General features: G+C 45.1%; 49 protein-coding genes and 1 tRNA gene (1 of these 50 running past the window's edge). 25 read left to right on the top strand and 25 right to left on the bottom strand.

Annotated features, from left to right (window positions below; translation table 11 throughout):
- Nucleotides 1-9: 9 nt before the first annotated feature.
- Together BUR42_RS20955 and BUR42_RS20960 are read left to right on the top strand one after the other, a co-directional pair.
- A complete protein-coding gene (locus BUR42_RS20955) occupies nucleotides 10-429 on the top strand; it encodes a hypothetical protein (RefSeq protein ID WP_074241563.1) in 420 nt (139 codons plus the stop codon).
- Between the two features lie 6 nt (nucleotides 430-435).
- Nucleotides 436-636 carry a helix-turn-helix transcriptional regulator gene (locus BUR42_RS20960; RefSeq protein ID WP_074241564.1) on the top strand — a complete coding sequence of 67 codons (201 nt, stop codon included), beginning with the start codon at nucleotides 436-438 and terminating at the stop codon, nucleotides 634-636.
- A 71-nt stretch (nucleotides 637-707) separates the two neighbouring features.
- Here the strand turns inward: BUR42_RS20960 and BUR42_RS20965 are convergent, their stop codons facing one another.
- Nucleotides 708-1,430, bottom strand: coding sequence for a hypothetical protein (locus tag BUR42_RS20965; protein ID WP_074241565.1), 723 nt, complete (start codon nucleotides 1,428-1,430; stop codon nucleotides 708-710).
- Between the two features lie 275 nt (nucleotides 1,431-1,705).
- Between BUR42_RS20965 and corA the strand changes: the two genes are divergently transcribed.
- On the top strand, nucleotides 1,706-2,734 hold the full coding sequence (gene corA / locus BUR42_RS20970) for a magnesium/cobalt transporter CorA (RefSeq protein WP_074243124.1): 1,029 nt from the start codon (nucleotides 1,706-1,708) through the stop codon (nucleotides 2,732-2,734).
- Here the strand turns inward: corA and BUR42_RS20975 are convergent, their stop codons facing one another.
- Nucleotides 2,735-3,238 (bottom strand): DUF2480 family protein, encoded by a 504-nt coding sequence (locus BUR42_RS20975; protein WP_074241566.1) that lies wholly within the window; start codon nucleotides 3,236-3,238, stop codon nucleotides 2,735-2,737. It lies immediately after the preceding gene.
- A 115-nt stretch (nucleotides 3,239-3,353) separates the two neighbouring features.
- Nucleotides 3,354-5,471 (bottom strand): peptidylprolyl isomerase, encoded by a 2,118-nt coding sequence (locus tag BUR42_RS20980; RefSeq protein WP_074241567.1) that lies wholly within the window; start codon nucleotides 5,469-5,471, stop codon nucleotides 3,354-3,356.
- A gap of 754 nt (nucleotides 5,472-6,225) precedes the next feature.
- On the opposite strand from BUR42_RS20980, the gene nadA reads away from it, so the two are divergent.
- Nucleotides 6,226-7,233 carry a quinolinate synthase NadA gene (gene nadA, locus BUR42_RS20990; RefSeq protein WP_074241569.1) on the top strand — a complete coding sequence of 336 codons (1,008 nt, stop codon included), beginning with the start codon at nucleotides 6,226-6,228 and terminating at the stop codon, nucleotides 7,231-7,233.
- 252 nt (nucleotides 7,234-7,485) lie between these two features.
- On the opposite strand, the gene BUR42_RS20995 is transcribed toward nadA, so the two are convergent.
- Together BUR42_RS20995 and BUR42_RS21000 are read right to left on the bottom strand one after the other, a co-directional pair.
- Complete coding sequence (locus BUR42_RS20995; RefSeq protein ID WP_074241570.1) at nucleotides 7,486-7,716, bottom strand: FeoA family protein; 231 nt, start codon at nucleotides 7,714-7,716, stop codon at nucleotides 7,486-7,488.
- Nucleotides 7,717-7,850: 134 nt separating this feature from the next.
- Nucleotides 7,851-8,444: a sugar O-acetyltransferase gene (locus BUR42_RS21000; RefSeq protein ID WP_074241571.1), complete on the bottom strand. Its 594-nt coding sequence runs from the start codon at nucleotides 8,442-8,444 to the stop codon at nucleotides 7,851-7,853.
- Nucleotides 8,445-8,559: 115 nt separating this feature from the next.
- Between BUR42_RS21000 and ybeY the strand changes: the two genes are divergently transcribed.
- The 4 genes from ybeY (at nucleotide 8,560) to BUR42_RS21025 (ending at nucleotide 14,913) form a co-directional block, all read left to right on the top strand.
- On the top strand, nucleotides 8,560-8,985 hold the full coding sequence (ybeY, locus tag BUR42_RS21005) for an rRNA maturation RNase YbeY (protein ID WP_074241572.1): 426 nt from the start codon (nucleotides 8,560-8,562) through the stop codon (nucleotides 8,983-8,985).
- A 1,870-nt stretch (nucleotides 8,986-10,855) separates the two neighbouring features.
- Complete coding sequence (gene mnmG, locus BUR42_RS21015; RefSeq protein WP_074241574.1) at nucleotides 10,856-12,724, top strand: tRNA uridine-5-carboxymethylaminomethyl(34) synthesis enzyme MnmG; 1,869 nt, start codon at nucleotides 10,856-10,858, stop codon at nucleotides 12,722-12,724.
- Between the two features lie 390 nt (nucleotides 12,725-13,114).
- Nucleotides 13,115-13,690, top strand: a complete 576-nt coding sequence (locus BUR42_RS21020; protein WP_074241575.1) for an RNA polymerase sigma factor — start codon at nucleotides 13,115-13,117, stop codon at nucleotides 13,688-13,690.
- Nucleotides 13,687-14,913 carry an outer membrane beta-barrel protein gene (locus tag BUR42_RS21025; protein WP_074241576.1) on the top strand — a complete coding sequence of 409 codons (1,227 nt, stop codon included), beginning with the start codon at nucleotides 13,687-13,689 and terminating at the stop codon, nucleotides 14,911-14,913. The genes BUR42_RS21020 and BUR42_RS21025 overlap by 4 nt, the downstream gene beginning before the upstream one ends.
- On the opposite strand, the gene BUR42_RS21030 is transcribed toward BUR42_RS21025, so the two are convergent.
- From BUR42_RS21030 to BUR42_RS21040, 3 genes are read right to left on the bottom strand one after another with little or no spacing between them, the layout of a single operon-like run.
- Complete coding sequence (locus BUR42_RS21030; protein WP_074241577.1) at nucleotides 14,910-15,443, bottom strand: CopD family protein; 534 nt, start codon at nucleotides 15,441-15,443, stop codon at nucleotides 14,910-14,912. The two genes, BUR42_RS21025 and BUR42_RS21030, sit on opposite strands and share 4 nt — an antisense overlap.
- 11 nt (nucleotides 15,444-15,454) lie before the next feature.
- Complete coding sequence (locus BUR42_RS21035) at nucleotides 15,455-16,405, bottom strand: carotenoid biosynthesis protein (RefSeq protein WP_084185741.1); 951 nt, start codon at nucleotides 16,403-16,405, stop codon at nucleotides 15,455-15,457.
- An 11-nt stretch (nucleotides 16,406-16,416) separates the two neighbouring features.
- Nucleotides 16,417-17,718 (bottom strand): MFS transporter, encoded by a 1,302-nt coding sequence (locus tag BUR42_RS21040; RefSeq protein WP_074241579.1) that lies wholly within the window; start codon nucleotides 17,716-17,718, stop codon nucleotides 16,417-16,419.
- 54 nt (nucleotides 17,719-17,772) lie between these two features.
- Between BUR42_RS21040 and BUR42_RS21045 the strand changes: the two genes are divergently transcribed.
- Nucleotides 17,773-17,961, top strand: coding sequence for a hypothetical protein (locus BUR42_RS21045; RefSeq protein ID WP_074241580.1), 189 nt, complete (start codon nucleotides 17,773-17,775; stop codon nucleotides 17,959-17,961).
- On the opposite strand, the gene BUR42_RS21050 is transcribed toward BUR42_RS21045, so the two are convergent.
- The 5 genes from BUR42_RS21050 to BUR42_RS21070 all read right to left on the bottom strand — a co-directional run bounded on the left by BUR42_RS21050 (nucleotide 17,930) and on the right by BUR42_RS21070 (nucleotide 23,435).
- A complete protein-coding gene (locus tag BUR42_RS21050) occupies nucleotides 17,930-19,000 on the bottom strand; it encodes a winged helix DNA-binding domain-containing protein (protein WP_074241581.1) in 1,071 nt (356 codons plus the stop codon). The genes BUR42_RS21045 and BUR42_RS21050 overlap by 32 nt on opposite strands.
- Before the next feature lie 76 nt (nucleotides 19,001-19,076).
- Nucleotides 19,077-20,489 (bottom strand): Gfo/Idh/MocA family protein, encoded by a 1,413-nt coding sequence (locus tag BUR42_RS21055; protein ID WP_074241582.1) that lies wholly within the window; start codon nucleotides 20,487-20,489, stop codon nucleotides 19,077-19,079.
- 21 nt (nucleotides 20,490-20,510) lie between these two features.
- On the bottom strand, nucleotides 20,511-21,275 hold the full coding sequence (locus BUR42_RS21060) for an SDR family NAD(P)-dependent oxidoreductase (protein WP_074241583.1): 765 nt from the start codon (nucleotides 21,273-21,275) through the stop codon (nucleotides 20,511-20,513).
- A gap of 6 nt (nucleotides 21,276-21,281) precedes the next feature.
- Nucleotides 21,282-22,646, bottom strand: a complete 1,365-nt coding sequence (locus BUR42_RS21065; RefSeq protein ID WP_074241584.1) for a putative oxidoreductase C-terminal domain-containing protein — start codon at nucleotides 22,644-22,646, stop codon at nucleotides 21,282-21,284.
- A 15-nt stretch (nucleotides 22,647-22,661) separates the two neighbouring features.
- Complete coding sequence (locus tag BUR42_RS21070; RefSeq protein ID WP_234979774.1) at nucleotides 22,662-23,435, bottom strand: ThuA domain-containing protein; 774 nt, start codon at nucleotides 23,433-23,435, stop codon at nucleotides 22,662-22,664.
- Between the two features lie 302 nt (nucleotides 23,436-23,737).
- On the opposite strand from BUR42_RS21070, the gene BUR42_RS21075 reads away from it, so the two are divergent.
- From BUR42_RS21075 to BUR42_RS21085, 3 genes are all read left to right on the top strand, one after another.
- Nucleotides 23,738-24,757 (top strand): LacI family DNA-binding transcriptional regulator, encoded by a 1,020-nt coding sequence (locus BUR42_RS21075; protein WP_074241586.1) that lies wholly within the window; start codon nucleotides 23,738-23,740, stop codon nucleotides 24,755-24,757.
- A 189-nt stretch (nucleotides 24,758-24,946) separates the two neighbouring features.
- Entirely contained in the window at nucleotides 24,947-27,982 is a 3,036-nt protein-coding gene (locus BUR42_RS21080) for a SusC/RagA family TonB-linked outer membrane protein (protein ID WP_074241587.1), read from the top strand.
- Nucleotides 27,983-27,993: 11 nt separating this feature from the next.
- Complete coding sequence (locus BUR42_RS21085; RefSeq protein ID WP_074241588.1) at nucleotides 27,994-29,481, top strand: RagB/SusD family nutrient uptake outer membrane protein; 1,488 nt, start codon at nucleotides 27,994-27,996, stop codon at nucleotides 29,479-29,481.
- 36 nt (nucleotides 29,482-29,517) lie between these two features.
- Here the strand turns inward: BUR42_RS21085 and BUR42_RS21090 are convergent, their stop codons facing one another.
- Genes BUR42_RS21090 through BUR42_RS30220 form a run of 3 tightly spaced genes read right to left on the bottom strand, consistent with a single transcriptional unit; the run spans nucleotide 29,518 to nucleotide 31,235 of the window.
- Nucleotides 29,518-30,048 carry a hypothetical protein gene (locus BUR42_RS21090; RefSeq protein WP_143197540.1) on the bottom strand — a complete coding sequence of 177 codons (531 nt, stop codon included), beginning with the start codon at nucleotides 30,046-30,048 and terminating at the stop codon, nucleotides 29,518-29,520.
- A gap of 10 nt (nucleotides 30,049-30,058) precedes the next feature.
- Nucleotides 30,059-30,460, bottom strand: coding sequence for a DUF6941 family protein (locus BUR42_RS21095; protein ID WP_143197541.1), 402 nt, complete (start codon nucleotides 30,458-30,460; stop codon nucleotides 30,059-30,061).
- 10 nt (nucleotides 30,461-30,470) lie between these two features.
- Complete coding sequence (locus BUR42_RS30220; RefSeq protein WP_074241591.1) at nucleotides 30,471-31,235, bottom strand: hypothetical protein; 765 nt, start codon at nucleotides 31,233-31,235, stop codon at nucleotides 30,471-30,473.
- 251 nt (nucleotides 31,236-31,486) lie between these two features.
- Between BUR42_RS30220 and BUR42_RS21105 the strand changes: the two genes are divergently transcribed.
- The 4 genes from BUR42_RS21105 to BUR42_RS21120 all read left to right on the top strand — a co-directional run bounded on the left by BUR42_RS21105 (nucleotide 31,487) and on the right by BUR42_RS21120 (nucleotide 39,038).
- Nucleotides 31,487-33,676, top strand: coding sequence for an ATP-binding response regulator (locus BUR42_RS21105; protein WP_074241592.1), 2,190 nt, complete (start codon nucleotides 31,487-31,489; stop codon nucleotides 33,674-33,676).
- Between the two features lie 123 nt (nucleotides 33,677-33,799).
- Nucleotides 33,800-34,534 carry a sensor histidine kinase gene (locus BUR42_RS21110; RefSeq protein ID WP_074241593.1) on the top strand — a complete coding sequence of 245 codons (735 nt, stop codon included), beginning with the start codon at nucleotides 33,800-33,802 and terminating at the stop codon, nucleotides 34,532-34,534.
- Nucleotides 34,535-34,922: 388 nt separating this feature from the next.
- Complete coding sequence (locus BUR42_RS21115) at nucleotides 34,923-35,366, top strand: hypothetical protein (RefSeq protein WP_143197543.1); 444 nt, start codon at nucleotides 34,923-34,925, stop codon at nucleotides 35,364-35,366.
- Between the two features lie 15 nt (nucleotides 35,367-35,381).
- Nucleotides 35,382-39,038 carry a tetratricopeptide repeat protein gene (locus BUR42_RS21120; RefSeq protein ID WP_074241595.1) on the top strand — a complete coding sequence of 1,219 codons (3,657 nt, stop codon included), beginning with the start codon at nucleotides 35,382-35,384 and terminating at the stop codon, nucleotides 39,036-39,038.
- Between the two features lie 71 nt (nucleotides 39,039-39,109).
- Here BUR42_RS21120 and BUR42_RS21125 read toward each other — a convergent pair.
- The 3 genes from BUR42_RS21125 to recQ form a co-directional block, all read right to left on the bottom strand.
- Nucleotides 39,110-39,182, bottom strand: a tRNA-Phe gene (locus BUR42_RS21125).
- Between the two features lie 61 nt (nucleotides 39,183-39,243).
- Nucleotides 39,244-40,008, bottom strand: a complete 765-nt coding sequence (locus BUR42_RS21130) for a DUF3050 domain-containing protein (protein WP_074241596.1) — start codon at nucleotides 40,006-40,008, stop codon at nucleotides 39,244-39,246.
- Nucleotides 39,998-42,205 (bottom strand): DNA helicase RecQ, encoded by a 2,208-nt coding sequence (gene recQ / locus BUR42_RS21135; protein WP_074241597.1) that lies wholly within the window; start codon nucleotides 42,203-42,205, stop codon nucleotides 39,998-40,000. The genes BUR42_RS21130 and recQ overlap by 11 nt, the downstream gene beginning before the upstream one ends.
- Before the next feature lie 172 nt (nucleotides 42,206-42,377).
- Between recQ and BUR42_RS21140 the strand changes: the two genes are divergently transcribed.
- A complete protein-coding gene (locus BUR42_RS21140) occupies nucleotides 42,378-43,352 on the top strand; it encodes a KpsF/GutQ family sugar-phosphate isomerase (RefSeq protein ID WP_074241598.1) in 975 nt (324 codons plus the stop codon).
- A gap of 3 nt (nucleotides 43,353-43,355) precedes the next feature.
- Nucleotides 43,356-44,447, top strand: a complete 1,092-nt coding sequence (locus BUR42_RS21145; protein WP_074241599.1) for a mannose-1-phosphate guanylyltransferase — start codon at nucleotides 43,356-43,358, stop codon at nucleotides 44,445-44,447.
- 48 nt (nucleotides 44,448-44,495) lie between these two features.
- Here BUR42_RS21145 and BUR42_RS21150 read toward each other — a convergent pair whose 3' ends face one another.
- The 3 genes from BUR42_RS21150 to BUR42_RS21160 form a co-directional block, all read right to left on the bottom strand.
- Nucleotides 44,496-45,170 carry a carbonic anhydrase family protein gene (locus BUR42_RS21150; RefSeq protein WP_074243125.1) on the bottom strand — a complete coding sequence of 225 codons (675 nt, stop codon included), beginning with the start codon at nucleotides 45,168-45,170 and terminating at the stop codon, nucleotides 44,496-44,498.
- Between the two features lie 25 nt (nucleotides 45,171-45,195).
- Nucleotides 45,196-46,842, bottom strand: a complete 1,647-nt coding sequence (locus BUR42_RS21155) for a SulP family inorganic anion transporter (RefSeq protein ID WP_074241600.1) — start codon at nucleotides 46,840-46,842, stop codon at nucleotides 45,196-45,198.
- A 236-nt stretch (nucleotides 46,843-47,078) separates the two neighbouring features.
- Nucleotides 47,079-47,342 (bottom strand): hypothetical protein, encoded by a 264-nt coding sequence (locus tag BUR42_RS21160; protein WP_074241601.1) that lies wholly within the window; start codon nucleotides 47,340-47,342, stop codon nucleotides 47,079-47,081.
- Nucleotides 47,343-47,726: 384 nt separating this feature from the next.
- Between BUR42_RS21160 and BUR42_RS21165 the strand changes: the two genes are divergently transcribed.
- The 4 genes from BUR42_RS21165 (at nucleotide 47,727) to BUR42_RS21180 (ending at nucleotide 53,108) form a co-directional block, all read left to right on the top strand.
- Nucleotides 47,727-48,065 (top strand): PadR family transcriptional regulator, encoded by a 339-nt coding sequence (locus BUR42_RS21165; RefSeq protein WP_074241602.1) that lies wholly within the window; start codon nucleotides 47,727-47,729, stop codon nucleotides 48,063-48,065.
- A gap of 40 nt (nucleotides 48,066-48,105) precedes the next feature.
- Entirely contained in the window at nucleotides 48,106-49,875 is a 1,770-nt protein-coding gene (locus tag BUR42_RS21170; RefSeq protein ID WP_074241603.1) for a PspC domain-containing protein, read from the top strand.
- A gap of 180 nt (nucleotides 49,876-50,055) precedes the next feature.
- The gene (gene feoB / locus BUR42_RS21175; RefSeq protein WP_074241604.1) at nucleotides 50,056-52,182 is read left to right on the top strand and encodes a ferrous iron transport protein B; all 2,127 of its coding nucleotides are present in this window, start codon (nucleotides 50,056-50,058) and stop codon (nucleotides 52,180-52,182) included.
- A gap of 35 nt (nucleotides 52,183-52,217) precedes the next feature.
- Nucleotides 52,218-53,108: a M28 family peptidase gene (locus BUR42_RS21180; protein ID WP_074241605.1), complete on the top strand. Its 891-nt coding sequence runs from the start codon at nucleotides 52,218-52,220 to the stop codon at nucleotides 53,106-53,108.
- Nucleotides 53,109-53,225: 117 nt separating this feature from the next.
- Here the strand turns inward: BUR42_RS21180 and BUR42_RS21185 are convergent, their stop codons facing one another.
- Genes BUR42_RS21185 through BUR42_RS21195 form a run of 3 tightly spaced genes read right to left on the bottom strand, consistent with a single transcriptional unit; the run spans nucleotide 53,226 to nucleotide 55,779 of the window.
- Nucleotides 53,226-54,665 carry a S41 family peptidase gene (locus BUR42_RS21185; protein ID WP_084185742.1) on the bottom strand — a complete coding sequence of 480 codons (1,440 nt, stop codon included), beginning with the start codon at nucleotides 54,663-54,665 and terminating at the stop codon, nucleotides 53,226-53,228.
- A gap of 26 nt (nucleotides 54,666-54,691) precedes the next feature.
- Nucleotides 54,692-55,120: a carboxypeptidase-like regulatory domain-containing protein gene (locus tag BUR42_RS21190; RefSeq protein WP_074241607.1), complete on the bottom strand. Its 429-nt coding sequence runs from the start codon at nucleotides 55,118-55,120 to the stop codon at nucleotides 54,692-54,694.
- Between the two features lie 29 nt (nucleotides 55,121-55,149).
- On the bottom strand, nucleotides 55,150-55,779 hold the full coding sequence (locus BUR42_RS21195) for a hypothetical protein (protein WP_074241608.1): 630 nt from the start codon (nucleotides 55,777-55,779) through the stop codon (nucleotides 55,150-55,152).
- A 127-nt stretch (nucleotides 55,780-55,906) separates the two neighbouring features.
- Here BUR42_RS21195 and paaA point away from each other — a divergent pair, with 127 nt between their 5' ends.
- The 3 genes in view from paaA to paaC are tightly spaced (at most 10 nt apart) and all read left to right on the top strand, a layout consistent with a single transcriptional unit that may run on beyond the window.
- Nucleotides 55,907-56,905: a 1,2-phenylacetyl-CoA epoxidase subunit PaaA gene (gene paaA, locus BUR42_RS21200; RefSeq protein ID WP_084185894.1), complete on the top strand. Its 999-nt coding sequence runs from the start codon at nucleotides 55,907-55,909 to the stop codon at nucleotides 56,903-56,905.
- A 10-nt stretch (nucleotides 56,906-56,915) separates the two neighbouring features.
- Nucleotides 56,916-57,290 (top strand): 1,2-phenylacetyl-CoA epoxidase subunit PaaB, encoded by a 375-nt coding sequence (gene paaB, locus BUR42_RS21205; RefSeq protein ID WP_084185743.1) that lies wholly within the window; start codon nucleotides 56,916-56,918, stop codon nucleotides 57,288-57,290.
- A gap of 2 nt (nucleotides 57,291-57,292) precedes the next feature.
- Nucleotides 57,293-57,671: the 5' end (the start) of a 1,2-phenylacetyl-CoA epoxidase subunit PaaC gene (gene paaC, locus BUR42_RS21210; RefSeq protein WP_074241609.1), read on the top strand. It continues 386 nt past the right edge of the window; the window shows 379 of its 765 coding nt (coding positions 1-379); the start codon lies at nucleotides 57,293-57,295; its stop codon lies off the right edge, out of view.

The following is a 57,671-nucleotide window of genomic DNA, read 5'->3' on the forward strand; positions in this document are numbered from 1 at the left end:
ATTTCCGCCATGAAATCAAAGTTTCTCTTACCTCACCTGTATAAAAAGATCGGCTGGTCTATCACCATTCCTTTCCTTATAATTGGCATCCTCCTTTTCCCCCTGGGAGACGTTTTTTTTAAAAATGCTACCTGGCTCACCTTTCTCGATAATTTTCCCGGCCAGTATACGGATGAAATAATTGCTGCCGGTTTGATCATGGGCATGTTGCTCGTAGCGTTCAGCAAGGAAAAGGTTGAGGACGAATATATCAACAAGGTACGGTTGGAATCTCTCCAGATCTCGGTGCTGATCAATTACCTGTTGCTCATCATTTGCATACTTTTGATCTATGATGTGGAATTCCTATCGGTGATGACATACAACATGTTCACCATTCTGCTTCTTTTCATCATCCGGTTTAATTTTATAATTTACCGCAACAAGTAACGTCTTATGAAGAACAGCATCAAAGTGGAACGCGCCAGAAAGAACCTCACGCAGGATGAACTGGCCAGGCTGGTAGGCGTTTCCAGGCAAACCATCAATACCATCGAATCCAATAAATATGTGCCTTCCACCATTCTGGCCCTGAAAATTTCGAGGGTATTCGAAAAGCCGCTGGAAGAAGTTTTTGAGTTGGAAGAAGGAGATTAGGTAACCAGCAGCTGATCATTATTCAGCCGCCGTTGTGTCACTCACTTCGGCGGTTGGTTTTCAATTCGGTCTTAGTTTTCTTTCCTCGATTGCTCTCCGATCTTCAACGCCGTTTTCGTTTGCGAAATATTCACTACCAGCGGATCCACATATTGCACCACAAATTTTATCCGTGAATTATCATTAAACCCTTTAGTGGTATCCAGCATCCTTTCCGCTTCCATAAAGAGTTCCCGGGTTTGCTCTGATAAATGGCCGTTCAGCTTATCCTGGTAAAATAACCAGATGGCCTTTACTCCTGCCAACGCTTCCTTTGTATCCGCCACACCATTTTCATTCGCCTCAAAATCTTTTACTTTCCCCATTTCCATCGTCATTGCATCAAACAATTGTGCGTCGGTAGACACCAGGGAATCCGTTGCGTTCTTTAAATGTTCAATATGGCTGATCACCTGGATTGTTTCTCTTCTCATCGCCGCGGTATCATCTAAAGTAATATTGTTCCATCCGCTCAAAGCCGTAGCTGTGGCCGGATCAAAGTACGCTGCAAATAATTCCAGTTTCTTGTATGCGGCTCTTGTATCCCTGAATTGTTTTTCTATTTCTGTTTCTTTTTTATGTGCCATCACCGCCTGCAGGAACTGCTGCGATTCTTTTTGCAGTACGCGTAATTGTATACCATACCAGTCAATAGAATGTGCCGCTTCCGAAGACATTTTTTTCGCGCGGTTACCATTGATGATAGAAAAAATTCCGGCGAAGAATGCTACTACAATAAAGATACCTGGGCGCATATGTTTTCATTAAAAGGGATAATTGGATGAAAGGACCTCTCCTCTCCGGAGAGGCCCTTATACTTTTCCAGGGTTAAAAAATAAATTGGATACCCTGAAACTAACACTTCTATGTTATCCCAGTGTTACGAACATTTAATTTAACAAGTACTGTGGCATTCCCCTTGCAGTAAGATTTATCCTATTTTAGCATAAAATCTCCGAGAATGGGCAAGCATGGTTTAATTCCAATTCCTGATGCAATCAATCCTTTCAAAGTAAGGAAACAGCGCCTCATGAACTTCAACCCCGTAACGGCAAGCACTTCCCGCAAAAAAGTGGAAAAGGTGAAGATCACGGTTTTCGAATTCGATGCCCACAGCATTCGGGAAGAAGTGATGGACTCGGTATCCGATTGTTTCAAGTTCCGGGAAACCAAAACCATTAAGTGGATCAATGTGGATGGCGTTCGCCGGGAAGAAGTGGAAAAGATCTGTGAACATTTCCACATCCACTACCTGCTCATGGAGGATATTATGAGTGAAGGCCAGCGCGCCAAAATGGATGAGATAGGAGAAAGCGTTTTCTGCCTCTTGCCCATGATGTATTTTATGGCGGAAAGTTCCACTGTTGATCAGGAACAGGTAAGCCTGGTGCTCGCAAAAAATGTGGTGATCTCTTTCCAGGACGATCCGGACCGGGATGTGTTCAATCCCATCCGGGAAAGGCTCCGCACGGGAGGAACAAAGATCCGGAACTCAGGCGCAGACTATCTTTTATATGCTTTGCTGGATATTATTGTGGATAACTACTTTATGGTGATGGATAGTTTGGGCGAGCGCATAGAAGTATTGGAAGAGATCATCCCACGCCAGCCGAATAACCGTACCCTGGCCCGTATCAATTTTTTACGGAAAGAAATGCTCGTCTTCAAAAGAGGGATCACACCCGTTCGTGAAGTAATGAACGGTTTGATGAAATCGGAGAATGATCTGCTGCAGGAAACTACAGTAAAGTATTTCAAGGATGTATACGATCACATTGTACAGGCAGTAGACCTTTCAGAAAGTTACCGGGAGCTGGTGATGAACCTGCAGGAATTGTATCACGCACAGATGAACCAGAAACTGAACGAGGTGATGAAGGTATTGGCCGTAGTAACAACATTACTGGCCCCACTCACTGTGATCACAGGAATTTACGGAATGAATTTCGATGTAATGCCGGAACTAAGAAGCCCTTACGGTTACTTCATTGTGTTGGCTGTGATGTTATTCATCTTCGTTTCCATGTTGATGATCTTCAGGAAACGGGGTTGGTTTTAATCACTTTTTCTTATAAACCGGTACAGTAGAACAAGGTTCCCCATACATAATACTCTTCGCAACCGGGCGGAGTAAACGCGTGATCTCCACATAAGCAGCTTCGGTAATGGATTTATCCCCACAACCTTTCACCACTACCCGCTGGTCCTGAAATTGCTGAGGATCAATGCTTCCGAGATTTTTCAGGAACAGGGTCTTTTGCACAAAGTCTTCATCCCCAAATGCATAAAACCGCGCAACCGGCTCTAAGTAACTGGCTACCAACATATAAGCCCAGATAGGAACGATTGCGTCCGCGCTGCAGATGATGGCTACATTTTTATCCCGGTACTGTTCCCAGTCCGTGGTGAGCAATCCTGCCCTGAAATCTTTTTCCTTCAGGATCAGCTCCATAAAGAGGTGGTCCTTCAGATCAAACACGGCTGTTTCTCCCTGTGGGTAATAATTTTCCAGATCTATGGTGGTAAGTGCGCTCTGCGCTACTTTGTTAATAATCTCGTCCATGGCCCTTTCTCTTAAATTGTACTGCAAATTTACGAAATTCCGGGGTATCAGGGCCTGGCACAAAAAAGGGCCGGGTGATGAACCCGGCCCTGTATAGACTATATCTTTTCTAAAATTAATTACCTGGGAAGAAGGTGGCACGGTTATCTGTAATGTTGCTTTTCTTCTTCAACGCTTCGAACAATTGCTGATCAGCAAATTGTTTCAGACTTTGTTCATAAGCCTGGCGTTGTTGTGCATAATCCATAGCAGGCTGAGGAGCCGGCACAAAACTGCTCACTTTAATAACAAACACACCGGTATTACCTTTTATAGGAGCAGAAGCTTTTGCAGTACCCCATGCTTTATTGAAAGCGGCACCACTTACGCGGGGCTCATAACCAATAGAAGCAATGAAAGGCTGAGCAAAGCTAACACCCTCTGCAGTTAATACAGGTTGGTTAGTTGCACTGGCGGCAGCTTCAATTGTTGCAGGCTCTTTCAGTTTAGCGATGATCTGTTCTGCTTTTTTATCTTTCTTCACTTCTGCTTCTACCATCGGGCGAACTTCAGAAAGTGGAGCAGTACCTTTTTCACGGGCACCGGTTAAAACACCCACTACAAATTTATCTTCCAGTGTAAACACAGGGCTCACATCTCCTTTCTTTGCTTTGTAAGCCCAGCTTACAATTTCACGGGAACTTCCCAAACCTGGCAGTACAAAATCCATTGGGCTGATGTTATCTGCGATACGTTTGTTCAATCCTTTTTCCTGTACGGTTTTCTCAAAAGTTTTTTGGTCCTGGTTAGCGGTAGCAAAATCGTTGGCGCGGCCTAAAGCTTCGCTGCTGGTTGTGCTGCTCGCATCCACACGTTTAGCGAGGTACGCAATTTTCAACGCTGGTCCAAAGTTCTTTTGTTCTGTGATCTTTACCACAACATAACCGATCGGCAGTTTCACCGTTTTGATAGCGCCGGTAGTTCCTTCAAAAGCAAAATCTTTTACGAGTTGCAATTCAGGTGCAAAGTATCCACTGGGAGTAAGTGTATACTCACCGCCGGTTTGTTTGCTGTTTGGATCATCGGAGAATTGCAGGGCAAGTGCAGCAATATCAGCACCGCCTTTGATAGCAGATTCTAAACTGTCCGCACGGTGTTTTGCAGCAGAGTCAGTAAGACCAGGTTGCACGGCGATAAAGATCTGGCGGATCTTTGCAGTGTCCGGCATGGTTTTACGCGCAATCATTTTAGCATATACCACCAGGTTGTTATCCTGGTAAGGTCCATACACTGTACCTACAGGGATATCGAGGATGGAATCTTTGCCTGGCACTTGTATCGTGCTGCGGGAAGCGAAACCATCATAATAAGGTAATTCGGAATTCAGTTTGATAAAACCAGCAATGTCCGGAGTAGTATCCATTTCTGCTCTCAGTTTTACCAGTTCGCTCATAGCAGCAGCACTGTCTGCAGCAGAAGGTAATGCATCAAAAGAAACATATTCCACCCTGCGGCTTTCCGGAACTTCAAAACGTACTTTGTTGTCCTGGATATATTTATTCAATTCTGCATCGGTCACTTTAATAGTGCTGTCTGAAATAGTAGCGTAAGGAACCTGCACATAACTAATGTTAGCGGTTTGTGCATTTTCTGCAGTCTGCATTTGAGACAACCATTTAGGATAATAGATACCCTGGTGAACCAACGTAATATATTTAAGGTTCTTTTGGTATTCAGCGATCATGTTATCGAACTGTACCAGCTGAGCACTCAGTTGGCCGGTTTGGTCCTGCCTTGCATTTTCTCTTACACGGTCCAGGATAGAACGGTCGAATTGACCGGTTTGAGGATCGGAGAAATTTTGGAGTACAAGTGGGTTAGGATTTTTACCATTGATCTGATCAGCAATTTCAGCGGTGGTCACTTCAATGCCCAGTTCATTATACTGTGCTGTCATGATCTGCTCGCGAATGAATTCGTTCCAAACCTGTTCACGGATCCTTTGTTGATCTTCATCACCGAGGGTAGCACCTTGCAGTTGCTGACGTGCCTGGTTTTGTGCAACATCTATCCTTCGGAGATATTCGCGGTAATCCAGCTCTTCGCCATTCACTTTACCTGCTGTGGTACTTTGTGAAAACATGGAACTTTTTCCGAAAAATACATCCTGTAGCAAAAAGCTCACAATAGCCACGCAGATCACTACAATGATAGCAACGGCATATTTGTCCCTGATTTTCTGAATAACTGACATATATTATATAGTCTAAATTTTAGAGGAAGCAAAAATAGAATAAAATAGTTGTAACTGCAAAATAGGTTTTTTAACCCCGAAAGTCAATACAGCAAAGGGTTTGAGCGGTACGGAAAGGGGGTGGATTTCTATCTTCATGCACACTTTATCCACATTTTGCCCGAAATTAAGAGATAGGTATTGGTTGTTATAAATCTTGTTAAAGGCCCGCCATTTGGCTATTTCCGGGTTTGGCGCCCGGTAGAATAAACACGTGGTTATCCACAAAATAAGCATATGCCCGATATAATCCACAACAAAATGTGGATTGATCTAAAGAAAACAGGAAAAATTTTCGGCCGCTTAGATTTCAGAAAAGCGGGTCAGTTTGTTCACAGTTGTTGTGAATAACCATGGGGTTAACGCTGTTTTCTGTGGGTAAACACCCCTTGAGAAGGAGGTAAAACTAAATTTGTTTTTCATCGCCGGGTAATTTTCAAATCTCAGGCGGTGGATAACCTTGCTCTTTTAACAATTTCTTAATACCCACAGCCCCGAAAAGTTGTTCAGTTGCATCCTTGTTAACACTGTGGATAAAGCATGCCAAACTCAGCATTGACGGGAAAAAGCAATGTTAATTTGCTGTGGATAGTCACTAAAATAATAATAACAAGTACATTTGTATCAGGGTAAGGAGCTGAGTTTCCCCCATATTCACACCCCTAATAGTAGTGGGTTTTCTCTTCTTTTTAAAAAGAAAAATTAATCTATAGTTATGATTATAGAATTAGCGGAAGCAAAAAAAAATTTACAGAAAAAAGGGTTCCTTGACGTGGAGGTGGACGTTAAGCTGGACCTTTTTGCGGAAATAGACCGACTGAAAAAAGAAAAGAACGCGATCATCCTGGCACACTATTACCAGGAGCCTGATATCCAGGACGTGGCAGATTATATTGGAGACAGCCTTGGGCTGAGCCAGCAGGCCGCAAAAACAGATGCAGACATTATCGTATTTGCCGGCGTGCACTTTATGGCCGAAACTGCCAAGATCCTCAGTCCACAGAAAAAAGTACTGCTGCCGGACCTGAAAGCAGGTTGTTCCCTGGCAGACAGTGCTCCTCCTGAGCTGTTCAAAAAGTTCAGGGACAAATACCCGGATCACATCGTAATCTCTTACATAAACTGTTCTGCAGGTATCAAAGCGCTCAGCGATATCATCTGCACGAGCTCTAATGCCGAAAAGATCATTGAAAGCGTTCCGAAGGACCAGCCGATCATTTTCGCACCCGACCGCAACCTGGGGTCTTATTTGATCAAGAAAACGGGTCGGGATATGGTGTTATGGAACGGAGCCTGTATGGTACACGAGATCTTCAGCCTGGAAAAGATCACCAAGTTAAAGGTGCGTCACCCTGAAGCGAAGATTATCGCACACCCGGAATGTGAAGCAAACGTACTGGCCATTGCAGATTTTATAGGTTCCACCACAGGCCTGCTGAAATTCACCCAGCGCGATGATGCCCAGGAATACATTGTAGTAACGGAGACGGGGATCCTCCACCAGATGCAAAAAGAGAATCCTGCCAAAACGTTCATTCCTGCGCCGCCAAATAATGCCTGCGCATGTAATGATTGCCCGCATATGAAATTGAACACCCTGGAGAAATTGTATCTCTGCATGGAATACGAAGAACCAGAGATCACCATGGAAGAAGGTTTGCGCATCGCCGCCAAGAAACCGATCGACAGGATGCTGGAGATAAGTGCACAGGCAGGATTATAATCCATAGAAAATTTTCATACAGTCCCGGGAGGAATAATTCTCCCGGGACTTTTTTTGTGCTTGTTCATTCACTTACTTAGATAGGGTTGACATAGGCTTGAGATAGGGTATTTGTTTATTGATCGTTCGATATTTTGAGGATAAAGAAACACTGGGAATAAAGAATCAAGTAGAGGGAAATCCGCTCTCTTTGTACAAATAAAAAAGGATGCCTTTATCAGACATCCTTTATAAAATCTTTTGCTGTTATTGTTAGATAGCGATCTCTTCTACCCAGATATGATCTGCTTCTGTTTTGCGAAGTGATAGATTGTACCCGGCAACAATAATACAGATCGGATCTCCCATAGGTGCAATCTTTTCTACTTTAACTGTTTCTCCTGGTACACAACCCATTTCCATTAATTTAATATGGATATCACTTTTCTCGAAATCCCTGATCACTGCACTTTTGCCAAGCGTAAGGGAAGAAAGTTTAATCATGATGATTTATTGATCGAGTTAAAACCAATCTGTGACCAAAGCCCCAGCTAATTACGATGCAAAGGTATGGCACAAAGGGGAATATGCAAAAAAGAGGGATAGCCGGTTTTACAGTTGCAGAGATGGTTTTTGTTTCAGTTTGAATCTTGCCTGGCTTCTTCCTGGTTGAGATCATCGTTACTGATGGCGCGAATGGGCCGCGCAGGATTTCCTCCAACCAGGGTATTCGGGGGAACATCTTTTGTGACCACAGCACCTGCAGCCACAACTGAGTTTTCACCTATGGTCACGCCACCAATAATTATGGCACCGGCAGCGATCCAAACATTCCTTTCAATTACAATGGGCTTTCCAATTGTAATAGCCCGGCGTTGTGAAGGTTCAAGGGGATGACCTGTTGTGATGATGCTTACATTTGGTCCGATCATAACATCGTCTCCGATATGGAGACCACCGAGATCATAGAAGGTACAGTTCTGATTTATGAAAACATTCTGCCCAATGCGTATTTCTGTTCCGCCGGCAGTATAGAATGGTGGGATTAGCAGGAAACTTTGGTCTACCTCTTTGCCGGTTAGTTCACTGAACAAGGTCCGTATTTCATCAAGATCATCAAAGGTTAATCGGTTAAGTTTTGTGGTGATAGCTGTTGCACGTTTAACGTTTGCTACCATATCTGCTGATTCCGGGGTTCTTCTGTGAATTATTTTTGTATGATCGTTATGCATGGCTGGTGTTTTCTATTGTTCGCTAAAGCTAAAAGTAATATTCTACCCTTTATTTTTATCTTCCGGGAAACTGAAACCTTATGGCAGAACCAACTTTTCATTCTAATTTTACACGATGGCAGTACAATTTTCAGCACATGAGGTAAAAGTGGGGATGAAAGATCGAACCCGGCTCAAAGCTTTTATCGAGGAGTTATTCCGGAGAGAGGAACAGGGATTGAAACACCTACAGTACGTTTTCTGTACAGATGAATATCTTCTGCAGCTAAACGAGGAGTTTTTGAAGCACGATACCTATACAGATATCGTCACTTTTGAATTATCAGATGACCCGGAAGTAACCGAAGGGGAAATATACATAAGTATCGATAGGGTGAAAGAGAATGCGGCAAACTTTGAGGTAACAGAAAACTATGAATTGCACCGGGTTATTTTTCATGGGGCTTTACATTTGTGCGGATATAAGGATAAGACGAAAAAGGAAGAAGCACTCATGCGACAGAAAGAGGATGAGTATCTTAGTTTATACTTCGAAAAGTAAAAGGGATGTTCCACGTGGAACATCCCTTTTTTAATTCGTATAGATGTTTCACGTGGAACATCTGTCATACAAGGTTTTTTTGAATGAAATCCTCTTTTAAGAGGAGATTGTCTACTAACAGGAGAAATCCTCCCCTCCTTTTATGGGATTCTGCGCTCCTGATTTTGCCTGCCTTTATTTTCTTAATAGGATCTTACAGTTATCACTGTAGATCTTGTCCTTTCCGTGATACCCAGCCAGGCTGCCGGTACCATTCACTTCGCATACACCACGGGATATAGAACGGTATTCACTGATGGTTTTACCAGTTCGTAATCTATTTTAGCTCACCTGGATTTTCCATTATTCATACATGATCACCTTTTGCTATCATTATTTTCCTTCCTTTTTAGCGACCCTCCCTGTTTATTGGGCCGTTTACCTAATATAAAAGGAACTATAGCACTGTTTCTACTAAGGAAATGTAGGTAGGGAGATCTTATGAACGTAAATAGATGCTAACTCCCGGATGCTTTTTCCGCTTTAGTATTTCCCAAAGGGTCTGTTTATTTCTTTGATCTTCTTGATAGAAAGAATTATTGCGGGTTTCCTGTTGTTTTATGTGGGAATATTCATCTTCTCTTATAAAGCAGCTTTCCAATATCCTGTGATGGATCTTTTAGGAAGCTGCTCCTGGCATAATTTCTACTTCTTTACCTTCCTAAGCACTTGTTTATAGATGTTCCACGTGGAACATCTATCCTGGCGAAATAAAATGATGGGAACCTCCTCTTTATAATGTTAACTTCTAGCTACAATCCTTACGGAATATCCAGCTAATTCCAATATTCTTATGAGGAAAAGCTCTAATTATTCAGTGTTATTCTAAAATAGCGTTACAACTATGGCCTTTTTTAGATAAATAGCCTTTAACTAGTATACCTCCACTTCCCTTCCTAAAAAGAGAATCCTTTGTTTTATAAGTAAATCCAAGTCCAATCTCTTAGATTCTTCCCCAAAACCTCCATTTTAACAGTTAAATCTGTCTAAAAACATTCGCACGAGCCTTAGCTTTAAGGAAAGATATCTTCCGCGTACACTATGACGGGCATAGTGTACCATCCCAAATACCAAATCTTCCTTAAGATCTGGTCATTTTCTTCTGTTCTCTCTTTTGTTTATCCCTATTTCCTAAAAGAGAGGGGGTCTTTTTAGGGATTTTATCTATTTGAGTTACAAAGAACCCCCTTCTTTTTATACATCCTTTCAATAATTCATCCTCTATCTACTCTAATCTTATTTAAAACAAGAATTTTATCTACTCATTTAGAAGAAAGAGGAATCATCTAAATAGATCTGCCCTATAAATACCTTAATACGATGTGTTTTACACAGTTATTCCAATAATTCAGCCCCGGGGCGTTTATCAAATCCCCCTTTTAAAGCAAGGTCACTATCTCTATTCTTTTTTCATTAGGCGTTTATTCTTTCACAACACGGTTAGTTCCTTTATATACATCCTCCCTGTACAGTCTACTTTTTAAGAAAAAGCATTTCCGAAACAGGTTCATGATCAAGAATTGGTTCTATTTACTTCTACCCGGTTTGCTGCAATAGCATGCAAAAAACAACTCCTCTTTATAACCAACTCCGATAATTCTACGGAAGATCTACCTTCTTCCTGTAAAAAATCCCAAAAACAACATGCCTCCATGCAAAAAAAACTCCTGCAACAAAATCAAATCTCCCTCTCTAAAACCCCCTTCATGAACCCCCTTATCAATATCTCCTCTTAAACACCTCAGAAAACAACAGCTCCCTGATAAACAGATTGTTTTAAGCCCCTCCCATCAATCTTTATACTTAACTTTGCACTCTCAAAATTTTCATAATGTTCCCTTCTTACGATGTTATTGTTGTCGGTGCCGGACATGCCGGATGTGAAGCTGCAGCCGCTGCAGCCAACATGGGCTCCCGTGTGTTGCTCGTAACCATGAATATGCAAACAATCGCCCAAATGAGTTGCAACCCTGCTATGGGTGGTATCGCAAAAGGACAAATTGTACGCGAAATAGATGCCCTCGGTGGATACTCAGGCATCGTCACAGACCAATCCATGATCCAGTTCAGGATGCTGAACCGGAGTAAAGGCCCCGCTATGTGGAGCCCAAGAACACAAAATGATCGCATGCTCTTTGCCGCAAAATGGAGAGAAGCGTTAGAAAATACCCCTAACGTAGACTTTTACCAGGATATGGTGAAAGGTTTACTCATTAAAAATGGCGTTTGCCATGGTGTAATAACCGGCCTCGGACATGAAATCCAGGCAAAATCTGTGGTCCTTACCAACGGCACTTTCCTGAATGGTGTCATACACATCGGCGATAAACAGTTCGGCGGCGGCAGAGTAGCAGAAAAAGCAGCCACGGGCATCACAGAACAACTGGTTTCCCTGGGCTTTGAAAGTGACCGTCTCAAAACAGGTACCCCTCCCCGTGTGGATGGCCGTAGCCTGGATTATTCCAAAATGGAAGAACAAAAAGGAGATGAAGAGATCGTAGGATTCTCTTACATGGATGTGGAAAAGATCAAACCTTCCCAACAAAGAAGCTGCTGGATCACCTATACAAGTGAACAGGTACATGATATCCTCCGCACTGGTTTCGACAGATCACCCATGTTCCAGGGAAGGATTCAGGGAACAGGACCAAGATATTGCCCAAGTATTGAAGATAAGATCAACCGTTTCGCAGAAAGAGAACGCCATCAATTGTTCGTAGAACCAGAAGGTTTTAATACTGTAGAGATCTATGTGAACGGATTTTCCACCTCTTTACCGGAAGAAGTTCAACTAAAAGCACTGCAATTAGTTCCCGGTTTTGAGAATGTAAGGATCTTCCGCCCCGGCTACGCGATCGAATACGATTTCTTCCCACCTACCCAATTGCAGTTTTCATTAGAAACAAAACAGGTATCCAACCTCTTTTTTGCCGGTCAGATCAATGGAACAACAGGGTATGAAGAAGCTGCCTGCCAGGGATTAATGGCCGGGATCAATGCTCATCAAAAAGCAAAAGAGCTCGAACCACTTGTACTGAAACGCAGCGAAGCCTACATAGGCGTATTAATTGATGACCTGATCAACAAGGGAACAGACGAACCTTACCGCATGTTTACCTCCCGGGCTGAGTTCAGAACACTACTCCGCCAGGATAATGCAGACCTCCGCCTCACAGAAAAGAGCTATAAATTAGGGCTCGCTACAGAAGAAAGGATGCAGAAAACCAGGGAAAAGCTCTCCGGAGTAGACCAGGTGAAAACCATTCTGAAAGAATTAGCACTTGAACCCGAGGAAATCAATACCTGGTTGCAGCAAAACGGATCTTCCCCGCTGAAGGAAAAACAAAGAGCGCACCAGATATTACTGCGCCCCGGGTTGGATATTATGTCTATGAAAGAGCAGATCGGAAAAGTTGGAAATGCGCTCACCGGATTCAGCAGGGAAGTTTTGGAACAGGTAGAAATCCAGGTGAAGTACGATACTTATATCGAAAAAGAAAATGAGCTGGTGAAAAGAATGAGCGAACTGGAAGATCTGATCATCCCCGATTCTTTCGATTACACCAAACTCGTTTCACTTTCTAACGAAGCACGGCAAAAATTCACCCGTATCAAACCGCGCACTTTAGGACAAGCCAGCCGGATCAGCGGAGTTAATCCAAGCGATGTACAAATTCTCATGGTTTTCATGGGCAGATAAAAAATCTATTTACAGCATAAACGAAAAAGCACTCCAACAGGGTGCTTTTTCTATTTTTAACATAACTAATTGAAAATCAATAAAATAAAAACATCCCCAAATTTCAACGATCTCCCCTTAGGTAATGTAGTAGTATCAAAATCGCCCCAAAATCAATAAAAGGCTTAAAAAATGGCTTTTTGAAGAAAGGGGTAAAAATGGCTTTTACGAAGGTGAAAAAAAAGTAATTTTTCCACATCAAAGGCAACTCCTGTGAATTGAAACACGTAAAAGATGTGAAGCAAAGAACAACATCTAAACCTTTTAAAAAAGATTCGGTAACTTATGAAGAGAGGAGGATTTTCGATAAAGGAGATTTTCCAGGGTAAGTTAAGATAGCAACAAAAAACAGTGCAGGACATAGCAGATATCATCGAAGGTTGCTGCCAATGGAAACGTAGCAGCCAGGAGGCACTTTACCGGCAATTCTTTGGATATGCCATGGCTATCTGTTTGCGTTATGCATCTAACAAGGACGAGGCGATTGAAATTCTAAACGATGGGTTCCTGAAAATTTTTAACCATATACAATCTTACGATACATCCCGACCTTTCAAAAGCTGGCTCAGTAAGATCATGGCCAATACGGCAATTGATCATTTACGCAGCAAAAAGAAAATATCATTCTCTGAAGATATTACACAAGCCTATGATCTCGGGGTGTCTGATGATAAAGCACTGGACAAACTTGCCTATGAAGAATTACTCCAACTGGTGCAGGACTTACCTCCCGCTTATAAGACCGTTTTTAACCTATACGTTATGGAAGGATTTCAACACCAGGAGATTGCAGACCTGTTGGGTATCTCCGAAGGTACCTCCAAGTCTAATTTGTTCAAGGCAAAAAGAATATTGAAAACGAAAATTGAAGAATTAACGTCTCAAAATAATGACGCCGGCAAGATCGGCGCAACAATGCAAAAATGAGTGAACAATTTGAAAATAGCATTCGTAAAAAACTGGAGGAGGTAGATATCCCCTTCGATCCCGCCGCATGGGATGATATGAAAAAGCGGCTGGACGATTCGGATAAGCGCCGACCCGTTTTTTGGTGGTGGACTTCCGGGCTCCTCCTGCTCCTGCTCCTTGGTGGAGGCGGCTGGTGGTGGTATGCCCAACAAGGCCAATCCACCGCGGTGCAAAATGTGCCGGTTGAAAATATCGCAGGGGGAAATAATGTGAATACGCCGGCAATTACCGGAACTGATAACGTAACAACACCGTTATCAGAAAAATTGAACAAGGCCAACAAACCAACACTTTCAGAAAAAACACCTAACACATCACCAACAGAAAAAACATCCAACACATCACTATCGGAAAAAATAACCACACCCAATAATAAAACAACGCGTCCATCAAAAGAGCCAATACAAACATCCACCAACGAAGTAATAATAATCAAAGAACCAACAACCACATCAGAAGGATCAACCCCGCTGTTGCCTTACGAGATTCAACCAATACCATTTAACCAACTGAAAAAAATTTCCATACCGGCTAATGTGAATAACTCCCCGGTAATTAACATACCCACAGACACTACCGCTAATAGCTATACGAAAAAACCTAAAAAGAAGAAAACCGGATTCGATGGCGGAATTACCCTCGGCCCGGATTTTAATATTGCCCCATCTTTCACAAGGGGAAAACCCGGTTTCAATGGCGGATTATTTTTACGCTATCATGTGAATAACCGTCTCAGCCTGAGTGTAGCCGCCATCTACGCTAAAAAAGTATACGGCGCCACACCCAAAGATTATAAATTCTCCTACCCCACCAACTATGTAAAGATCGATGCGGATTGTAATGTGCTCGATGTTCCATTGAACGTGAACTATACATTCCTCGATCGTCCGAAGAGCAGTTGGAGTGCCATGGCCGGAGCATCTTCTTATTTCATGCTAAAGGAAAAGTATGATTATTACTGGGCTAACAATAACAAACGCACCCGCGAATTCAGCAATCAAAACCAACATTATTTTTCCGTACTCAACCTCGGGGTTACGTACGAAAGAAAAACATCGGGCAGATTGAAATGGGGATTACAGCCTTATGTGAAAGTTCCGCTGAACGGGGTGGGAGAAGGAAAAGTGAAACTCAGCTCTGCAGGCGTATCCCTGCAATTGAGCTTAGGGAAAAAAGATTAAGAAGATCTTTTCTCTCGGGCCTTTTTATATAAACGTATCGCAAGAAGCAGCACACCGGTGAAAGCAACCAGCCCAATCAGTGCCCATGCCATGCTCAGCAAGCTTTTCAATACAACAAGAAAAACGATGGCCACTAAAAAAATAGTGGCTACTTCGTTCCAGATCCTTAACTGTGTAGAAGTATAACGGAACTGATCTTTCATCAATCCTTTGAAAATGCCGTGGAGTATAAAGTGATAGCTATAGAGCCCTAACACAAAAACAAGCTTTACCCACAACCAACCGGGAATATCTCCCAGCAATATAACCATCCAGGGCCCGAAGATCAGCGTTAGCACAGCAGAGGGCCAGGTGATCCCATACCACAATCGCTTCATCATAATTTTAAATTGTTCCTGTAAAATACTGCGGCGGGGTTCTTCAGCAGATTGTGCTTCCGTGTGATAAACAAATAATCGCACGATGTAAAAAAGCCCGGCGAACCAGGTAACAATAAAAATGATATGAAGCGCTTTGATGTATAAATACATATCCTGCTAAATTAAGGAAGATTGCTGTATTTACGGGAAAGATGCCGGTGTAATAAAATGTGCATCACCACTCCCACGCATAAATTCGCAATACACCAGAACGTCATCCATTGATTCTCCAGGTAAAAACCCGCACCAAAGAACCAACAGGTAAAATACACGTGGAACCAGCCCGGCACTAACCAGGTTACCAAAGGTAAGCGAGATACACTTCCCCCAATCCGCTTTCTACATCCAATAACAGCCATTACAGAAAACACCACCAGCAAGGCCACAAACCGATGCATACTTGTTACACCAAAAGTTTTCAACCAATCGGCCAGAGGGAATAATGAAATATACAAGGCTACCTGTGAAATGAGGATAGACAATAATGGGATTGAAATACGCCAGGCGGTGAACTTCGTCCAGCGGCTTTTTTCCAGTAATCGTGCAAACACGGAATAATAGAATACCACCAGTAACCAGCCATAAAAATTTCCATAAGGGATCCCAAACCACTGGCCTGTTAAAGAATCTGCAACGGTAGTACGGCCTTCCCAATCCCAATGCCACATATGTAAACGGTAGGCCACCACATCCATACTCAGATCAATATTGATAGCCAGCAAAGTATCAATAGCAGCAGCAGCCCAAAGCGGAATCCCCAAAGCATCTGTAATTAACCTTGCGGTATACATGATCACGGCCCAACCCATACCAATGCATAAAGGAATATCGTTGGGAGCAGATCCGAACATTACCATAAACTTACCATATACATAAGCTCCGCTGCTGGATACATTCACATACTCCAGTAATAGTCCAAACCCTAACCCGCCCAGCAGGTAAGCCATACTGCCCGGCCCTTTTTTCCAGGCATGCCGGCAACATAACAGGAACAGGATGTACATACAGATCTCTGTAAGCGGATAACAAAATCCTGGAGGATAACCATAGGGCATTCCACGAAAAGGAAGCATAGTGATGTTGTTTATAATTGTTCTTTATCCATGTAGGAATCCTTCCGGCTGTCTTTTGCAGTGATATATACCAACAGCGACACGAAGATGCATCCCGTTACATACCAGTAGTACCAAGGCTCATGCCCGATGTTCTTAAAATAAAGTGCAAGATATTCTGCTGTTCCTCCAAAGATGGCTACCGTTAACGCATATGGCAAACCAACACCCAAAGCCCTGACTTCCGCAGGAAACAATTCTGCTTTTACCACAGCATTGATAGAAGTATAACCACTTACAATTAATAATGCCATTAGTATGAGGAAGAAAGCACTCCATGCGGAAGTTGTTTCACTCACTGCTGTAAGGATCGGAACCGTTAACAATGTACCTAACACGCCAAACCCCACCAGTAAAGGTTTGCGGCCTACTTTATCAGAGAGCCATCCAAATGCAGGTTGTAAACAGGCATAGATCAGCATCAGGGAAAAAGAAATGATGGTGGAATGTTCCTTGGATAACTTCACGGTATTCACCAGGAACTTTTGCATGTAAGTGGTGTAAGTATAAAACGCAATGGTTCCTCCCAAAGTAAGTCCCACCACTGTTAACACGGCCTGTGGATGCTTCTTTAATAACACCATCACAGAACCACGTTCTTTCTTTTTATCATGCAGATCTACAGACTCATGCATATTGCGGCGAAGGTATAAAGCCACCAGCGCCAGAAGTGCGCCGATCACAAAAGGGATGCGCCATCCCCATTCACTTAATTGAGCCGGCGTGAGAAAAACTTTCTGCAGCAATAACTGAATACCCAATGCGAATAACTGGCCGCCGATTAAGGTCACATACTGAAAGCTGGAAAAAAATCCTCTTCTGTCTGAGAAAGCCACTTCACTCAGGTAAGTTGCAGAAGTACCATATTCACCTCCCACGCTCAATCCCTGTAAAAGCCTTGCCAGCAATAAAAGTATGGGCGCGGCAATACCAATGGATGTATAAGATGGCGTGAAGGCAATCATCATAGAACCGAAAGACATCAGCAACACGGATAATGTCATCGATGCTTTCCTCCCCTGCTTATCCGCAATACTTCCAAATAACCAACCACCAATCGGCCGCATGAGAAAGCCCACGGCAAAGATGGCAGCAGTATTCAATAACTGTACAGTAGAATTACCCTCCGGGAAAAATACAGGCGCAAAGTAAATGGCGAAGGCTGCATAAGCATACCAGTCGTACCACTCAACCAGGTTGCCAATAGAGCCGGTAAAAATTGCCTTCAATCGCCAGGCTGTGGAAGCATTCCGGGGAAGCTGGTTTGTGGACATATATCAAAAATAATTGTTAAATAGTATTTAGCAAAATATCCCGAAATTCAAAAGATGAAAAAGCTTCGCAAAGAATTAAAGAAAATGAAAAAACAGTTCGCCGCAAGGCAGCGGCCCCTGTTGGAAAAAACAGAAAGGCTACAGGAGCGGATGGACCGGCTGGAAAAACTCTGGAAAACGCCGGTAGATTATCAGGAACTCCTGGCATTGTCTAAAAATCCCATTCCACCGGTAGTTCCATAAACTTCGCAAATGGCCTGGATGCTTTAACCATGGCCTGCTGGCGGGAATCACTGAATGGCTGAAAAGGGGCGCTTTCCATTTGCAGCACGTTCTTTTTTACCGTCCGCTTCCAGGTACCCTCTATCCTTCCGTTCACAACAATAGTAGGACTGAAGATCCCATTCAAAGGAATTAATTTCTTCAAACGATCTTCATCTACGATCAGCGTCCTATCTTCATACCCGATAAAATATTCATCAAACCCCGGCAATAAAAAAACGCCGGAAGTGTTTTTATAAGGACTGCTTAGCGGCTTCATCCAATATGTTGTATCATTAAAAGAGAGGGGAGAAAGTTCTCCTGCAACAGCGGCCAGCCCTGCTCTTGCTTCTCCTAACGTTAAGCCTGCCCATGTCGCAAAATCGTTTACTGTAGCCGGCCCATGTCCTGTAAAATAACGCAGGGCTAATTTTGCCCTTGCTTCTTCCATGCTTATGGCCGGAGAAGAAGGCGCCCAGCTATCCAGCAAAGCATAAGTGAATTCCTTGCCCCGGCGTACACCACAACAGATCACCTGGTCTAATGCCGCGCGGCTGAGGAAATGATTCATCCGATCACTCGTAACCACGATGCCATTTTTTACCAGCAGCGCTTCCAGCTCTTTCCGCGTTAGTTCTTTCCCATCTAAAGCCTTCTCAAAGATTGTATAGCTTTTTCTAACTACTGCATCGTCCAGCTCCAATTGTTTATAACGCCCGGTGTATTTTGAAACAATACGAGGTTGCACAAATGCATTGATCCAGCGCACATCTGCGGGAGAAACAAAATGCAAAGTTCCCCTTATGGTAGTTGTGCGCACAATCTCCTTTGCAGAGAGGGCTTTTTCAATACCTGCATCCGTAATTCCCGGTAAACGTAGCCCAACAGACCATTTCGCACCGGCATAATCCTGCGCCTGCATGGCACAGAGATGTGTAACCACTTCGGCAACCGAGGTGGCTGTTGTTTGAGAAAGGAGTTGATGATGAAGACGAAGATGAATTAGGTCCCGGGCTGTCATAACACCAAATATAAGAAAATGGGCTGTCCCGAAAATTTTCAGAACAGCCCATTTCTAATGTATGCTATAAAACAGATCAATCTAATGCATAAGGGAAACGCTGCGGACGGGTTAGCATGGCATTCGCTTCATCATCATTTTTGAATACTTCTTTGATCGGGTCCCAGTATAATTTCCGTTTCAGTTTCATGCCTGCATGATTCAGGAGACAAACCGTACAAGCCCTGTGCCCTACTTCAATTGGCGCCAGTGGCGGATTACGGCTTATAACAGATTCCAGCCAGTTACCATGATGGTCTTTACTGTCTATCAGATGAATTTCATTAGGCCCTATTACGGAAGATAAAATACGCGGATCACTTGCATCCAGTGCTTTGCTGTTCTTTGCAGCGGAAGCAGGATCGTTTGCTGTAGCAGAATAATTACCGCGGGAAACAAAGATCCATCCTTCAGAACCAATGAACTTCACACCATTGGGATAACTGTTACTGGCCAATACCTTCACACCGTTGGCATACAGGTTCTCGGATTTGAAAGGCCCATGTACATCCCAAAGATTTCCGGCAGGCGGAAACTCAGCGCTGGCGGTAATTTCAATAGGCCCGGTATATTCAGTGCCCATGCCCCAGTTCACAATATCAAAATGGTGAGCACCCCAACCGGTGATCATCCCGGCACCAAATTGTTCACAACGTAACCATCCCGGCCTTGAAAAATCATTGGTAGGATGCACGCGCTTTAAAGTATAAGGAACATAAGGTGTTTCACCCAGCCATTTTTCGTAGTTCAGTCCTGCGGGGATGGGCATATCCGTTTCAACCGTACTTTCTGCGGGATTATCGATCGGCAGCCCCACATAAATAGTATGCAGTTTACCGATGCGTCCGTTACGCACCAGCTCACAGGCTTTTTTGAACTGTGGCATGGAACGTTGCTGGCTACCTATTTGCAGGATGCGGCCGGACTTATGCACTTCATTGCTCAGCAATCTTCCTTCCGAAATAGTGAGCGATGCCGGTTTTTGCATATATACATCTTTCCCTGCACGTACAGCATGAATAGCTGGTAACACGTGCCAGTGATCAGGCGTACTGATGGTAACGGCATCAATGTCTTTATTATTTAAAAGCTCGCGGTAGTCGTCGTACATTTTAACCGCATCTGAGGAGGCCTGTCCTTTTTTTGTGTAATAATCTGTCACAAGTTTTTGAGCAGACTGCAGCCTGTTCTTATCCAGGTCACAAACAGCAATAATGCGGGCTACATCATGTTTCCATACGCCGGGCATATCGTGTTCACGGGAAATACGCCCGTTACCGATACATCCAACATTGATGCGGTTGCTGGGAGCCAGCGGGCCACTCACCACATGGGCGGGAACAATGGTAGGGAAGTTGGTTAATGCTAAGGTACCAACAGCGCCTTTGAGAGAATTTTTAAGGAATTTCCTGCGGGAAGATTCCTGTTCCGGGTTCTTCTTTTTATGCATGTGGAATTATATTTTAACGATTTAGAATCCGATTGAATTTCCGCCGTCGACTGGCAGAACTACTCCGGTGATATATTTCGCGGCATCGGAAGCAAGGAATACGGCAGCAAGTCCTATATCATCCGGTTTGCCTAAATATTGCATAGGTGTTCTGCTCAGCACGCGGTTCTTCCTTTCCGGGTCGTTGTTCAATGCTTTGGCAGACATGTCTGTTTCTATAAAGCCCGGTGCAATGCAATTGATGCGAAGCCCCAGGGGCGAGAGTTCAACAGCCAGGGCCCTGGTCATTCCCTCCACCGCAGATTTTGCTGCCGTGTACGCGATCACTTTGGGAATGCCATACTGCGAAGCCATAGAGCTGATCATAATGATGTTGCCCTTTTTTCGCACAGTCATTTTTTTAGCCACTTCCCGCGTGAGGGAAAAAACGGCGAGTTGATTTGTGCGCACCACTTCCGCAAATTCTTCATCACTCACTTCCAGCACATTTTTTTTCAGATTGATACCGGCATTGTTCACCAGGATATCTATCTCGCCAAAATCCTTTTCCACACTTTCCACCAAAGCTCCGATTCCGGAAAGCTGGGAGAGATCACACACTTTATAAGCTGCGTTTACTCCCAGTTTGGCCACAGCAGCCTGCAAAACATCTTCCCGGCGGCCCGCAATAACTACGCGGGCGCCATATGTAACAAACTTTTGTGCGATAGAAAGTCCTAGTCCCGAGCCTCCACCTGTTACCAGGGCCAGTTTTCCGGACAATTCAAATTCACTGCTTGTGATCATATAACCTTATTGTTGCCTGGCGATTGCCAGTCCTTTTGTGGTCACGTAATATTTAGCGATCATGTTGCGTACTTCCCATTCAGGAACCTTACCATCTTTCAGGAATTGCAGGTAACGCTGCATTACATCTGCAAAATGTGCTTCATGGCCTGTCTTGAGATTATCAGGAATAGTGATCTTCCAGTTCGTTTCTTTTTTCTCTACCCCAATGCCCGGATACTTCTGCTGTAACGATTGTATCGTTGCCTGAAGGTCCTGCGCAAACTTTTCATCATTCTCCAGCGGTTCTATATATAACTCTGGTTTCCAGTTTTCCTCTTTACCCTGGCGGATCACCAGGTTCGCTTTTGTACCACGCACCAAAGCATAGTGGCTATCTCCTCCGCCTTCCGGGGCCTGGTAGTTCCAGAGTGCCGTAACTTTTGCATTCACACCATTGATCGCATAATGGATAGTGCCATTAGCCGGTACGTTGATAATAGAATCCATTACCACAAATGGTTTCAGGTTATCCGGAATGGTTTCTGCTCCCGTGATGGCAGTGAACTCAGATTGTTTTAAAGGAGTAGGCCATTTCTCTGCCTGTTGTACTTCAATATCTTTTTTGTAATCAATGATGGTGGTATCAAAAGCCATCCATTGTACAATGTCTACCAGGTGGGTGTTCACATCCACAATGGCATCTCCCTGTTGTGCAGGATCAAAGAACCAGGATGGTCTTCTTAAGATCTTGCCGGAAACGTATTTATAGAAGTGATGGATACTTTCAATTTCAATAGCCGGTTTTTCCACAGAACCCTTTTCCAGTTCCCCGAAAACGGCTGGCTGATGAGCAAGTTCTTTCTGCAGGATATTGGTGATCTCAGAACGCTCCGTCATGATATCATACAGCAATACCTTTTTTTCGTCTGCTTCTGCAAAGGTCTTTTCCAGTAATTGGAAGTCTGCTTCAGAAATAGCCATGGGTTTATCGCCCAGCACATTTAATCCCGCAGCGATAGACTTGTTGATGTAAGCCGTTTTCAATTTATTGTTTCCCGCGAGGATCACCACATTGCCTTTTTTCTCTGCCAGCATTTTCTCCAGGAAGTCCGGCCCTTTATACACCACCTCTTTCCAGCGAGTAGGATTTTCAGGCCTTGCATTGTAAGAATCAATCAGTGCAAGGTGCGCATTCAGTTCTGCACCATCAGGAGCATACACATTTACCACACTGTCAATACCCGGATACATGGACTTTTGCACAAGGGCTGCATGAAAATGCCCGGGGTCCAAAGTGATCAGCTGTACCATATCGGTTTTGTCTTTTGCCGTTGGCTGATTGCAGGCTACTGAAAACAAGCCTAAAGCCAGGATGTAGGAATATTTCATCAATCTATAAATTTATTAATAACGAACCGGTGTTTGCGGACTGGTAGCATAGGCTTTGGAAAGGTCTCTCCCCTTTGTTTGCCCAACCAGCCAATGAAGTCCCTGGTAAAGATGGTTCACAAGGTCCGCTTTTTCATAATCTTCTTTATGATGTCCTAAAGCGGTGAACCAAACATGCCCGCCATCAAAATCCTGGTACCATACCGCCGGGTAAAGATTCCCGTAAGAACCCATGCTCTTTTTGATCAGGGTATCCTGGTTAGGGTTCAGGCTGGATACATCATGTACCATTACCACCTTAATGCCGGGATACAGTTCTTTTGAAAAATAACATTCGTCAAACCGCGTCCATACCTTGGGCACATCTTTTACGGAAGGATGTGCCGCATCTATCACATTCACTTTGAAAGACTGGGACCGCGCATGCCAGAGGAAAGTTCCGCCCAGTAATTGTTTGAACCAGGTCCAGCTGCGTTCTGTACCAATGGCAGAGTGAACACCCATAAATCCGCCGCCGGATTGAATATACCGCATAAAGGCAACTTTCTGCTGCTCTGTATCGAACACTTCATTGTTTGTGCTCGTAAAGATCAGTGCTGCGTATTTATGCAGGTTATCATCAGTAAAAACTTTCGGATCATCCGATACATCCACCGTAAACCCATGCTCCTTCCCCATTTTCTGAAATGCTGCTACCGCATTCGGAATATTATCATGTACATAACCCTTGCCGTTCTTAGTGTATACCAGTACCCGGATATTTTTCCAGTTCACCTGGCTGCTTTCCATTTTGCCGGTAGTTTTACAAGCCAGACACGAGAATAGGAAAAGATACACCAGCAGTCTGGAAAAGCGATAGCTCATCATAAGAAATAATTGAAATTAGATGTGGAATATAGAAGCACCCACTAAAAGTAGATATATACGTGTTGTAATACAAGATCAGGGGAAATTTCCGTTACTTACAAAATGCCTCAAACGATACCGGTAACGTTTGCATTAAATATATTACATTTAATTCAGGGAAAATTTACGATACTGTTATAAGCGGCCCCTGAAAACGGGGCTTTATTAGAGAATTGGCAAAACACATGAATAAACCGCATTCCGTAACCATCAAAGATATTGCTCAACAGCTGAAGTTATCGCCTTCCACCGTTTCGAGGGCCTTGCGGGATAGCAAGGACATCAAGCCGGAAACGCGTTTACTTGTTCGGCAGGTGGCGGAAGAACTGCATTACAGCCCCAATCCCATTGCCCTCTCCTTAAAAGAAAAACGGAGTAAGATCATCGGTGTTATTGTCCCTGAAATTGCAAACACCTTTTGTTCCGCTACCATAGCCGGAATAGAGGATATCGCGTACAAAAGAGGTTATCATGTGATGATCTTCCAAAGCCATGAAGCTTATGAGCGGGAAGTGGCGAGTGTGCATTTACTGGAATCCCGCCGGATGGATGGGCTGATCATTTCCGTATCCGGGGAAACCCGCCGGTTTGATCACCTGGAAGAAATGAATGCTCCCATGGTAATGTTCGATCGTGTCCATGAAGGGCTCCCTGCGCATAAAGTAGTGGTGGATGATAAGGCCGGTGCTTTTCAGGGAGTAGAGCATTTAATTCAGCAGGGTTTCAGAGACGTTGCCATTATTTCCATGGCTCCCTGGTTATCCATCACAGAAAACAGGTTGAGCGGATATAAAGAAGCACTGAAGAAATATAATATCCCCCTGCGCAAAGAATGGATGGTGCATTGCGATTTTAATACAACAGCTATGGACGCTGCGATCCGCCATCTTTTCTCCGGTACCGCAAAACCAAACGCTTTATTCTTTTCCGTAGAAAGATTAGCCATCAGTTGCCTGAAAGTATTAGGGGAATTAGGTCTCCGTATTCCGGAAGATGTGGCCTTAGCCGGGTTCTCAGATAATCCGGTAAGCCCCTACCTGGCTCCTGCACTTACCTGCATCCGGCAACCAACTTTTGAAATAGGGCAGATCTCAGCCGAGTTGTTGATAGAACAAATTGAAGATCCTTCTGCCCCTGTAGAATACAAGACCATCCAGTTAAACACTACCCTGGATATAAGGGCCAGCAGCCTACGTAATGTGTAAATAAGACACATGTTATTAGACAAGTTTAGAAGAAATAAACAGCGCTTATTTGAAATAAAAATAGTAGCTTAAATATAAGAATACCTAACTATTGCAATCGATTGTTTCAAGAGATAAAAGAAAGGACTTTTTAACCATCAGCACCCATTTCCCGTTATCCGATTATTGATTCCACTTAAATGAAAATTTATGCACAGAAACAAAGTCTTGTTTGTGACATTAGCTTTGCTTTCAAGCCTATCCGTCTTTTCACAGACCAAGCGATTCTCAGGTAAAGTAACATCTCCGGAAAAAGGCCCTATCCCCGGGGTTACGGTCCAGATCAAAAACACAAAAATTGCCACTGCTACAACGGAAGACGGCTCCTTTGTACTCACGGCTTCGGGAGACGATAGGGTCACCCTGGTTTTTTCCTCCATTGGCTTTGAGCCCAAAGAGGTAGCCGCCACAACAGGCGTGCCTTTAAATGTTGAACTGAAAGACGACACCAGGAACCTCAGCGATGTGGTGGTAGTAGGGTATGGTTCTGTGAAGAAAACAGACCTCACCGGTTCGGTCACTTCCCTGAAAGCAGATAAGCTGAAGGAGATCCCTGCCGTAAGCATTGAACAGGCTATCCAGGGAAGGATGGCGGGAGTGCAGGTGCAACAAACATCCGGCCAGCCCGGTGCGGGGATCAGTATCCGTATCAGGGGTGTTTCTTCTATCGCCGGAGGAAATGAACCTTTGTACGTAATTGATGGTCTGCCCCAGTTCAATGACGATGTGCGTGGCGCAAACGGATTATCTACCATCAATCCTTCAGATATAGAATCAATAGAAGTGCTGAAGGATGCTGCCGCCACGGCTATTTATGGATCAAGAGGCGCAAACGGGGTTGTGATGGTGACCACCAAATCCGGCAAGGTCGGCCAACCCAGGATCACTTTCGAAAGCTCTCTCGGTTTTCAAACCATCCGCAAAAAGCTGGAGATGATGAACAGCCAGGAATACATAGATTATTCAAAAGCCTTCTATACTAATACAGGCCTGCCTATTCCTACTGATCTCGCAAATGCCTCTGCTGCTATTAATACAGACTGGCAGGATGAAGTGTTCCGCACAGGCGCTTTATCTAACAGTAGTTTGAGTATCGGCGGCGGTACGGAAAGGAACCGGTATTTTATTTCGGCCGGATATACCAACCAGCAGGGTATTGTAATGAACAGCGGGTATAAACGCGCAAATGTGAGAGTGAATGTAGACAGTAAAATAAGCGATCGCTTTAGCGTACAATCCCGCATCATGGCCTCCCGCGCAATCCAGGACGGATTCTCTCCTTCCGTGGGAGACAATATCCGCAACTTCGGTAAATCCGGCGTAGGCTCTATTCTCCGCTCCATCACAACAGTGGGCGTATATAATCCTGATGGAAGTTATACGGATACCTCTCCTTTCAGCTTTAATGGTATTGATGTGGAAAACCCGGTAGCCGTAGCTAAAGAAGTATTGGACAGGAATACCACCACCCGCGTACAGGGAGGTCTTGATTTCAAAGCCCAGATATTAAAAGGGCTTTCCAATACCACCCGTGTTTCCGCAGACTTTTATCATATCCGCAGAGACCTCTATTTTCCAAGGCTCCTTCCCCGTTTAGGAAATGCCATCGGCTCCGCTGAACTGGGACTCTATGATAAAACATCCGTACTCGCAGAAGATTTCCTGGAATACAAATACGATATCTCACATGATACTTACCTGGAAGCCATTGCCGGGGTATCTTTCCAAAGGGACCGTTTTAATTCAGTAGACCTTGCGGCATCCGGTTTTGGTAGCGATGCCCTGAAGAATTATAACTTCAGCTCTGCCAACACGGTGAGTAAACCCTTAACGGATGTAACAGAAAGCACCATTATTTCGGGCTTTGCCAGGGTAAGGCTAAACCTGAAGAATAAATACCTGCTTGCTGCGAGCATCAGAAGAGATGGCGCCTCTGTATTTGCAGAAAATAATAAATATGGTGTGTTCCCTTCTGTTTCAGCAGCATGGCGCGTTTCAGAAGAAGACTTCCTGAAGGAAAGTAAATGGTTGTCTAATTTAAAACTAAGGGCCAGCTGGGGTCAGGCAGGTAACCCTGCTATCAAACCTTACCAGTCTTTATTGTTAGGAAGAACTGTGAACACTGGTCAGGGTGCCGGAACCGGCCAGGCTGTAGGGCTTGCGCCTACTTTTCCTAATCCCAATCTGAAATGGGAAACCACTTCTCAAACAAACATTGGTTTGGATGCAGGATTCTTAAATGAAAAATTCCGCCTCACTTTCGATTACTACGTTAAAACAACCACAGACCTTTTGGCGCTGGTACAATTACCACCATCCGCCGGAGTTGGTGCTGGTATTGGTTCCGGGCCAGGTCAGATCCTGGATAATGTAGGAGAAGTACAGAATAAAGGATGGGAACTAACATTGGGGGCCAACATTGTAAATACTGCAGACTGGGGATTCTCTGTGGATGTGAACCTTTCACAGAACAAGAATAAGGTCACCAAAACAAAAGATGGCAAAGACATCCCAACCATTGCAGGCGGTAACGATGCATCCGGTTCAAACAGTATCATCCGCGTGGGTGAGCCGCTTTCTGCTTTCCTCGGCCCCAAATACCTGGGCATGGATAAGAACGGGGTACCCATTCACGAAAACCTGAATGGCGATAAAGATGCCAACGGTGTGGATATTATCAATGCTTTGGATAACCAGATCATCGGAAGCCCCTACCCTGATCTGTATTATGGCATCAACCCCAGCATCCGCTATAAAAAACTTACGCTCACTTCCGTATGGGCTGGTGTAAGCGGATCAAAGATCAACAACTTCGCATTGTTTGAACTAGCCGGTCCAAACGTTGTACAGCAATACAACAAGATGAAAGCTGCCAGCGAGTTTTATCCTAAACCAAGTCTCGCCGCCAGTAATCAGCACTTCCGTTCTTCCCGTTATATGGAAGACGGATCTTTCTTCCGCATGAGGAATATAAGACTGGATTATAGCTTCAACCTGGGTAACAGCAAAACCGTCAAAAACCTGAATGTATATGCGAGCGGGCAAAACCTGATCACCTTTACAAACTACTCAGGCTTCGACCCCGAAGTAAATACATTTAATGGAAACGACCGTAGGCAGGGAGTTGACCTGGGATCTTATCCCGCAGCGAAAACCGTGACCTTAGGCTTTAGCATTACTTTTTAATCCTTACTGTTATGAAACGATCTAATATTTATACCATCATTGCTACGCTTGCATTTATTATGCTCAGCAATTCTGCCTGCGATAAGCTGTTGGAAGAAAAACCAAAGGCCACCATCGCACTCGGCGCCCTGGACCCCATTCTCCTGGAACAAACAATAATAGGTGTATATGAACCCATGACCAGAAGTCGTGGCCGCCTGTGGGAATCCACAGTGGGGCTGGGCTTTGAGCTCATGGCAGAATATGCAGACGGGGGTTCTGTTCAGCTGAACTGGAGCAATTATAATAACGTAATGAATGCACCAAACAGCATGGCCCAACCGTGGACCACTTTATATGAAGCGATAGGAAGGGCCAATCTCCTGATCGTAAACCTGGACGCTAATACCACATTATCAGACGCGCTGAAAAAATCAGCATATGGAGAAGCCTATTTCGTAAGAGCGGTATGTTACTATTTTGCAGTGAGGGTATGGGGGAAAGTACCTTTACGCTTAAAGCCCATCCTTAACTCTAATGATGTAGCGCTGGCTTTGTCAGAAACCAATGCTATCTATGACCAGATCATTACGGACCTGAAGTTTGCAGAAACCGCATTACCGGCCACAGTGGTGGAATCCAAAGCCGGCAGGGCAACATCAGGAGCAGCAAAAGCAGCGCTGGCAGATGTTTATCTTACACAGGGCGATTATCAGAAAGCTCGTGATAAAGCAAAAGAGATAATAGATAACAAAGCCACTTACGGGTATGATATAGAACCATCATTAAACACCGTGTATTCTCCCACGCTTGCCACAAATAAAGAAGATATCTTTTCCCTGAAGTTTTCGCAGGTACAGGAAAGAGGAAATTTTATGGCTTCTTATTGGGCAGACTCCAGGGCAAAGGCCGCAGGCTTTTCCGTGAGCGGAAATAAATTCGGCGGCATTATGTCCCAGGCCCCATTGATCCGCGATTGGGATAACAACGACCTTCGTAAGAAACTAAGTGTATATAATAGTTACATCATTAACGGTGTAGTAACAGCAGCAGAAGCAGAACCGGGGATCTATGATATGCGGATGGGCAAATACAGAGACCCCAACGCCCCTATCGATACCGGCAATGGAAACGATCTTTATTTCTGGCGTTATGCAGACGTATTGCTGATCTACGCAGAAGCAGAGAATAAGCTCAACGGCCCCACGAATGCTTATGCTGCCATTAATACTTTGAGAAGAAGGGCCTTTGGTGTGAGCATGACGGTACCAAGTGCTGTAGCAGATCTGCCTGCCGGCCTTACACAAACCGCCTTTGACGATATGGTGTTCCGCGAAAGAGGATATGAATTTATCGGGGAATTCAAACGTTGGTTCGACCTCGTGCGTACCGGAAGAGCAGCAGCCGTTATCGGGGCAGCAAGAGCTGTGATCCCAACTCCTGCAAGGAAACCCATTCCTACTAAATTCCTGTTTGCTTTACCCGATGTAGAATTACAGAATAATCCACTAGCCAAGTAATACATAAAAAGGGCCGATGCTAATCGGCCCTTTTTATTAAAACACTTTGTTCAGTTGTTCTTTAAAAGTACCCGTTCCTTCCCGGAGATACGCATCGCCATAAGCAGATTCCCACAGCGCGAGAAATTCCTCTTCAATGCCCGTGGGTGATTTGGGCAGCGATAACTCCTGGTGCCGTATGATCCCATATTCCCGGAAGTAATTGATATGTCCTTCCACCCTTTCAGGCACACCATTTAGATCATAACCTTTAACAACCAGGAATGGAATATCCCGGATGATCACGATCGGGAACCGCGGCATGATATAAGCCGCTTCCGGGGGAGGAAGGTCTGGCCGGCCAATTTTTACGGTAGGGTAGAATTCTTCCGGGGGGAGCTCAAACAGCACCCTCAATATCCAGAAAGCTCCTACAGCATCCAGCGTATTAGCCGGAACGGCAGCAGAGATCTCTTCCAATGCTTTTGTTTTTCCCTGCGGGATCAGTGTATTCACTACAGCCATCACATCGGCAGGATTGTATGCATCAACAGGTGTATGCAGCACTTTATTCAGCAGCGCGTTCATAATAGATAATTTATTTTCTGTTTTCCGGAGGGCCATATACAAACACTTGTATAGACCCCACCATGATGCCATTCGTTTTTAATTGAAACCAATACATGCCGGCATGGGGTAAAGGAAGCGGCGGAACTTCCACCGCAAACTCTATTGGCAGATGCGGATCGTTGCCAAAGATCTCCATTGCCCTTGTATCCAGTAATACCTCATGCGTGGCAGCATCCACAAAATGAAGCGTGATCTCCTTCTTCCCGATCACATTGGACAGCGAAACAAAAACGCCCACAGAACGTCCGAAAGTAGCAGGGAACGTAGCCACATTCAATTGATGGAATGTTCCGGCAATCACAAATTTACCCGTGTTATGGTCACGGTAAATATGATCTGCCAATAATAATGCCTGTACTTTGATATCCATTCCCTGGTTGTTATTGTGGCCCTGCAGAACCATCGTGAGTTGGGATCGCGGAAGTAGAATCCCATGTGCCCTGTGCAAAACGATGCAACCGGCCTACACCCAATCCGGATGGTTCAGAAAGAGAAGATAATAATCCTCCGGCCTCTGGTGCATTCCCTACAGCAAATCCTTGTGTGGCAGGATCTGTGGTAGTGAAGTAACAGGCGGAGGAAATAGACCAGTGACCTTGTGTATTATTACCAAAGCTCCTGCGCTGCCAGAAATCATGAGTGCCGCCGGAAGCCGGAGAAATATTTCCTGCTCCATCAACAGCCCATGCTTCCCAGTAAAGAGGAGTGAGCCCGTCAGGAAGTGCATTGCCCGCAGCATCCTGCGCGCGCCGGGTGCTTTCTATCTTTTGAACGATCCAGCCATTGCGGCCGCTGGTACTGAAAGAAATATCCCATTTAAAGTGGCCGTGGTTATTCCATACTGCCGGTGTAGTAGTAGCAGAGGAAATATCATTCCCCGCAACGGCCCCCACAATGCTGCCGAAAACATTGCCAAAAAAAGAACCGACGGGCCGGCCAACATCGCCAACAAATTCTCCCACAGTGCGGCCTCCCACATCCTCTCCTTCCTGGGCGCTGGGATTTAATCCACTACTGTCGCCATGCTTCGATGTTTTACCGGATGCAAAGAAAGGCTGTGTGTTATGAGAAGAAGTAGCGCTCGTTATACTGTTCATAAACTGTTTGGAAGAACGCGAACGCGCAGCATATGCACTCGTTTTCATGATAGAAGTTTTAATTCAGTATTCGGGGTTTATTCTGGGGTCTGTGTTAAATCCTGGTCCTTAAGAAAAATGCTATGCGGAATCGGGGTATCTATGCTTATTTAAATATACGCATCTTCCCGAAGACCTCAAAAAATACTCAATGCTATTGTTAATCAACAAGTTGAAAATAAACAACTGATCCATTAACAAACAATTAACGTTTATGATTGGATATATATAGTTTCTTGGTGTTGGTTTAAAAGCCAATTATGCTCCTTCCCCCCATTCATGTGAATTTTGTGATCCTCGCGATCATTGTGCTTGAAATTGCTATCTTCTTTAATCAATTCCTGTTCTTCCTCGCGCGCAAACACGAGAAGAACAGGAAGTATCATATGATACTCACTGTTCTGCTGATCCTTTATAACATAGGAGAAAACCTGTTTGTACTGCCGGACCCTTTATTCCCTGTTCCTATTATGGTGCAGAATATCGTTAGTGAAAGCACGGGATATTTTGTAACCATGTACATCCCTTTCTATTGTTACAAAACACTGGAATTAAAAGGACTACGTTTTCATGGGAGATATGGGTTCCTGTTCCTCCTCATACCTGTTGGGTTTTTATACCTGATCTATTACCCCCTTACCAACGATTTCGATTTCGTACTCAACTACGCGTATTATCTACCCGCCTGTTATGCAGTAACAGCATTAGTTGCAGCTTACCGCGCTATCCGTTCAAAGTATAAGGAAGATGGCGATAACAAAAGCTATCGTCAGCGATTGTGGATCTTTTGGGTGGTAGTGGTTTGGTGTGCTTCGCCAGCGATCGACCTTATATCCACTGCCGAAAAATGGTTACTGGGGGCACTTTTCAACAACCTCAATTTCATCCTGCTCAGTTCCTTCTTTATGGTCAAATCCGTGAGAAAGTTCATGGAAGAACGGGACCAGTTGCGGGAAGCAAAAGATACTTTAACACAGAAAGTAAAAGAAAAGACCTACCAGCTGGAAAGGTCCAATGAGCAAAGGACCAACGCCCTGGTAAATCTCGTTCACGAAACAAAAACACCACTGACCTTAATAAAGAACTACCTGGAAGAGTACATTAATAAGTATGGATATAAAGAAGAACTGGGTATTGTAAAGAACAATATTGATAAACTGAATAAAGACATCAGCAACCTCTTTGACCTGGAAAGATATAACAAGGGCTTTGAGATCTACAACCACAACCAGGTGGCCAATTTCAGCCGCATACTAAAGGACGATCTTGTATTGTTCAAAAACTATTGCCGCAACAAGAACATCACCTTACGCGAAAGCATCACAGAGAATATCTTTATCAAGGCAGATCCCGGGGCCATCAACGGTATTGTTGTTAACCTCACGGAGAATGCCATAAAATATACCAACGAAGGTGGGCAGATCAATATCGAACTAACAACAGAAGGGAATAAGATCATTTTTATTGTAAGTGATAATGGCATTGGCATTACCCGCGAATTACATGAAAGGATCTTTGAACCTTATTACCAGATCAATTCGGAAAAAGGCGGGTTCCAGGGAATGGGGCTGGGTTTACCGATCGTTAAAAAAACAGTCAACGATCTGTTGGGAGACATTGTTATTGAAAGTAACCCGGAAAATGGCCCCGGCACAAAGATCAGGGTCATCCTGCTAAAATATGAACAGCAGGAAAAAGAAGAGATCAGCCAGGCTTACAATGTGAATAATTACGCCGGCCTGGAAATAAGCAAGCTCAGCATTGCAGACTCCATCTATGATGAGAAAAAACAGACGGTCATGATCGTAGAGGATAATACCACTATGGTCAGTTACCTGTTCAAAAAATTAAGTCCGAAATACAATATAACGGTAGCCTTCAACGGAACGGAGGCCCTGCTAAAAATGAGGGAGTACCCCGTATTGCCCGATCTCATCATTTCAGATGTGATGATGGATAAACTGGATGGATTTAAGCTGGCCAAAATACTTACCGAAGATCCGGAGTATAAACACATCCCTTTCATCTTCCTGTCTGCCAAACATACTCCCCAGGACAGAGCACAGGGCCTGAAGCTCGGTGCCATCGACTTTATACAGAAACCCTTCAGCTCTGATGAATTGATCCTGAAGGTCAGTTCCGTACTGGAAAATACTGCCAAACAAAAACACGCCTTTTATGACAATGCCATAAAAGCCCTCAAGACCGGAGGACATCTTGATTTTAAGCAAAAAGACCCCACAAGCAAGTTTGAGCAAAACTGCAAAGCCTATCAGTTAACCCCCCGCGAAATAGACATCACCAAACTGATCAGCGAAGGTTATTCCTACAAACAAATTGGTGACACCCTCTTTATTGCCGAAAGAACAGTTAAAAAACACGTTCAGAATATCTTTGAAAAAGTAGCCATCACCAACAAGGTACAGTTGATCAATAAGCTCGAATCGTAGCCCGAAACCAGCCATGGCAGGCACTAATACTCCTTTATACGCATTAAAATAAGGCGGGTTCCTTATTGTTTTTCCCTGCCGGGCAGCCGAAATTTGATTCCTGAATACCTAATCTTAACCCACATGGCTTCCCACGATATCCTTGACGAACAAACATCCGGCGAAATAATGAAATCCATTTTTCGCACCACCCTTCACGAGATCGGCACCCCGATCAATGCTGTTGTATCTGCTTCCCGGTTATTAAAACTGGAACTGGACAACGGAAACACAGAATTTGCCCATGAGCTGATCCAGATGATCTTTTCCTCCTCCAACTACCTGCACGAAATATTCGAACGGGTAAGAGTCGCTGCCCAGCAGGAGAACATGCAAAAGTTCCAGATGGATGAGATCATCTTTGATTTCAGGAAGTGGATGGACAACCTGCTGCATTCCATGGCCGCCATGTTCATGGAAAAGGAGATCTCAATCGTGAAGCGCGTGGCAGATGATTTTCCCTCCACCATTTATGCAGACAGAACTTATCTGACCCAGGTTATTTACAACATATTAGCTAACGCATTGAAATACAGCCCTAAATCCACGGGTGTAACCATTGTTTGTTACGTACGGGAAAAGGACATGGCCTGTATAGAAATAACAGATCAGGGGATAGGGATCCCTTCCTCAGACCTGCCCCATATCTTCAAAGAGTACCACCAGATCGTTTCCGGGTATAAAACAAAGTTCGGGGGAATGGGCCTGGGGTTATCGATTGCAAAGAACTTAACAAACATTATGGGAGGAAATATAGAAGTAAAGAGTGAAGTGGGTGAAGGAAGCACCTTCACGGTAACCCTCCCCTTAAAGAAATAAGTCTCGTAGAGACGTTTGGGGAAGACGACGAATCGATAGCAGAGAAAAGCTATCGTTATCACATGCAAATGGCCCTCGATTCTTCGGGGGCTTTTTATTGGAACAAATAATTTAATTACATTACAGATAGTTGAGCCGCCATTACCAATAATTAAAAAATGGAAGAATCCCTTACGGTAAAAATAACCTGCCCCTGTATAAGACAGTCATGTTTTGAACATCAGCTGAAGATAGTAAAGACCAAAAGGCCAAGACCGATGGTTGTACAGATTGCATGCCCCTTTGCAAAAGAGCAGTTCTGTTTGCAAACAATCAATTTAGAACTACCCACCGGATCACAACCGGCACCAGATCAAGGCTTATTAAGGGGCGACTAAAAAATAAAGCGATGACCGAAGAGGCAAAAGATATTATTTCAATACAAGCCACTGCAGCAACCACCACGGACAAAAGCTGGCTGGATTGGCAACAGAAAGAAAAGCAGGAAACGGTAAAACGGCTGGAAGACACTGCGAAGTTCCTTTCGGGAATATCTTCATTGAGCCTTTCAATACTACTGGGAGTGAACAGGGAAGCGTTGAAACATTTCAGTAATTCTACCGGACTAAAGATCGCTCTCTGTTGCTGGCTCCTGTCTGTTGTGTTTACCCTCATCGTGGTATTTCCATTCAGGTATAAATATGCATCAAATAGTGCCGATGCCATCCGTGCTTTGTATCAACGGATCAGTCAAACTAAATTCCTGCTATTAGTTTTAGGGACGTTGTTATACCTGGCCGGGTTGAGCATGATGGTCTACTTCTATTTATATCGCCAGGCCCCGGCGGTGTAACAATTAATATCTTCTATGCAATATCATGAACTGGTATTTTCAGCAGCAGCAGCCACGCGCTTAAAAAAAGGCTATGGAAAGCTGCTGCATAAACTTAACCTGGGCAAAACTCTTGATGCTGCTTACCTCGCTGCGCTTACACTGGCTATGCGGGAGCAGTTGTATGCACAGAAAAAGCTCACTGCTTTTTGGCAGAAAGCAGCAGCTGCCCCGGAAAGCACGCATCATTTACACCTGGTACACCGGGATAAGGAATTACTGAACCTGCCATGGCAAATGGCGATCGACGGCGACAAACATCCCTCCGTATATATCAGCAAAGGATTTATTGCAGAACAACCATCTGCTGTTTATACTCCACAAGCAGGGCCACTGAAGATCCTGATAATGATCTCTTCGCCTGAAGACGAACAGGCATATAAGCGGCTGTCTTTCGAAAAAGAAGAAGAAGTATTACTGGAAGCTTTGAGGCCAATGTATGAAAGCGATCAGGTGGAGGTATCGTTCACCATCACGGGCAGTCTCGAGAGCCTCGAAGCAAGCCTGGCGAAAGAACATTTTCACTTGTTATACTTTAGCGGTCACGGCGGATATAAGCATAAGAAAGGTTACCTGCTGCTGGAAGAGGAGAAAACAATGAAAGGTATAGAGGTCTCCGCAGATCTTTTTGCGGCAGCAGTATGTAAGTACCCGTCACATATACCTGCACTGGTGATCCTGGCGAGTTGTCAATCCGCGGAAGGGGATGTGGAAGAAGGTTTTCCCGGCATTGCCGATGAATTAATGGCAGCAGGGGTACCTGCAGTAATAGCGATGGCATTCAGTATACCGGACGAGTATGTAACGATATTTGCCACACACCTGTTTGAGGCATTCGGTCAGCGGGAAACACTGCTGACTGCTTATGTAAAGGCGTTGCATGGACTGGAAAACGCGGAAGCCACTTATGCAATGGAAGAAGATTATAACCTGGCACCAACACAATGGCTGGTGCCGCAGTTGTACTTCAAAGAGCCCGTAGAACATATTGTGCAATGGACAGGCAGGAAAAAAAAGACACAAAAGAAACGGCTCAATGCAACAGGAGAATACCGCTTCATTGGCCGGCGGCGTGAGTTGAGTCGTTTGTTACCCTTCCTCTATGAGGGAAAGCCGGTATTACTGCTTGGCCAGGCAGGTGTAGGTAAAACAGCGCTGGCAGAAAAGGCAGTACAGCGTTTGCTGGCCGCAGATAGTAAGCGGGTACAATTTCGCTTTGAATCGCGGGACCTAAGTGCCGGGGCCATCAAAACCCATCTGGAAGCGTTTTTATCACACACAGGTGAATTGGAATATTTATTGGGAATAGTGCGCAAAAAGTTCCGGCCCCTGTGGGTAATAGATGATATGGATGTTATGCAGTCTGCTCCCGGAGGAGCCTTACGGGACAATACCTGGCTGAACTGGTTACAGCAGGAGGTAATACCCTATGATCCTGTATTATTCATCTCTCGTTACAATGTACCTGAACTCGCAAATGTGCAGGTTCTGGCAGTAAATGAAGCGTCATCCGGAGACCTGTTTACACATCTGATGCAGTTGGAAGCAGCAGCAATACTGATCACGCAACCGCATGCGGACCCCTTAGTGATCACAGAGATCGTATACAACGCATTGGGCGGTCATTATATGGCCTGGGCCTGTTTTAACCGGCTATACAGACAGGCCCCCGGCACTTTATGGAAAATAATTGAAAAGATCTGGAGTGCCAAAGACCCGTCAAACACAATGCACCTGTATAATAAAATAACGGAAAAAGTACAGGAGGAGATGGATAAGGAAGGCCGGTCTGTAAACCTTAACCAACCAGGTGCTTTGCTTGAAGAGGCCGATTGGCAAACCTTGCAGCTACTAGCTCATTTCCGCACACCGGTACCATTACAGGCACTGGAAATGCAACCAGTGACCATTGACTGGCAACCTGTTCTATCTAAGTTGCGTGGACTGTCTCTCGTGGAAGAACATCTGCAGGTAACACAACCGGCTTATGGTGTAACGCGATTGGTGAATGTATGGCTGCAACAACAAGAGCGGGGGGAAATCAGCTTTTCTGCTAAACAAGCCGGAGATTATTATTACGCAAGGGAGAAAGAAACGGAGGAACTGATTGATCTTATAGAAGCATTCTGGCATTACCTGCCGGAACAGCATGCGGAACGGATTAATGAAACGGGATTAAAGCTTGCGCGGGCATATTATGATAAAGGAACGTATGATCAGGCACTGCATTACGCATTGCATACCTTAACAACCTGCGGGGATAGTACTTACCCGGAAGTGTTGAACATTATCGCAGCGGTATACAGGCGCCAGGGAGCGTTGCCAGAAGCGATAAAATTCTGGACGGCCTTTTATGATGCCGCAATAAATACCGGGAACCGGGTACAGGAAGGGTTGGCCCTGAACAATCTTGCTGCACTATTGCACGAGCTGTCAGAAACAGAGGATGCCAAAACAATGATGGAGCGGTCACTGGCTATTGCACGGGAAACAAATGACCAGAGAGAAGTGGCATCCCGCCTGAACAGCCTGGGGAAAATAGTGGAAGGGCAACATGATCATGTACGTGCAAGGGCATTATATGAAGAGAGCCTGCAATTGTGGAAAGAAATGGATGATGTTGTGGGAGAAGCGCAAACGCTGATGAATCTGACAGATGCTTTCGCCCATACGGGAGAAGTAGAAAAGGCGCAGTTATCATTACGTTTTTGTATAACAATTTTCAAAGAGGCCGGAGAAATAGATTCGGAAGCAACAGCTTATGAGAAACTGGGCGAATTGCTCCTGGCCTGCGGAGAACAAGAAGAGGCATTGGACCTTCTGCATAAATCCCTGCAGTTATATAGCTCATTGCGTAGCCGCGGAGATCAATCCCGTGTATTAGACCTCATTGGACAGCTATATACAGGCATGTCTTATTTCGATCAAGCCCTTGCTTACTTAACAAAAAGCCTCGCTTTTGCGCGGCAACTGCAACAGAGATATACAGAGATCCCAATGCTGATACACCTGAGTAATCTATACCGGGTAAAAGGGGAACCGGACAAAGGCATTTCCTATGCAAAAGAGGCGATGATAATTTCCCGGGAAGAAGAAGACAAAGAAGCTGAGGCCGACTGTTTATTTCAACTGGGTTATCTATACTTAGAAAAGGGCGATAGGGAAAGGAGCGTCCGATATTTCAAACAAAGCAAAAAGCTAATGGAAACCTTTGGGACCGCTGCCCGCCAGGACCTGCTGGATGCCATAGCGCATCATATCTCGCCCCCCGAAGATTTTGCCACACGGTTATCGCTCCTGGAAAAGCAATTAGTGGATTGCCGTAAGCAGGGAAAAAAATTGTATGAAGCGGATATATTGTATCTAATGGCAGAGATCGCGCTGCAGGCGGAAAAAGGAGAAGCGTTTTTTGAATGGGCAGACGAGGCCTATGATATTTACACCCAATTGGAACATATGCCGGGTATTTTCCGGACAGGCTGTTTACTGGGGAACATCCTGTACCTCAACGAAGATCCGGAAGACCGGGCTGAAGGACTGGAACTATTACAACTAAGTTTCCAGATAGGCCAGAAAGAAGGATATCCCGGCACGGAGGACATCGCTGCATTTATCAAAGGAGAATTATCATAGATGATCAACTCCGGATGTACTGAAAAGAAAAAAGGCCTTGAGTTTTTACACTCAAAGCCTTGTATTTTCCGTGGTGTGAGCCGGGATCGAACCGGCGACACAAGGATTTTCAGTCCTTTGCTCTACCAACTGAGCTACCGCACCATCTACCCCTTTTGTCTAGGGGAATGCAAAAGTAAGATATTCTTCGAAAAAACAAAAAACTTTATTGAAGAATTTCCTGACGCGCTACAATTCCATTCCACAATTCATTCCGCCACTCTAATGCCTTCATCGCAAAAATAGCACTTTCCTCCCATTTCGTTTCATCATCCCCACATAATTCCTTTACCATCTGTTGCGCTAAGATACTATGGTGATCGCCATCCACTTCAATATGCCTTTCCAGGTAATAAACAAAGATATCCAGCTTGCCCGGGAACTGCTCATTCAGATCTTTTACCAGTGAATAGAACATATCCGGAATAAGGTCTTCCCGGCCGTAAGTGAACACAGCCGCCATGATATGGGCCTTGCCCGTAGCGATCACATCAAAAGTAAAATCCAGGAATCCTTTAACCGAAGCCGGTAATGCTGTTGTGAGATCTTTGATAGCCTTGCCCTGCCGTACCCCTGAAACAAGTTGCATGATAGCGGTAGTATCTGCCCCTGCCTGCTCCATTGCCTTAAGGTATAGTTCAAAATGGCTGAATCGCCGGCCAGAAGCATCCACATCACTTTCTTCGCCCACTACAATCTCATTGATCAGGAAGCGTGTGTCTGGCGACCCCTTTGGAACCCATGGAATTGTTACGCAGGTAAGTTCCTGCTGTAATCCTTTCAACAGGCTCATGAAGTCCCATACCGCAAAAACATGATGTTCCATGAACAGCCGTACATCTTCCATGGTTTTTAGCTGACCGTATAAGGGATGTTCCACAATACGGTTCCTTACAGCTGCTATACTTTCTTCGATCTGTTTAATTCCCATATTCCACAAGGAACTTAATCCTTACCAGTTTTAATTGTTCAATTGTATAATTCCCCTCCGTCAGCTCCTCTTTCGCAATCTGCAAACTGGAGGTTTCACAGCCCTTAAAGTACTCAATGATCTCATCCTGCGCATAATCATCCAGCTCCTCATCAATACAATAATCCAGGTTCAGTTTGGTACCGCTGGCTACAATCGTTTCCATTTCATCCAGCAGTTGGGGAATGGTCAGTTCCTTGTTCTTCGCAATGGTTTCCAGGGGCATCTTTTTATCGATGTTCTGAATGATGAACACCTTCAGCCCACTCTTGTTCACCACGCTCTTCATCACAAAATCATCCGGTTTCACAATGTCATTCTCCTCCACGTACTTGGCAATCACATCCACGAACTTCTTACCATAACGGATGGCCTTCCCTTTGCTTACGCCGGAGATCTTTTCCAACTCCTGAACAGTGGTAGGGTATTGCGTAGCCATATCTTCCAGGGAGGTTTCCAGGAAGATCACAAAAGGCGGCAGGTTCTTTTCCTTTGCCACTTTTTTGCGGAGTTCCTTTAACATCTCTACCAGCACAGGATCCGCAGATGCCTGTGTTTCCCCGGTACCGCCATCTTCATCTTCTCCACCCCCATCGCTTTCATCAAACTGATGGTTCAGGGAGAACCAGATGGAAAATGGCTTCTTGATGAATTTATTTCCTTTGGCCGTGATCTTCAGCAGGCCATATTCTTCAATATCCTTTTCGATCAATCCTTCCAGCATCATCTGGCGGATCAGGGAATTCCAGAAATGCGCATCGAATTCTTTCCCCTCTCCGAACACCTCCAGTTTATCGTGCTGGAAAGTGGTGATTTGGGGGTTGCTTTGCCCTGTAATGATGTTCACCACATAGTCGGTGCCAAAACGCTCCTCAAGCTGCTGAATGGCCTTTAAAACGATAAAGGCGCGGTTCTTTACCTCTATCTTTTCTTTCGGATGAAGGCAGTTATCACATTTACCACAGTTCTCTCCTTCGTATTTCTCCCCGAAATAGTGCAGGATCACTTTCCGGCGGCAAACGGAACTTTCCGCATAGGCCACGGTTTCGTTAATGAGCTGCGCCCCCATTTCCCTTTCGGAAAGTGGTTTATCCCGCATCAGGTGTTCCAGTTTCTGCACATCCTTGTAGGAATAGAAGCAGAGACAGATCCCTTCAAGGCCATCACGACCGCTGCGGCCAGTCTCCTGGTAGTAGTTTTCCAGGCTTTTGGGAATATTATAGTGGATCACAAAACGCACATCCGGTTTGTCTATTCCCATTCCAAAGGCAATGGTGGCAACGATCACTTCCACATCCTCATGCAGGAACATATCCTGCCGCCCTGCGCGGGTAGTGGAATCCAGCCCGGCATGGTAGGCTACGGATTTGATGCCGTTGGCCACCAGCATATCTGCCAGTTCTTCTGTGGTTTTACGGTTCAGCGTATAGATAATGCCGCTTTTGCCTTTATGCTGGTGAATGAACTTCACGATATCTTTGATCACCAGGTCCTTTTTCCGCTTGGCGCGGATCTCGTAATACAGGTTCGGGCGGTTAAAGGAAGAAATAAAGATCTCCGGTGTACGCAGTTCCAGGTTCTTCACAATATCGCTCTGCACTTTGGGAGTGGCTGTAGCCGTTAATGCGATAATAGGCAGTTCAGGGTTGATCATTTCGATCATTTCCCTTAACCTGCGGTACTCTGGCCGGAAGTCGTGACCCCATTCAGAGATACAGTGTGCCTCGTCAACAGCAATGAATGATATTTCCAGCTCTTTGAAGAAGTCTATATTTTCCTGCTTGGTGAGTGTTTCCGGTGCTACATACAGCATTTTGGTTTTGCCGCTGGTCAGGTCCGAGCGCACTTTTTTAATTTGCGCCTTTGTGAGCGTGGAATTGAGAAAATGCGCCACGTTGTCTTTGCTGCTGTATGAACGGATCAGGTCCACCTGATTTTTCATCAAAGCAATTAACGGACTTACGATGAGTGCCACGCCCGGACTCATCAATGCAGGCAGCTGGTAGCACAAAGACTTACCGCCACCCGTTGGCATTATCACGAAAGTATCTTTTCCGGAAAGTATATTTTTTATGATCTTCTCCTGGTTACCCTTAAAGGAATCAAATCCGAAATGTTCGTGTAATGCATCCAACAAACTTACCTTTGCAACAGCCATCACATATAAAGTTTAATACTAATTATATCCTGAGATACTCGAAGCTGATAGATGAAAAAATTTCAGCATGTATTTTTGGGGGACACGAAATTACTTAAAAAACCACTTTGTGTCAATATAATTTATATGACCGTTGGCCTTATTTAAAAAATGATAAATTTGTAGCTGCCAGATGAAACAGAAGACTATCGTAAATATTCAGGATACAGCAAAACGGACTATCAGGCTGGAATCTGCAGCCATTGGGAGCCTGGAACAATACGTCAATGATGATTTTGTGCAAACTGTGGAGTTGATTGCCCAAATAAAGGGCCGTGTTGTGGTCACAGGCATTGGAAAAAGTGCCATTATTGCCCAGAAAATAGTCGCAACCCTCAATTCTACCGGTACACCCGCTTTATTTATGCATGCTGCAGATGCCATCCATGGCGATCTGGGGATGGTAACCCCGGACGATGTGGTTATTTGCATCTCTAAAAGCGGGGAATCCCCGGAAATTAAGGTGTTGGTGCCTTTGGTAAGGAACCTGGGAAATACGCTGGTGGCCATTGTAGGCAGAACAGACTCTTACCTGGCCCAGTCGGCACATTTTGTGCTGAACACTACGGTGTCTCAGGAAGCCTGCCCTAATAACCTGGCCCCTACTACCAGTACCACGGCACAACTGGTAATGGGAGATGCCCTGGCAGTTTGCCTGATAGAACTGAAAGGGTTCACAGCAGAGGATTTTGCCAAATTCCATCCCGGTGGTACCCTGGGTAAGAAACTGTACCTCAAGGTCGGCGACCTGAGCAAATTGCACCAGTTGCCGGTTGTGAAGCTACAGAGCACCCTCCGGGAAGTGATCGTGGAGATCTCTTCCAAAATGCTGGGTGTTACCGGCGTAGTGGATGATAAAGGCCACCTGCAGGGGATCATTACAGACGGAGACCTGAGAAGGATGTTGGAGAAGAACATGGATGCCGCCGGTGTAAAAGCACAGGACATCATGAGCAAAAACCCCAAAACCATCCAGCAGGATGAACTGGCAGTAAATGCCCTCGAATTAATGAGAGAGTACGACATAACGCAACTATTGGTCATGAAAGATGATCAGTATCATGGAATTATACATTTACACGATTTAATCCGAGAAGGAATTATTTGAGCGATGACATCTTTAAATAACCATTTTTACGTGGCCATTATGGCCGGAGGAATTGGTAGCCGCTTTTGGCCCTATAGCCGGACGGATTACCCAAAGCAATTTCTGGACATCCTGAACACAGGTAAAACCCTGTTACAATGGACCTATGAACGGTTCACCCAGTTTGTACCGGCAGAGAACATCTTTGTGGTTACACACCACAACTATGCTTCCACCGTAGCCAAACAACTGCCTTTATTGCCCCAGGACAATATCGTCAGCGAACCCTCCAGGAAAAATACTGCGCCCTGTGTGGCATACATCTCTCATAAGATCCATAAGAAAGACCCCAAGGCCAGCATCATTTGCGCACCGGCGGACCACCTGATCATGGACCCCACACAGTTCACCAGTACCTGCCTCAATGCGCTGTTATTTGCACAAAAGAACAATGCATTGCTCACGCTTGGTATTAAACCAACCCGCCCGGACACGGGCTATGGTTACATTCAATACGAAACCCAGCAGGTGGCAGACAATGTGTACCAGGTTAAAACCTTCACTGAAAAGCCCAACCTGGAACTGGCAAAGACCTTCCTGAAAAGCGGGGACTTCCTCTGGAACGCAGGGATCTTTGTATGGAACGCCAAAAGCATCCTGCAGGCATTTGCTACCTACCAGCCGGAAATGGATGAACTGTTTGTGCAGGAGACCGCAGCGCTGAATACACCTGCGGAGAAAGATGTGATTGAAAAGATCTACTCCCAGTGTACCAATATATCCATCGATTACGGCGTGATGGAAAAGGCGGACAACGTGTATGTTATTCCTTCCAACTTTGGCTGGAGCGACTTGGGCACATGGGCTTCTGCCTATGAGAACCTGGAAAAGGATTACCTGGGAAATGCCGTACAGGGAAAGAATGTAATGGTGATAGATGCTACCAAATGTATGGTAAAGGCCCCCAACGATAAGCTGGTGTTATTACAGGGCCTGGACGACTTTATTATCATCGATACGCACGATGTGCTGATGATCTGCAAGAAAGAGAACGAACAGCAGATCAAGGAATATGTGGCAGAAGTAAAGCGGCACAAAGGCGAGAAATATTTATAACAAAAAAAGCCGTCCTGCATTTAGGACGGCTTTTTTAATGCAATAATATCAGGATGCCTGGGCTTCCGAACCTTCCAATACCCGGCCAACGCGGCAGGTATGTTCATGGAAAGTAACCACACCCGTTTCCACATCATACATGGCACCAATAATTCCCAGTTCACCACGGTCTATCATATCTGCGATGATCACACTCTGTTCAAGGATAGCCTGCACGGAACGTTCTGTATGAATATGGGTAACAGCCTCCACGAATTCGTGATTGGAAGAAGTCCTGTTTTCTTTAATCGTTTTTTCCTGGAAAACAGCAGGACGGATCTTGCCCAGCAAACCGGTAAGGTTGCCCATTTCCACATGATCGCAGGCCCCTTTGATAGCGCCGCAACCAGTATGCCCCATTACCACAATGATCTTGGACCCGGCCACTTTACAGGCATATTCTAAACTTCCGAGCACATTCTCAGAAATAACGGCACCGGCCAAACGAATACTGAAGATGTCTCCCAATCCCTGGTCAAAGATCAGTTCAGCAGAGGTACGGGAATCCATGCAGCTCACGATAGCAGCAAAGGGCCACTGACCTTCCGCCGTTTGGTTCACTTGCTGCAAAAGGTTCCTGTTTATACGAAGGTTGCTTACAAACCTGGTATTGCCTTCACGAAGAAGTTCTAATGCTGTTGACGGCGTGAGGCTGCTTTGAGTAAGATATGTGTGTGCTTTCATCATTATAATATTTTTAATCATTGATTTAATTTGCGGATAATTCTTTCAGAAGGTCTTTGTGTGTGCCATTGGTAACAACGCTTACCGGCTTTTCTTTTTCAGGACTTTCCATAAAAACATGGTCCGTGTTATTGATCTTGTATGCTTCTTTGAACCCTTTAAGCACAACTTTTATTTTGTTCTGAGGAGCTTTGATCTGTGTGAATTCCCGGATGATCTCCAGTACATCCTGATCTATATAAGCGGTCCTGCTGGCATCGATCACTACTGTAGAGTTCTCCGGTAATTTATCCAGTGTTAAGAGGATGTTTGCCTTGTTAAGGAAACTCACTTCCTGCGCCAGTTCCAGGCGGATCAGGTCTCCCGTGCGGTATTTCTCTTTATGGAAGAAATAAGGGCTTTTCATATTTCCCCATAACAGGAACAATACGCTTACTCCCAAACCTACACTAACACCAATCAGCAGGTCTGTGAACACGATCACCACAACGGTAACTGCAAAAGGTATCCATTGGTACTTGCCCTTTTCAAACATCTTTTTGAACACAGATGGTTTGCAAAGTTTATACCCGGTAACCAGCAGCACCGCAGCCAGCGTAGCGTATGGGATCTTGTTTAGCAGAACAGGGATCAGGGCTGTACAAACCAGCAGCAATCCACCATGTATCATGGTCGATAATTTGGTGCGTCCGCCGGAATTGATGTTGGCGGAAGAACGAACGATCACGGAAGTAACAGGGATACCGCCTATCAGACCACTCACCATGTTACCAATACCCTGCGCTTTCAATTCGCGGTTAGGCGAAGAATAACGTTTCATCGGGTCCAGTTTATCTGTTGCTTCCAGGTTCAGTAAGGTTTCTATAGAAGCCACCACCGCAATGGTTGCCGCTACCACCCATACTTTACTGTTAGCCAGTTCGCCAAAGTTGGGTAAGGTGAATTGTCCGAAGAAATCGTTGAAAGTTGCCGCCACAGGCAGGGTTACGAGGTGACTTTGCTCCAGGCCCAATACAGAACCAGAGGAAATGAACAACTGGTTAATACCCACACCCGCCAGTACAGCTACCAGCGGAGCCGGTACCACACCTGCTTTCGGGATCTTGTTCCAATACAACAGGATGGCAATGGAAACGATGGTGATGATCACTGCACCAAACTGAATGTGGTTCAGTGTACTTAATAAAGCCGTGAAGGAATTTTCCCCGTCCGTTTGGATAAATGCCATGTCGCTGATCGTATCAGCATCATATCCAAATGCATGCGGTATTTGTTTGAGAATAATGATGATACCAATAGCGGTAAGCATTCCCGTAATAACATTGGAGGGGAAGTAATTGGCTACCGTTCCTGCTTTCACAAATCCCAGGACCAGCTGGAATGCACCGGCTAAAACAACCGCCAGCAGAAAGGTTTCAAAGTTGCCCAATGTAGTGATCGCACTCAGCACAATAGCAGTTAAACCTGCCGCCGGGCCACTCACACTCAGATGAGAACCACTAAAGAAGCCAACCACCAGACCACCAACGATACCTGCTATCATACCTGAAAACAGGGGAGCGCCGGAAGCCAGGGCAATACCAAGGCACAACGGAACGGCGATCAGGAAAACGACCAGCCCGGCCGATAGATCACCTTTAATATTCGAAAAAACAGCAGTCTTCTTGCTCATAGAAATCGTGATTTGATCAGATCGCTACGCACAATCCCCCATATAGGTTTTTCACTATTGAAGCCGGCATTCCGCACCACATATTGTTTCGCCTCAAAGGCAAGACAGTTGCGGTGACATAACGGAACCCCAAAACAACCAACAATGATGCAGGATCAATGCGTGATCTGGTAGTAGTACAGAAAAAAATGAAATTGAAAATTGTGTGCTACGGTATAGCACACGAATGTTGAGAATTAACCAAGATGGTTTGGAGGAGGGGTTTGGATCTCCTGTATGGGACTGGCAGGAATATCCTCGTGATAACTATAAGACAACGTGCGGAGGAATAATTCAGGATTTAACTCTGTTTCCTCATCTGCATATCTGTGAAAATTGAGATCGTTAGGAGAAAGCTTTAATGTTTTAGACATACAGCCACCGTCCACATGCTCCTCTACAATTTGATTGTTAAACAGTAATTTCCCCACTTGTGCAATGGGTAGCAGCTGAACACACATCAGGCAGACAAAAAATATACTGATTACTTTTTTCAAAATGTTTATCGCGTCAATTTACGTTGAAGCAAAAATACTCCGCGAATTTCACAATTCATATTTTAACGGGTCAAAGAATTGTTAAATGCATCTTAATTAATTATAAACCCGGCACTTATAGTTATTAATAGCCCGTAAATAATTCATCCCGCCCAGGAACCGCTCATCACAATCCCCCATCATGGCTAAAATCACTAAACCCTAATAATCAATCATTTAAACTAAAACAGGTAATGTTCTAAGCAAGTTATTTTGCATTAAAGAGTATTTGGTATTGCATAGTAGTAAATAGTTCATATCTTTGTATCGTAAAGCTGATATATACCAATATTAAAAAGCGCACTTGCCATGAATATAGACAACACGCAATCACAGATGAGAAAAGGGGTGCTGGAGTTCTGCATCCTCTCCATCATCAAGCAAGGCGAGGCTTATCCTTCAGACATTATCGAAAAAATGAAAGAAGCAAAGCTGGACATCCTGGAAGGAACTTTATACCCACTGTTGACTCGCCTGAAAAATGCGGAACTACTCACTTACCGCTGGGTGGAAAGCAGTTCAGGGCCACCACGGAAATATTTTTCCATGACAGAAAAAGGCGAGGCCTTTTACCTCGACCTGGAAAACACATGGAACGAACTGGCCAATGCTGTACACAAGCTTACATTACCTCATTCCATCCAATAATATACATCCAAGACCTAAAACCTAAAATCAGAAATTAGAGATGAAAAAGATTATCAACATAAACTTGTCCAGCCGCCTGATCCCCATAGAGGACAGTGCTTACGAGATCTTGCGGCAGTACCTGGATAGCCTTAAGCGCTATTTCTCGCAAGAGGAAGGTGCAGAGGAGATCGTTGGAGATATTGAAAGCCGCATCGCCGAAATCTTCCAGGATAAGATCCGCAAAGGCGCACATTGCATCACGGATGAAGATGTGCAGGCTATCAAAACCTCCATGGGTACGCCGGAACAATTTGCTGACGAACCTCTTAACAGTACGAAGGAGTCAAAAAACCACGCGACCAACGAAAGCTTCGCAGCTTACGCCCGTCCGCGGAAACGCTTCTATCGGGATCCGGATAGTAAAGTATTAGGTGGCGTATGTAGTGGTTTGGGTGCTTACTTTAATGTTGATCCGGTTGTTTTCCGTATCGTATTTGCCCTCATGGCCTTTGGCTGGGGTGGTGGTATCGTCCTTTATTTTATCCTCTGGTTTGCAACTCCTGAAGCTGTAACAGCAGCTGAAAAGCTGGAAATGCGCGGAGAGCGGGTGGATCTCAATAATATTAAAGCAACGGTGCAGGAAGAAATGAACACCTTCCGCTCCCGCATGGAAAGGATGGGTGATGATGTCAGAAATTTTTCAGAGGGCCGCGGGAAACAGTTCGGTAGAGATGCCGGTACTGCAATTGAAGGGTTTTTCAGGGGACTGGCAAATGTGATCGCATTTGTTGCAAAAGGGTTCTTCCTTTTCATCGCAGTCGTAATACTCTTTACAATAGTAGTTGGCCTGATCGCAGCAGCTGCTTTTTCCGCGGTCCTTTTCCCGATCAAAGACCTGGTTTTTGATAACGGAATGCAAAGCCTGCTCTTCTGGCCTGCGATCTCCCTCCTCATTGGTATCCCCTTACTTTCACTGATCATGTTCCTCGTAAGGAAAATGACCGGAGTCAGGCAAACCAATAAGTACGCTGGTTATACTTTAGGGTTCTTCTGGATATTGGGAGTGGTATTCACCATCTGGATCGCCATTTCTTTGTCCCGCGACTTTAGCGCACCTAAGATCAGGGAATCTGAAAACTTTGCCCTGGCACAACCTTCTTCCGGAAAGCTGATCATTCAGAAGGAAGAAGACCTGCTGGATATGGACGATATGAACGTATTTGATGGTAACCTGCGGGTGGTTGATGATACCGCCATTATCGGAGACATCCGCATCAATGTAAAGAAAAGTAATACAGACAGTTTTGCCGTAGAAGTGGAAAGGGCTTCAAGAGGCCGTACCGTAGCACAAGCTAAGATGCTGGCCCGTGAGATCCAGTTCCAACTGAAGCAGAAGGACTCTGTATTACTTATTCCTTCAGGTTTTTCCATCCCGCGCAATTCCATCTACCGCAACCAGTCCGTAAGGGTAACCATTCTGGTGCCCGTAGGAAAGAACCTTAGGATTGATAAGGATGTATGGGACCACTACCGCTTTGACCGTAACTGGAGAAACGAATGGTGGGATAACTGGGACGATGAATGGAACAGCAAAGAACAGATCGATATAAAAATGAATGCAGATGGTTGGGAAAAGCGGGTGAAAGAAGAAGAGAAGAAAGAACGCTCCGTAAAGGATTCCCTTGAGCAGAACTATCAGTATAAAGGGCCTGATCAGCAGAGCACCACGCCTATAGAGGACAGCAAGGAAAAGAATAAAGATTCCGCAAAGGATAAGGCAAGTGTGGCTATGAATTTCGTGAACTTCCTCTTCCAGGGCAGCTTTTAACAATATTTGAAAAATTCGTCACAATAAGTTTAGTTTCACAACAACGTACAAAACCGCGGTGTCAACCGCGGTTTTTTCATGTATTTAGGTGGCATAACACGATTTTTCCCGATCCGATCATCCCCATCCCCCGATTATTGCTAGTTTTGCATATTCTAAATTCAGGAGGATCAGATAAGGATGAAGGCACCAATTAACATTGCACTGGTAGGTAATCCGAACAGTGGGAAAAGCTCGCTCTTTAATGCGCTTACAGGATTGAACCAGAAAGTGAGTAATTTTCCGGGGGTAACGGTTGATAAAAAGACCGGTAACGCCCGTATTACACCTCAGCTGGATGCAACCATCATTGACCTGCCCGGTACCTATAGCCTTTATCCAAAAAGTGCAGATGAATTTGTGACCTATGATGTGCTGCTCAACCCCAAAGGGGAAGACCGGCCTAACATGATCCTCATTATTGCCGATGCCTCCAACCTCAAACGTAACCTCCTCTTCTGCTCCCAGATCATAGACCTGAAATTACCCGTGATCATTGGCCTCACCATGATGGACCTAGCCAAGAAAAAAGGCGTGGAAATAGATCTGGCCGGCCTCGAAAGAGAACTGGGCGTTCCCGTAGTAGCCATCAATCCCAGGAAGAACAAGGGACTGCCGCAACTAAAAAAGAACATAGAACTCATAGCACAGGAGAAGTTCGGCGCCCCCGCCAGGGATTTCATCGAAAATCAGGAACTCGCGCCCGCCGTGATAGCCGATGTGAAAAAGATCTTTCCCGTAACCAGCGACTATGGTGCTTTACACGTAGCCGTGAACTATGATGAACTGGAATTCCTGAACAAGGGCCAGCAGCAGCAGATAAAAGCGAGCATCCACACAAACGGATTCAATAAAACAAAGATACAGGCGGAAGAGATCATGCAGCGGTACAGCCGCATCAAGCATATCATGAATGTTACCGTAGTGGAAACCGATCCCCTGCAGCAACAACTCCAAACCGAGCGCATCGATAACTTATTGCTGCATCGTTTCTGGGGATACCTTATTCTCCTGGCCGTACTTTTCCTGTTATTCCAAAGCATTTTCTGGCTGGCCTCCTACCCGATGGACCTTATCGAAGCAGGATTTGGCAGCATCAGCGGTTGGTTCTCACAGATCCTCCCGGATAATAAAGTGAGCGATATCTTCATCAATGGGATCATTGCAGGCCTGGGCGGTATTGCCGTTTTCATCCCGCAGATCATGATCCTCTTTGGATTGATCACCATCCTGGAAGATACCGGGTACATGGCCCGGATCAGTTTTTTAACAGACCGGCTCATGAGGCAGGTAGGCCTGAACGGAAAATCCGTGATGCCTCTGATCAGTGGCGTGGCTTGTGCCGTACCTGCTATTATGGCTGCCCGTAATATTGAGAATAAAAAGGAACGCCTCATCACCATCATGATCACTCCCCTGATGGCCTGTTCTGCAAGGTTGCCCATCTATACCATCATGATCGCTTTGGTAATACCCAATAAAAATGTGCTGGGCTTCCTCAGTTTACAGGGCCTTGTAATGATGGGCCTCTATTTACTGGGTTTCTTTATGGCCATTGCTATTGCAGGGATCATGAAGTGGTTCATCCGCATCCGAGAGAAGAGCTATTTCATCATGGAATTACCGGTTTACCGCGCCCCGCGCTGGAAGAATGTAGGCACCACCATGATTGAAAAGGCGAAGATCTTTGTAATGGATGCCGGTAAAGTGATCATGGTTATCTCCATCATCCTCTGGTTCCTGGCATCCTACGGACCCGGCAAACCCATGGAAGGCGTACATCAGAAGTATGAACAACTGATGGCTCAGACAACGGATTCTGCCCAACTCCAGGACCTGGACAAACAATTTCAATCCGAAAAACTGGCCAACTCTTATGCCGGTATATTGGGCCATGCCATTGAACCGGTTGTAAAGCCCCTGGGATTTGACTGGAAAATAGGCATTGCATTGATCACCTCTTTTGCCGCCCGCGAAGTTTTTGTGGGAACCATGGCAACCCTTTATAGTGTAGGAGAAACGGAAGACAGTGATGCTACCCTGCGGGAAAAAATGGCCGCCGCCACCAGGATAGACGGAACTCCCGTATATACCCTTGCAACCGGTCTCTCGCTCATGATCTTCTATGCTTTTGCCATGCAGTGTATGAGTACACTCGCTATTGTGAAACGCGAAACCCGTTCCTGGAAATATCCCATCATTCAGTTCCTGTATATGACGGCACTGGCTTATGCCTGCAGTTGGCTCATTTATGTGATATTCAAATAAGCGGAAACCGTTACATTTGGAGAAATACGCTTCGGATGAAAAAACTATTCCCAATTGTTGGTTGCCTGATCGCGCTGTCTGCCTCCGCGCAGATCGATTCCTCTCAGCTCATGAAAGATGTGCAGACCCTTTCCGCAGATAAAATGGAGGGCCGTAAAACCGGGACCAAAGGGAACCGCCTTGCCCAGTTCTACCTGCTGGACCGCTTAAAGCAAGCCGGCCTGCAACAATTCAGCAACACTTACGAGCAGCCCTTTTATTTCACGCAGGGAGAGAAACGTATCATGGGTACTAACCTCTACGGCTACATCAAGGGAAGCATCGATAGTTTTATTGTGATCTCTGCGCATTACGATCACATCGGCATCAAAAAGCCCCAATCCGGAACAGACAGTATTTACAATGGCGCAGACGATAATGCTTCCGGCATAGGAGGCCTTCTTGCCATGGTCAGCTATTTTTCTAAGAACCCACCGAAACATACATTGGTCTTTGCCGCATTCGATGCAGAAGAAATGGGTTTACAGGGAGCAAAAGCCTTTGTGGCCAAACTACCAGTACCGGCTACACGCATCCTGATGAACATCAATATGGATATGATCAGTCATAATGATAAGAATGAACTGTACGTATGCGGCACTGCTCATTACCCGCAGTTAAAACAGTTCGTAACAGCCGCCGCAGCCACCAGCCTGGTAAATCTCCCCATGGGCCACGACCGCCCGGAGGATAAAGACCAGAACTGGACCAACCAGAGCGATCATTATGAGTTTCATAAAAAGAAGATACCCTTCCTGTACTTCGGTGTAGAGGATCACCCGGATTATCACAGGGCATCCGATGAATTCAGTAAGATCAATCCTTCCTTTTATTACCAGGCAACAAAGAGCATATTGAGTGTAGTTCAGATCGTAGACAAGCAATAAAAAAGCCGCATCAAACGATGCGGCTTTTTTTATAAAATACGTGGGAATAAAAACAATCCCCGTTAAAAAGATAAAACCTCCCCTTTTAGAAAATGCCGCAGGCATTTTCTAAAAGGATCATTCCCCCGGCCTTGGTTCAATCAGGATATGATAATATGCTTTATTCATCTGCGAAGACCCAACGTACTGCACCCTCGTTCTGGAAACACTTTCCGGCGAAGCCACCCTTAACGGCGCATGCCCCAGTATCTTCGTCAGCGCCTTATTCAGCAAAGGCTCTTTCACACTACCCCAATCCCCAAGGGCCAAACTCTCCACTACTTCTTCATTCGGCGCAAAACCATTTGTATAATCAGAAGTCCCCAGCGAATTGAATGCCTTAGAAGTGATCGGTTGAAGGCCCCATGTATTTCTTGCATCATTGATCTTGTAGAAGGTCTGTGAACCCACATTCTTACCATACGTTTTTTCACCTATCAGCCACACACCCATATAAGGCTTCAAGCCATTGATGATCAACTCGCTCGCAGAAGCAGAGTTATTACTGGTGAGGATGATAAAACTTTCCAGCCCCGTACCGATGTTATTGGCCTCATTTGTAAAGTAGGTCTTGAAGAATTCCGGCCCATAAGCATCTGTATATTTCTTTGTGTTGAAAGCATTATACTCTCTTTTGAAGAACACCTTGGTGGTACTTAAACCCGTTACGATATTACTTCCCAGGTTAACAGTGGAACGGGCATCACCACCGCCATTGTAACGAAGGTCCAGGATAAGATGTTTAACCCCGGCTGCTTTGAACCTGGCAAAAACAGCATCCACCTGGTTATCATATTCATTTTCATAACCAGCTTGTCCCCTGTCCGGCGCAAAGAAATGATACACGAAATAACCGATCTTCTTATTATCGATGGTATACACAGAATCCATGTACACGGGGTTTTCTGCGTACTCAAGCACTGTCAGGTTTTTGACAACAGGATTGGTGGTACTATCGCGCAATCCGTCCTTTGAATAAGTGTGATCATAAACCGTGATGGTATGATCTTTTCCCAGCGCATCCAGGAATGCATTTACATCTGCATTATTGGTGGCGGAAGAATATTTGAAATCCTTGTTATTGATCTGGAAGAAAAGCTGTCCTCTTTTAAGGCCTGCGGCGGAAGCCGGGGAGTTCTTCTTAACATATTGAATGATCCCTCCCAGTTTTGTGCCACCATCGTGCAGGAACAAACCAACGCTGTACCCGGCTTCTTTGGTATTACCGCTTAAAGAGTTCTGAAGGTCTTTATAATTAGGTACCGCCCAGGAATACCGGTCGTCTGCATGTAACAGGCTTTCAAAAAAATCATAAGGAGCTTTGGTATAATCCGGGGTAGCAGTGATACTGGTATTCCAGTAATACTCCTGTTTCATGGTAGTGTAGATCCAGTTATTCACATAACCATTATCGGTATCAGGGACCGGAGAGCTGTCTTTCTTTTTACAAGCGGAAAATAAAATGCCTGCGGCAAAGGTACATAGGAGGTATCGGAACATCGCGGAGCGCTTTTTCATAAATGCTATTGTAAGGTATTAAATTATTACTTTTTCCTGAGCTGCACCGTCAGCAGATCGTCCGGCCGCTTATAAATATCGATGAACTGGTCCGCATAACCTTTACGGCTGATCATGATCCTGCTGCCTGCTTTTACACCTTTCAGGTAAAAATGCCCGCAGGCGTCTGTTTGCACAGTATCCACTTTTGCATTTGCAATTGGTTTCCCCCGCTCATTGGTAACGATGCCGAAGAGGTTATATTGTTCATCCTCCAAATGAACGATCAGCACCCTTTTGCCTCCCCTTTCGTGCATGCCCGTGCTTCTCAGGCCGGTGGCTACGTCTATCTTTTTAATCTTAACGCCCACCATCTCCGCAGAATCCACTTCCCGGCCGTTGATGATATAAACAGACTTTTGCTGGGCAAAACCGGCCAGGGAAAAAAGGAGCAGAAAAGGCAGAAAGCGGTTCATAAATTACAATTATGCACAATCCATGCCAGCTATTGCATTGTTGGCTGAACCCCCTCTGCTATTAGCTCCTGGCGGATCTTCCGTTTCCATTCCTGCTGCGTAAAGGTATTCATGCCGCTGTGCACCTTGTCGTCAAACTCATCCTGCATCCGGTTCATGTCCCGGAAAGATTCCAGGTATTCATACTGGATCCGGCTTTCGTGGTCATCTGCGGTAAGGGGCATTTGCAGCACTTTTTTCCGGAAACGTTCTGCTACCAGGCGGGTGATGTCAAAATGCAATTGTTCATGTTCCAGTGTATGGGCAGAAGGCGGCCTGGTGCGTAACCAGGAAGAACTTTTCACCCAAAATACCTGTAAAACAAGCGTGATCTCCAGCGTATCCCGGAATTGCCGGCTGCTGCCATCAAAAGCAAAACTGGTGAAACTGATCGCCTCATTTTTAGCCGTTCCGGAACCCCGGGGGCTGGCTCGGAAATCATCTGCTTTTATGGCTCGCTGATGGTAAAAAAGGGTGTCGGAAGTGGCATCTTCAAGCCTGGGATCTGTTAAAAAGATCACCTTTACCACTTTGCCGGAATCTTTATGGGAGGCGGGTACAGCAGTATTCTGCACAAAAAGGCAGCAGAGGGTTCCGATATAAATTACCGGGTTAAACATGATGTATGTTAAAGTTCGGGAATCTATTTTGTTTGTGCGGGTAATTTTAAAAAAACAAGTGCTGGCGGGGTATTTCGGGGAACGCACAAAATTCAGTAATTTACAAGATTACCAAAACAATCATTCCATGTACGGCGGTGGATACATTTTTGACGAGCCCAATAACCGGCAGTTAAAAGAAGAGCAATTACACGATGATCCGGAAAAACTGGCGGAATTTGAGGATCGGATAGCCCGGGGAGAAAAGATCGAACCAGGCGACTGGATGCCTTCAGAATACAGAAGGCAATTAATCCGTCTTATTGAACAACATGCCCATTCAGAAATAATCGGCGCTTTGCCGGAGGGTACCTGGATCACCCGTGCTCCCGGTTTCAAACGCAAACTGGCACTGATCGCAAAAGTGCAGGACGAAATAGGGCATGGACAATTATTATATAATGCGGCAGAAACCCTGGGTAAAAGCCGTGAGGCCATGATCAACGATCTGCTCAGTGGTAAATCCAAATATTCCAACGTATTCAATTATCCGGCAGAAACCTGGGCAGATGTAACCGTGATCGGCTTTTTGATCGATGCGGCGGCTATCGTGAACCAGATCGCTAATTCAAAAGGCTCCTACGGCCCTTATTGCCGGGCGCTGGAAAGGATCTGTTACGAAGAAAGTTTCCACCTCAAACAAGGGCACGATGCATTTGTGGAACTCGCTGCCGGTACCCCTGCCCAAAGGGCCATGGTACAGGATGCGCTGAACCGCTGGTGGCAACCCATTATGCATTTCTTCGGCCCTCCCGATAAAAATTCCACACACAGCGAAAAACTGATGCAATGGAAAGTGAAGATGGCCAGTAATGATGATATGCGGAACCAGTTCCTGGAAGCCTATGTTCCCAAGATCTGGGATATGGGCCTCACTTTACCGGATGAAAATCTGAAGAAGAATGAAAGCACCGGTAAATGGGATTACGCTGATCCCGACTGGGACCTCTTTAAAAAAGTGATCAATGGCGGCGGCCCCTGTAATAAAGAAAGACTGGATGTACGCAAATGGGCAGAAGAACATGGCCGCTGGGTGCGCAAAGCATTAATGAACCCGAAAGATAAAAGATCCGCTCCGGTAGCATAACACATCAGCAATGGACAACAACCAATCATTAGATCCCAGGGTAAACAGGCTCAAACTCAACGCTTCCGGCGAAGGGACCATCGTACAGGAAGGAGAGAACTGGAATACATTTGAAGTATTTCACCAGGAAAAACGCGGCGCACATCATGAACACGTAGGTTCCGTGCATGCTCCTAATGCACAGATGGCACTGATCTTCGCAAAAGAACAATTTGGCCGCCGTAAGAAATGTGTAAACCTCTGGGTAGTACGCAGTGCAGACATCCTGGCTTTCGATGCGGAAGATGAAGATATGTTTGCCAACAACGGCGAAAAAACCTACCGCGATGCAAGCGGGTTCAAGGTCATGGAAAAGATCAACAAATTTAAAAAAGAGGCGAAATAAACATGATCGATACAACGGTAATCAGCAATCTGCTCACCGCCATGGCGGACGATGCACTGATCCAGGGCCACCGGAATTCAGAGTGGACAGGCCTTGGCCCTATTATGGAAGAAGACATTGCTTTTTCATCCATGGCGCAGGACAAGATCGGCCATGCATGGGCTTTGTATAAGATCATGCAGGAAGAACTGCAGGGTAGTGATCCGGACCAGTTCGCTTTCCTTCGTAATGAGAAAGAATATAAATGCTGCCACTTTGTAGAACATCCCAACGGCGAATATGACTTCAGCCTCATGCGGCATTTTTTATTCGACCATGCAGAAGCCATCCGGTATGAACAATTACAGCAAAGCAGTTTCCAACCCTTGCAGCCGCTCGCAA

The sequence above is a fragment of the Chitinophaga niabensis genome (genome assembly GCF_900129465.1).
Classification (GTDB): Bacteria; Bacteroidota; Bacteroidia; order Chitinophagales; family Chitinophagaceae; genus Chitinophaga; species Chitinophaga niabensis.

Coding starts and splice junctions, on each gene's coding strand:
- BUR42_RS20955 (WP_074241563.1), top strand. CDS start 10: ATGAAATCAAAGTTTCTCTTACCTCACCTGTATAAAAAGATCGGCTGG.
- BUR42_RS20960 (WP_074241564.1), top strand. CDS start 436: ATGAAGAACAGCATCAAAGTGGAACGCGCCAGAAAGAACCTCACGCAG.
- BUR42_RS20965 (WP_074241565.1), bottom strand. CDS start 1,430: ATGCGCCCAGGTATCTTTATTGTAGTAGCATTCTTCGCCGGAATTTTT.
- corA (WP_074243124.1), top strand. CDS start 1,706: ATGAACTTCAACCCCGTAACGGCAAGCACTTCCCGCAAAAAAGTGGAA.
- BUR42_RS20975 (WP_074241566.1), bottom strand. CDS start 3,238: ATGGACGAGATTATTAACAAAGTAGCGCAGAGCGCACTTACCACCATA.
- BUR42_RS20980 (WP_074241567.1), bottom strand. CDS start 5,471: ATGTCAGTTATTCAGAAAATCAGGGACAAATATGCCGTTGCTATCATT.
- nadA (WP_074241569.1), top strand. CDS start 6,226: ATGATTATAGAATTAGCGGAAGCAAAAAAAAATTTACAGAAAAAAGGG.
- BUR42_RS20995 (WP_074241570.1), bottom strand. CDS start 7,716: ATGATTAAACTTTCTTCCCTTACGCTTGGCAAAAGTGCAGTGATCAGG.
- BUR42_RS21000 (WP_074241571.1), bottom strand. CDS start 8,444: ATGCATAACGATCATACAAAAATAATTCACAGAAGAACCCCGGAATCA.
- ybeY (WP_074241572.1), top strand. CDS start 8,560: ATGGCAGTACAATTTTCAGCACATGAGGTAAAAGTGGGGATGAAAGAT.
- mnmG (WP_074241574.1), top strand. CDS start 10,856: ATGTTCCCTTCTTACGATGTTATTGTTGTCGGTGCCGGACATGCCGGA.
- BUR42_RS21025 (WP_074241576.1), top strand. CDS start 13,687: ATGAGTGAACAATTTGAAAATAGCATTCGTAAAAAACTGGAGGAGGTA.
- BUR42_RS21030 (WP_074241577.1), bottom strand. CDS start 15,443: ATGTATTTATACATCAAAGCGCTTCATATCATTTTTATTGTTACCTGG.
- BUR42_RS21035 (WP_084185741.1), bottom strand. CDS start 16,405: ATGCTTCCTTTTCGTGGAATGCCCTATGGTTATCCTCCAGGATTTTGT.
- BUR42_RS21040 (WP_074241579.1), bottom strand. CDS start 17,718: ATGTCCACAAACCAGCTTCCCCGGAATGCTTCCACAGCCTGGCGATTG.
- BUR42_RS21045 (WP_074241580.1), top strand. CDS start 17,773: ATGAAAAAGCTTCGCAAAGAATTAAAGAAAATGAAAAAACAGTTCGCC.
- BUR42_RS21050 (WP_074241581.1), bottom strand. CDS start 19,000: ATGACAGCCCGGGACCTAATTCATCTTCGTCTTCATCATCAACTCCTT.
- BUR42_RS21055 (WP_074241582.1), bottom strand. CDS start 20,489: ATGCATAAAAAGAAGAACCCGGAACAGGAATCTTCCCGCAGGAAATTC.
- BUR42_RS21060 (WP_074241583.1), bottom strand. CDS start 21,275: ATGATCACAAGCAGTGAATTTGAATTGTCCGGAAAACTGGCCCTGGTA.
- BUR42_RS21065 (WP_074241584.1), bottom strand. CDS start 22,646: ATGAAATATTCCTACATCCTGGCTTTAGGCTTGTTTTCAGTAGCCTGC.
- BUR42_RS21070 (WP_234979774.1), bottom strand. CDS start 23,435: ATGGAAAGCAGCCAGGTGAACTGGAAAAATATCCGGGTACTGGTATAC.
- BUR42_RS21075 (WP_074241586.1), top strand. CDS start 23,738: ATGAATAAACCGCATTCCGTAACCATCAAAGATATTGCTCAACAGCTG.
- BUR42_RS21080 (WP_074241587.1), top strand. CDS start 24,947: ATGCACAGAAACAAAGTCTTGTTTGTGACATTAGCTTTGCTTTCAAGC.
- BUR42_RS21085 (WP_074241588.1), top strand. CDS start 27,994: ATGAAACGATCTAATATTTATACCATCATTGCTACGCTTGCATTTATT.
- BUR42_RS21090 (WP_143197540.1), bottom strand. CDS start 30,048: ATGAACGCGCTGCTGAATAAAGTGCTGCATACACCTGTTGATGCATAC.
- BUR42_RS21095 (WP_143197541.1), bottom strand. CDS start 30,460: ATGGATATCAAAGTACAGGCATTATTATTGGCAGATCATATTTACCGT.
- BUR42_RS30220 (WP_074241591.1), bottom strand. CDS start 31,235: ATGAAAACGAGTGCATATGCTGCGCGTTCGCGTTCTTCCAAACAGTTT.
- BUR42_RS21105 (WP_074241592.1), top strand. CDS start 31,487: ATGCTCCTTCCCCCCATTCATGTGAATTTTGTGATCCTCGCGATCATT.
- BUR42_RS21110 (WP_074241593.1), top strand. CDS start 33,800: ATGGCTTCCCACGATATCCTTGACGAACAAACATCCGGCGAAATAATG.
- BUR42_RS21115 (WP_143197543.1), top strand. CDS start 34,923: ATGACCGAAGAGGCAAAAGATATTATTTCAATACAAGCCACTGCAGCA.
- BUR42_RS21120 (WP_074241595.1), top strand. CDS start 35,382: ATGCAATATCATGAACTGGTATTTTCAGCAGCAGCAGCCACGCGCTTA.
- BUR42_RS21130 (WP_074241596.1), bottom strand. CDS start 40,008: ATGGGAATTAAACAGATCGAAGAAAGTATAGCAGCTGTAAGGAACCGT.
- recQ (WP_074241597.1), bottom strand. CDS start 42,205: ATGGCTGTTGCAAAGGTAAGTTTGTTGGATGCATTACACGAACATTTC.
- BUR42_RS21140 (WP_074241598.1), top strand. CDS start 42,378: ATGAAACAGAAGACTATCGTAAATATTCAGGATACAGCAAAACGGACT.
- BUR42_RS21145 (WP_074241599.1), top strand. CDS start 43,356: ATGACATCTTTAAATAACCATTTTTACGTGGCCATTATGGCCGGAGGA.
- BUR42_RS21150 (WP_074243125.1), bottom strand. CDS start 45,170: ATGAAAGCACACACATATCTTACTCAAAGCAGCCTCACGCCGTCAACA.
- BUR42_RS21155 (WP_074241600.1), bottom strand. CDS start 46,842: ATGAGCAAGAAGACTGCTGTTTTTTCGAATATTAAAGGTGATCTATCG.
- BUR42_RS21160 (WP_074241601.1), bottom strand. CDS start 47,342: ATGTGTGTTCAGCTGCTACCCATTGCACAAGTGGGGAAATTACTGTTT.
- BUR42_RS21165 (WP_074241602.1), top strand. CDS start 47,727: ATGAATATAGACAACACGCAATCACAGATGAGAAAAGGGGTGCTGGAG.
- BUR42_RS21170 (WP_074241603.1), top strand. CDS start 48,106: ATGAAAAAGATTATCAACATAAACTTGTCCAGCCGCCTGATCCCCATA.
- feoB (WP_074241604.1), top strand. CDS start 50,056: ATGAAGGCACCAATTAACATTGCACTGGTAGGTAATCCGAACAGTGGG.
- BUR42_RS21180 (WP_074241605.1), top strand. CDS start 52,218: ATGAAAAAACTATTCCCAATTGTTGGTTGCCTGATCGCGCTGTCTGCC.
- BUR42_RS21185 (WP_084185742.1), bottom strand. CDS start 54,665: ATGAAAAAGCGCTCCGCGATGTTCCGATACCTCCTATGTACCTTTGCC.
- BUR42_RS21190 (WP_074241607.1), bottom strand. CDS start 55,120: ATGAACCGCTTTCTGCCTTTTCTGCTCCTTTTTTCCCTGGCCGGTTTT.
- BUR42_RS21195 (WP_074241608.1), bottom strand. CDS start 55,779: ATGTTTAACCCGGTAATTTATATCGGAACCCTCTGCTGCCTTTTTGTG.
- paaA (WP_084185894.1), top strand. CDS start 55,907: ATGTACGGCGGTGGATACATTTTTGACGAGCCCAATAACCGGCAGTTA.
- paaB (WP_084185743.1), top strand. CDS start 56,916: ATGGACAACAACCAATCATTAGATCCCAGGGTAAACAGGCTCAAACTC.